The 56,905-nt window shown below is 68.3% G+C and carries 50 protein-coding genes (1 of these 50 cut by a window edge); 23 read left to right on the top strand and 27 right to left on the bottom strand.

The genetic code is table 11. The annotated features are described in order from the left end of the window. Positions 1 to 14 precede the first annotated feature (14 nt). From D0901_RS02585 to topA, 3 genes are read right to left on the bottom strand one after another with little or no spacing between them, the layout of a single operon-like run. Complete coding sequence (locus tag D0901_RS02585) at positions 15 to 317, bottom strand: hypothetical protein (RefSeq protein WP_224419675.1); 303 nt, start codon at positions 315 to 317, stop codon at positions 15 to 17. Between the two features lie 47 nt (positions 318 to 364). Then, the gene (locus D0901_RS02590) at positions 365 to 823 is read right to left on the bottom strand and encodes a DUF6586 family protein (protein WP_129138728.1); all 459 of its coding nucleotides are present in this window, start codon (positions 821 to 823) and stop codon (positions 365 to 367) included. Next, positions 820 to 3,453, bottom strand: a complete 2,634-nt coding sequence (gene topA, locus D0901_RS02595; RefSeq protein ID WP_129138729.1) for a type I DNA topoisomerase — start codon at positions 3,451 to 3,453, stop codon at positions 820 to 822. Before topA ends, D0901_RS02590 begins: the two co-directional genes overlap by 4 nt. A 378-nt stretch (positions 3,454 to 3,831) precedes the next feature. Between topA and lipA the strand changes: the two genes are divergently transcribed. The 3 genes from lipA (at position 3,832) to D0901_RS02610 (ending at position 7,198) form a co-directional block, all read left to right on the top strand. Next, positions 3,832 to 4,893: a lipoyl synthase gene (gene lipA / locus D0901_RS02600; protein ID WP_129138730.1), complete on the top strand. Its 1,062-nt coding sequence runs from the start codon at positions 3,832 to 3,834 to the stop codon at positions 4,891 to 4,893. A gap of 356 nt (positions 4,894 to 5,249) precedes the next feature. After that, positions 5,250 to 6,722 carry a pyruvate kinase gene (gene pyk / locus D0901_RS02605; protein ID WP_129138731.1) on the top strand — a complete coding sequence of 491 codons (1,473 nt, stop codon included), beginning with the start codon at positions 5,250 to 5,252 and terminating at the stop codon, positions 6,720 to 6,722. Next, complete coding sequence (locus tag D0901_RS02610) at positions 6,719 to 7,198, top strand: methylglyoxal synthase (RefSeq protein WP_129138732.1); 480 nt, start codon at positions 6,719 to 6,721, stop codon at positions 7,196 to 7,198. The genes pyk and D0901_RS02610 overlap by 4 nt, the downstream gene beginning before the upstream one ends. Before the next feature lie 110 nt (positions 7,199 to 7,308). Here D0901_RS02610 and D0901_RS02615 read toward each other — a convergent pair whose 3' ends face one another. After that, a complete protein-coding gene (locus D0901_RS02615) occupies positions 7,309 to 9,819 on the bottom strand; it encodes a DUF3141 domain-containing protein (RefSeq protein ID WP_129138733.1) in 2,511 nt (836 codons plus the stop codon). 329 nt (positions 9,820 to 10,148) lie between these two features. Between D0901_RS02615 and D0901_RS02620 the strand changes: the two genes are divergently transcribed. Continuing rightward, on the top strand, positions 10,149 to 11,342 hold the full coding sequence (locus tag D0901_RS02620) for an ammonium transporter (protein ID WP_129138734.1): 1,194 nt from the start codon (positions 10,149 to 10,151) through the stop codon (positions 11,340 to 11,342). Between the two features lie 66 nt (positions 11,343 to 11,408). Here D0901_RS02620 and D0901_RS02625 read toward each other — a convergent pair whose 3' ends face one another. The 3 genes from D0901_RS02625 to D0901_RS02635 all read right to left on the bottom strand — a co-directional run bounded on the left by D0901_RS02625 (position 11,409) and on the right by D0901_RS02635 (position 15,219). Then, positions 11,409 to 11,771, bottom strand: a complete 363-nt coding sequence (locus D0901_RS02625; RefSeq protein WP_129138735.1) for a DUF533 domain-containing protein — start codon at positions 11,769 to 11,771, stop codon at positions 11,409 to 11,411. A gap of 210 nt (positions 11,772 to 11,981) precedes the next feature. Then, complete coding sequence (oadA, locus tag D0901_RS02630; protein WP_129138736.1) at positions 11,982 to 13,790, bottom strand: sodium-extruding oxaloacetate decarboxylase subunit alpha; 1,809 nt, start codon at positions 13,788 to 13,790, stop codon at positions 11,982 to 11,984. Between the two features lie 13 nt (positions 13,791 to 13,803). After that, entirely contained in the window at positions 13,804 to 15,219 is a 1,416-nt protein-coding gene (locus D0901_RS02635) for an acetyl-CoA carboxylase biotin carboxylase subunit (protein ID WP_129138737.1), read from the bottom strand. A gap of 177 nt (positions 15,220 to 15,396) precedes the next feature. Between D0901_RS02635 and D0901_RS02640 the strand changes: the two genes are divergently transcribed. Next, the gene (locus tag D0901_RS02640; protein WP_129138738.1) at positions 15,397 to 16,383 is read left to right on the top strand and encodes a LysR family transcriptional regulator; all 987 of its coding nucleotides are present in this window, start codon (positions 15,397 to 15,399) and stop codon (positions 16,381 to 16,383) included. Positions 16,384 to 16,485: 102 nt separating this feature from the next. Here D0901_RS02640 and lipB read toward each other — a convergent pair whose 3' ends face one another. From lipB to D0901_RS02695, 11 genes are all read right to left on the bottom strand, one after another. Beyond that, complete coding sequence (lipB, locus tag D0901_RS02645) at positions 16,486 to 17,166, bottom strand: lipoyl(octanoyl) transferase LipB (protein ID WP_129138739.1); 681 nt, start codon at positions 17,164 to 17,166, stop codon at positions 16,486 to 16,488. Then, the gene (locus D0901_RS02650) at positions 17,166 to 17,477 is read right to left on the bottom strand and encodes an HP0495 family protein (protein ID WP_129138740.1); all 312 of its coding nucleotides are present in this window, start codon (positions 17,475 to 17,477) and stop codon (positions 17,166 to 17,168) included. The genes lipB and D0901_RS02650 overlap by 1 nt, the downstream gene beginning before the upstream one ends. A 117-nt stretch (positions 17,478 to 17,594) precedes the next feature. Further along, positions 17,595 to 18,827: a D-alanyl-D-alanine carboxypeptidase family protein gene (locus tag D0901_RS02655; protein WP_129138741.1), complete on the bottom strand. Its 1,233-nt coding sequence runs from the start codon at positions 18,825 to 18,827 to the stop codon at positions 17,595 to 17,597. 42 nt (positions 18,828 to 18,869) lie between these two features. After that, on the bottom strand, positions 18,870 to 19,949 hold the full coding sequence (locus D0901_RS02660) for a septal ring lytic transglycosylase RlpA family protein (RefSeq protein ID WP_425256164.1): 1,080 nt from the start codon (positions 19,947 to 19,949) through the stop codon (positions 18,870 to 18,872). Beyond that, positions 19,946 to 20,977 (bottom strand): lytic murein transglycosylase B, encoded by a 1,032-nt coding sequence (gene mltB / locus D0901_RS02665; protein WP_233440333.1) that lies wholly within the window; start codon positions 20,975 to 20,977, stop codon positions 19,946 to 19,948. Before mltB ends, D0901_RS02660 begins: the two co-directional genes overlap by 4 nt. A 32-nt stretch (positions 20,978 to 21,009) precedes the next feature. After that, positions 21,010 to 22,155: a rod shape-determining protein RodA gene (rodA, locus tag D0901_RS02670; RefSeq protein ID WP_129138742.1), complete on the bottom strand. Its 1,146-nt coding sequence runs from the start codon at positions 22,153 to 22,155 to the stop codon at positions 21,010 to 21,012. After that, positions 22,142 to 24,034: a penicillin-binding protein 2 gene (mrdA, locus tag D0901_RS02675; protein ID WP_129138743.1), complete on the bottom strand. Its 1,893-nt coding sequence runs from the start codon at positions 24,032 to 24,034 to the stop codon at positions 22,142 to 22,144. Before mrdA ends, rodA begins: the two co-directional genes overlap by 14 nt. A 54-nt stretch (positions 24,035 to 24,088) precedes the next feature. Continuing rightward, complete coding sequence (rlmH, locus tag D0901_RS02680; RefSeq protein ID WP_129138744.1) at positions 24,089 to 24,556, bottom strand: 23S rRNA (pseudouridine(1915)-N(3))-methyltransferase RlmH; 468 nt, start codon at positions 24,554 to 24,556, stop codon at positions 24,089 to 24,091. Beyond that, on the bottom strand, positions 24,553 to 24,915 hold the full coding sequence (gene rsfS / locus D0901_RS02685) for a ribosome silencing factor (RefSeq protein ID WP_129138745.1): 363 nt from the start codon (positions 24,913 to 24,915) through the stop codon (positions 24,553 to 24,555). The genes rlmH and rsfS overlap by 4 nt, the downstream gene beginning before the upstream one ends. A 54-nt stretch (positions 24,916 to 24,969) precedes the next feature. Continuing rightward, positions 24,970 to 25,641 (bottom strand): nicotinate-nucleotide adenylyltransferase, encoded by a 672-nt coding sequence (gene nadD / locus D0901_RS02690; protein ID WP_129138746.1) that lies wholly within the window; start codon positions 25,639 to 25,641, stop codon positions 24,970 to 24,972. Next, positions 25,622 to 26,899, bottom strand: a complete 1,278-nt coding sequence (locus tag D0901_RS02695) for a glutamate-5-semialdehyde dehydrogenase (protein ID WP_129138747.1) — start codon at positions 26,897 to 26,899, stop codon at positions 25,622 to 25,624. The genes nadD and D0901_RS02695 overlap by 20 nt, the downstream gene beginning before the upstream one ends. Before the next feature lie 193 nt (positions 26,900 to 27,092). On the opposite strand from D0901_RS02695, the gene D0901_RS02700 reads away from it, so the two are divergent. Genes D0901_RS02700 through D0901_RS02710 form a run of 3 tightly spaced genes read left to right on the top strand, consistent with a single transcriptional unit; the run spans position 27,093 to position 30,265 of the window. After that, entirely contained in the window at positions 27,093 to 27,917 is an 825-nt protein-coding gene (locus D0901_RS02700; protein ID WP_129138748.1) for a hypothetical protein, read from the top strand. After that, a complete protein-coding gene (locus D0901_RS02705; protein ID WP_129138749.1) occupies positions 27,918 to 28,862 on the top strand; it encodes a diguanylate cyclase domain-containing protein in 945 nt (314 codons plus the stop codon). It abuts the gene before it with no gap. Next, entirely contained in the window at positions 28,859 to 30,265 is a 1,407-nt protein-coding gene (locus D0901_RS02710) for a bifunctional DedA family/phosphatase PAP2 family protein (protein ID WP_129138750.1), read from the top strand. Before D0901_RS02705 ends, D0901_RS02710 begins: the two co-directional genes overlap by 4 nt. 14 nt (positions 30,266 to 30,279) lie before the next feature. Here the strand turns inward: D0901_RS02710 and D0901_RS02715 are convergent, their stop codons facing one another. From D0901_RS02715 to mpl, 3 genes are all read right to left on the bottom strand, one after another. Continuing rightward, positions 30,280 to 30,903, bottom strand: a complete 624-nt coding sequence (locus D0901_RS02715; protein WP_203234779.1) for a LysE family translocator — start codon at positions 30,901 to 30,903, stop codon at positions 30,280 to 30,282. Between the two features lie 124 nt (positions 30,904 to 31,027). Then, the gene (locus tag D0901_RS02720; protein WP_129138751.1) at positions 31,028 to 31,651 is read right to left on the bottom strand and encodes a flavin prenyltransferase UbiX; all 624 of its coding nucleotides are present in this window, start codon (positions 31,649 to 31,651) and stop codon (positions 31,028 to 31,030) included. Beyond that, on the bottom strand, positions 31,644 to 33,011 hold the full coding sequence (gene mpl, locus D0901_RS02725; protein WP_129138752.1) for a UDP-N-acetylmuramate:L-alanyl-gamma-D-glutamyl-meso-diaminopimelate ligase: 1,368 nt from the start codon (positions 33,009 to 33,011) through the stop codon (positions 31,644 to 31,646). Before mpl ends, D0901_RS02720 begins: the two co-directional genes overlap by 8 nt. A gap of 198 nt (positions 33,012 to 33,209) precedes the next feature. On the opposite strand from mpl, the gene D0901_RS02730 reads away from it, so the two are divergent. After that, complete coding sequence (locus tag D0901_RS02730; protein WP_129138753.1) at positions 33,210 to 34,469, top strand: 6-phosphofructokinase; 1,260 nt, start codon at positions 33,210 to 33,212, stop codon at positions 34,467 to 34,469. 99 nt (positions 34,470 to 34,568) lie between these two features. Here the strand turns inward: D0901_RS02730 and D0901_RS02735 are convergent, their stop codons facing one another. Next, positions 34,569 to 36,290 carry a bifunctional protein-serine/threonine kinase/phosphatase gene (locus tag D0901_RS02735; RefSeq protein WP_129138754.1) on the bottom strand — a complete coding sequence of 574 codons (1,722 nt, stop codon included), beginning with the start codon at positions 36,288 to 36,290 and terminating at the stop codon, positions 34,569 to 34,571. A gap of 370 nt (positions 36,291 to 36,660) precedes the next feature. Here D0901_RS02735 and D0901_RS02740 point away from each other — a divergent pair, with 370 nt between their 5' ends. Both D0901_RS02740 and ppa read left to right on the top strand, forming a co-directional pair. Next, positions 36,661 to 37,512 carry an outer membrane protein OmpK gene (locus D0901_RS02740; protein WP_233440334.1) on the top strand — a complete coding sequence of 284 codons (852 nt, stop codon included), beginning with the start codon at positions 36,661 to 36,663 and terminating at the stop codon, positions 37,510 to 37,512. Between the two features lie 199 nt (positions 37,513 to 37,711). Next, positions 37,712 to 38,242, top strand: coding sequence for an inorganic diphosphatase (gene ppa / locus D0901_RS02745; RefSeq protein WP_129138756.1), 531 nt, complete (start codon positions 37,712 to 37,714; stop codon positions 38,240 to 38,242). A 290-nt stretch (positions 38,243 to 38,532) separates the two neighbouring features. On the opposite strand, the gene D0901_RS02750 is transcribed toward ppa, so the two are convergent. After that, complete coding sequence (locus D0901_RS02750) at positions 38,533 to 39,882, bottom strand: DUF2333 family protein (RefSeq protein WP_203234780.1); 1,350 nt, start codon at positions 39,880 to 39,882, stop codon at positions 38,533 to 38,535. Positions 39,883 to 40,023: 141 nt separating this feature from the next. Between D0901_RS02750 and dsbD the strand changes: the two genes are divergently transcribed. The 7 genes from dsbD to purH all read left to right on the top strand — a co-directional run bounded on the left by dsbD (position 40,024) and on the right by purH (position 48,538). Continuing rightward, complete coding sequence (gene dsbD, locus D0901_RS02755) at positions 40,024 to 41,958, top strand: protein-disulfide reductase DsbD (protein WP_129138757.1); 1,935 nt, start codon at positions 40,024 to 40,026, stop codon at positions 41,956 to 41,958. A 518-nt stretch (positions 41,959 to 42,476) separates the two neighbouring features. Further along, positions 42,477 to 42,956: an acetyl-CoA carboxylase biotin carboxyl carrier protein gene (accB, locus tag D0901_RS02760; protein WP_129138758.1), complete on the top strand. Its 480-nt coding sequence runs from the start codon at positions 42,477 to 42,479 to the stop codon at positions 42,954 to 42,956. Between the two features lie 28 nt (positions 42,957 to 42,984). After that, a complete protein-coding gene (accC, locus tag D0901_RS02765) occupies positions 42,985 to 44,325 on the top strand; it encodes an acetyl-CoA carboxylase biotin carboxylase subunit (RefSeq protein WP_129138759.1) in 1,341 nt (446 codons plus the stop codon). A gap of 188 nt (positions 44,326 to 44,513) precedes the next feature. Beyond that, a complete protein-coding gene (prmA, locus tag D0901_RS02770; RefSeq protein WP_129138760.1) occupies positions 44,514 to 45,419 on the top strand; it encodes a 50S ribosomal protein L11 methyltransferase in 906 nt (301 codons plus the stop codon). A 115-nt stretch (positions 45,420 to 45,534) separates the two neighbouring features. Continuing rightward, the gene (gene dusB, locus D0901_RS02775) at positions 45,535 to 46,557 is read left to right on the top strand and encodes a tRNA dihydrouridine synthase DusB (RefSeq protein WP_129138761.1); all 1,023 of its coding nucleotides are present in this window, start codon (positions 45,535 to 45,537) and stop codon (positions 46,555 to 46,557) included. Further along, on the top strand, positions 46,554 to 46,853 hold the full coding sequence (gene fis, locus D0901_RS02780) for a DNA-binding transcriptional regulator Fis (RefSeq protein ID WP_129138762.1): 300 nt from the start codon (positions 46,554 to 46,556) through the stop codon (positions 46,851 to 46,853). The genes dusB and fis overlap by 4 nt, the downstream gene beginning before the upstream one ends. Before the next feature lie 92 nt (positions 46,854 to 46,945). After that, positions 46,946 to 48,538 carry a bifunctional phosphoribosylaminoimidazolecarboxamide formyltransferase/IMP cyclohydrolase gene (gene purH, locus D0901_RS02785; protein WP_129138763.1) on the top strand — a complete coding sequence of 531 codons (1,593 nt, stop codon included), beginning with the start codon at positions 46,946 to 46,948 and terminating at the stop codon, positions 48,536 to 48,538. 133 nt (positions 48,539 to 48,671) lie between these two features. Here purH and D0901_RS02790 read toward each other — a convergent pair whose 3' ends face one another. The 4 genes from D0901_RS02790 to D0901_RS02805 all read right to left on the bottom strand — a co-directional run bounded on the left by D0901_RS02790 (position 48,672) and on the right by D0901_RS02805 (position 52,538). Beyond that, a complete protein-coding gene (locus tag D0901_RS02790; RefSeq protein ID WP_129138764.1) occupies positions 48,672 to 50,129 on the bottom strand; it encodes an NAD-dependent succinate-semialdehyde dehydrogenase in 1,458 nt (485 codons plus the stop codon). A gap of 49 nt (positions 50,130 to 50,178) precedes the next feature. Further along, a complete protein-coding gene (locus D0901_RS02795; protein ID WP_129138765.1) occupies positions 50,179 to 50,730 on the bottom strand; it encodes a DUF4190 domain-containing protein in 552 nt (183 codons plus the stop codon). Between the two features lie 88 nt (positions 50,731 to 50,818). After that, positions 50,819 to 51,802: a serine/threonine protein kinase gene (locus D0901_RS02800; RefSeq protein ID WP_129138913.1), complete on the bottom strand. Its 984-nt coding sequence runs from the start codon at positions 51,800 to 51,802 to the stop codon at positions 50,819 to 50,821. A gap of 55 nt (positions 51,803 to 51,857) precedes the next feature. Next, a complete protein-coding gene (locus D0901_RS02805; protein WP_233440335.1) occupies positions 51,858 to 52,538 on the bottom strand; it encodes a ComF family protein in 681 nt (226 codons plus the stop codon). A gap of 97 nt (positions 52,539 to 52,635) precedes the next feature. Here D0901_RS02805 and bioB point away from each other — a divergent pair, with 97 nt between their 5' ends. The 5 genes in view from bioB to bioD are tightly spaced (at most 2 nt apart) and all read left to right on the top strand, a layout consistent with a single transcriptional unit that may run on beyond the window. Further along, positions 52,636 to 53,730, top strand: coding sequence for a biotin synthase BioB (bioB, locus tag D0901_RS02810; protein ID WP_129138766.1), 1,095 nt, complete (start codon positions 52,636 to 52,638; stop codon positions 53,728 to 53,730). Positions 53,731 to 53,732: 2 nt separating this feature from the next. Beyond that, entirely contained in the window at positions 53,733 to 54,911 is a 1,179-nt protein-coding gene (locus D0901_RS02815) for an aminotransferase class I/II-fold pyridoxal phosphate-dependent enzyme (protein ID WP_129138767.1), read from the top strand. Further along, positions 54,908 to 55,624 carry an alpha/beta fold hydrolase gene (locus D0901_RS02820; protein ID WP_129138768.1) on the top strand — a complete coding sequence of 239 codons (717 nt, stop codon included), beginning with the start codon at positions 54,908 to 54,910 and terminating at the stop codon, positions 55,622 to 55,624. Before D0901_RS02815 ends, D0901_RS02820 begins: the two co-directional genes overlap by 4 nt. Further along, positions 55,621 to 56,433 (top strand): methyltransferase domain-containing protein, encoded by an 813-nt coding sequence (locus tag D0901_RS02825; RefSeq protein ID WP_129138769.1) that lies wholly within the window; start codon positions 55,621 to 55,623, stop codon positions 56,431 to 56,433. Before D0901_RS02820 ends, D0901_RS02825 begins: the two co-directional genes overlap by 4 nt. Then, positions 56,430 to 56,905: the 5' portion of a dethiobiotin synthase gene (gene bioD / locus D0901_RS02830; RefSeq protein WP_129138770.1), read on the top strand. 208 nt of this gene lie beyond the right edge of the window; the window shows 476 of its 684 coding nt (coding positions 1-476); it begins with the start codon at positions 56,430 to 56,432; the stop codon falls past the right edge of the window. The genes D0901_RS02825 and bioD overlap by 4 nt, the downstream gene beginning before the upstream one ends.

Genomic DNA, 56,905 nt, shown 5'->3' on the forward strand with positions numbered 1-56,905 from the left:
ATGGCCGGTGAACGTCAGTGGACGGTTCCCGGCTTCACGACCTCCTCGTCACTGGCATCCCCCTCCCAGAGCCGGGTCCGGGTGATCGCGTGATCGATCATCTCGCGGGCCACGTCGAAGCGACTCTGGCGCAGCAGATCGGCCGCCTCGTCGGAGAAGCGGATGCTCAGCAAGGGTTCGCCGTCGCCCTCGGCGGGCCGCAGAATGACTTCGCCATCGGCGAGTTCGACGATTTCCAGCACAGCGGTTTCTGACACGGTCACCTCGCTACGGTCTTGTGCCACGGCAACAAAAAACGACCACAGCGCATGGGCCATGGTCGTCGTTCTCATGCCGTCAGCTTATCACTTACGCCGCTCGGGCGTCACCATTCGAAACTGGTTTCACGCAGCGCCGTCAATTCGGCCTTGAAGGCCCGCAGGAATCCGCGCAACTCGTCGCCCAGCGCAATCCGGTCGGCGGCGACGATCAGCGATTCGCTACGCTCGCGGCGCGCCACGCCATCCACCCCGGCCAGGGCGTCGAGCCGCTGGCAGAGCCCCGCCAGCCAGCTTTCCGGGTCCTCGCGCAGGGCGCGCAGGCGGCGCAACTCGGCCACCCCCTCGGCCTGGGGGCCGAGCAGCTCACGCCAGTCGTGGCGTGCCAGCGCCGCGTGCTCGGTGAGTTCGCGCAGCGTGGCATCCAGCGCCAGGCCCAGCGTGGCCAGGGCGCCCTCTTCCTGGGCCATGCGCCGCGCCACGGCGTGCTCGTCGTCGCCGACCGGCGCCTCGAGCAGCAGTTCGGCCTGGTAGAGCAACTGATTGGTGCGCCCTCGCGGGGTCATTTGCGCTTGTCCTCGATCTGCCAGCGGCCGTCCTCGAAGGTGGCCTTCCAGCCGGAGGCCTTGCCGTCCTGCTCGGTCATCACGTACTGACTCTTGGTCTTGCGCGAGAAGCGGATCTGCGCGGGACGCCCGTCGGGATCCTCGCTCGGCGCATCGAGCAGGAAGTGGTACTTCTCGGGCAGTTCCTCGGCATGCGCCTTGAGCTCGGCGACCAGCGGCGGGCGGGTCTCGCGATTCTTGGGAAACTGGCTGGCCGCCAGGAACAGCCCGCTGGCACCGTCGCGCAGTACGTAGTGATCGTCGACCTTCTGACAGGCCAGCTCCGGCATGGGAATCGGGTCCATCTTGGGCGGCGCGACCTCGCCGTTCCTGAGCAGCTTGCGGGTGTTCTTGCAGTTCTCGTTGGTACACCCGAAGTACTTGCCGAAACGCCCCGACTTCAACTGCATGTCGGCGCCGCACTTGTCGCACTCGATGGTCGGGCCTTCATAGCCCTTGATCTTGAACTTGCCGGTCTCGATCTCGTAGCCGTCGCAATCCGGGCTATTGCCGCAGATGTGCAGCTTGCGGGTCTCGTCGATCAGGTAGCTATCCATCGCCGTGCCGCATTTGGGGCAGCGGTGCTTGGCGCGCAGGGCATCGGTCTCGGCATCGTCGCCGGCGTCGGCGGCCACCGCCTCTTCACCGGGGATCAGGTCGATGGTGGTCTTGCAGCGCTCCTTGGGCGGCAGGTTGTAGCCCGAGCAGCCCAGGAACACGCCGGTGGAGGCGGTGCGAATCTGCATCTTGCGCCCGCACTTGGGACAGTCGATGTCGGTGGGCACCGGCTGGTTGGGGCGCATGCCCTGCTCGCCCTCGGCCTGCTCCAGTTCGGCGCGGAACTCGGCGTAGAAGGCATCGAGCAGCGCCTTCCAGTTGCGCTCGCCCTCGGCCACCTCGTCGAGGCTGTCCTCCATGCGCGCGGTGAAACCGTAGTCCATCAGGTCGCCGAACGACTCGACGAGACGATCGGTGACGATGTCGCCGAGCTTCTCGGCATAGAAGCGACGGTTCTCGAGCTTGACGTAGCCACGGTCCTGAATGGTCGAGATGATCGAGGCGTAGGTCGACGGCCGACCGATGCCGCGCTTCTCGAGTTCCTTGACCAGGCTCGCCTCGGTATAGCGCGCCGGCGGCTTGGTGAAGTGCTGCTGCGGATCGAGTTTCACCAGTTCCATGACCGTGCCTTCGGCCAGATCGGGCAGGGTCTGGTCCTCGTCCTTCTTGCCGGCGGGCTTCATGACCCGGGTGTAACCGTCGAACTTGAGCACCCGACCCTTGGCGCGCAGCTCATAGCCGTCGGCCTCCACGGTGAGCGTGGTCGACAGGTATTCGGCGGGCATCATCTGGCAGGCGACGAACTGACGCCAGATCAGCTCGTAGAGGCGTTCGGCGTCGCGCTCCATGCCCGCCAGATCGGCGGCGGTGCGGGTCACCTCGGAGGGGCGGATCGCCTCGTGAGCCTCCTGGGCGCCCTCCTTGCTGGAGTAACGGTTGGGCGATTCCGGCAGGTAGCGCTGCCCGAATTCGCTGCCGATGTAGTCGCGCACGCCATTCACCGCCTCCTGGGAGAGGTTGGTGGAATCGGTACGCATGTAGGTGATGTAGCCCGCCTCGTAGAGCCGCTGGGCGAGCGTCATGGTCTTCTTCACCGAGAAACCCAGCCGGCCGCTGGCGGCCTGCTGCAACGTCGAGGTGATGAACGGCGCGTTGGGCTTGGAGCGGGTCGGCTTCTCCTCGCGGGCGGTGATCGCCAGGCCGGCCTTGCTCAGCGCGGCGATACGCTCCTGGGTCTCGGCTTCGGAGGTGGGCCGGAACGGCTTGCCGTCCTGGCGCACCAGTTCGAAGCGCACGCTCTCGTCGCCACCGGCCGGCTTCAGGTCGGCATGCACGTCCCAGAACTCTTCGGGCACGAAGGCGCGGATCTCGCGTTCGCGCTCGACGATCAGGCGCACCGCCACGGACTGTACGCGCCCGGCGGAGAGCCCGCGGGCGATCTTGCTCCACAGCAGCGGCGAGAGCATGAAGCCCACCACGCGGTCCAGGAAGCGGCGCGTCTGCTGGGCCTCGACCCGCGGCATGTTGAGACTGCCCGGCTCCTTGAAGGCCTCCTGGATGGCGTTCTTGGTGATCTCGTTGAACACCACCCGCTTGTAGCGCGCGTCGTCGCCGCCGATGGTCTCGCGCAGGTGCCAGGCGATCGCCTCCCCCTCGCGGTCGAGGTCGGTGGCGAGATAGATGGCATCGGCCTTCTTGGCCAGCTTGGCCAGTTCCTCGACGACCTTCTCCTTGCCGGGCAGGATCTCGTAGTTGGCTTCCCAGCCGTTCTCCGGGTCGAGGCCCATGCGCCGGATCAGTTGGCTCCAGGCCTTGTGCTTCTTGTAAGCGGCCTTCTCGTCCGGCGACATCTTGCGGGTCGCCGCGGCCTGACGCGCGCGCTCCTTGGGATCGCTGGCATTCTTGCCGGAGCCGCTGGTCGGCAGGTCGCGAATATGGCCGACGCTCGACTTCACGATGTAGTCTTTGCCGAGGTACTTGTTGATCGTCTTGGCCTTGGCCGGCGACTCGACGATGACCAGTGACTTGCCCATAGTGCTCCACTTTTACTGGCCGCCGCCAAGCGAATGTTGACGCGGCACCTGTCCGTCGTACCGGAAGCACTGGGCTCCCGGCGGAAAAATGCGCCTACCCTACCCCAGCCACCCGTATCACGCCAGTCGCGCCGGGCGGCCCCTTGAACCTAGCCCGAGGACGACCGGATTCACAAGAGGCGAGCGACGCCGCCCCCGGCCTCGCGCGATCCAGCAACCAAGTCACCTGTCCAGTCAAGCCGACGATATGCTAAGTTATCGCCCGTACCGATAGATTCGCCATGCCCGGCGCCGGCCGTCCCGCTTTGACATCACGGGCGCCCCCTGACTGACGCGTGGGCGTGACGCATAGCCGCCGAACGGAGAGGCTCGCAGATCATGAGCAACAGGACCGCCAAACCGGTGTCCAGCGGGGAAAAGTACCGCAACGAACACGGTGCGACCGCGATCAAGGACGGCATGAAGCAGCGCAGGCAGCAGGAGGCGGACAACCCCGCCCTCGGCCGTAAGCCGAAGTGGCTGCGTGCCCAGATACCCGGTGGTGAACGCTTCGATGCCGTGAAGCGCAATGTCTCGGAACACCGGTTAAGCACCGTGTGCGCCGAATCCCACTGCCCCAACATGGGCGAATGCTGGAGCAACGGCACCGCCACCATCATGCTGATGGGCTCGGTGTGTACCCGCGCCTGCCGCTTCTGCGCCGTCGACACCGGCAACCCCAAGGGCTGGCTGGATGCCGAGGAACCCGAGAACACCGCCAAGTCCGTCGAGTTGATGGGCCTGCGCTACATCGTGCTCACCTCGGTGGATCGTGACGACCTGGCCGATGGCGGTGCCGGCCATTACGCCGACTGCATCCGCGCCATCAAGGCCCGCACGCCCGAGGTGGTGGTCGAGGCGCTGACCCCGGACTTCGACGCGGTGCCCGCCTACGTCGAACGCGTCGTCGACTCGGGCCTGGAAGTCTTCGCCCAGAACGTCGAGACCGTGGAACGTCTCACTCATCGCGTCCGCGATGCCCGCGCCGGCTACCGCAAGACCCTCGACGTGCTCGCCCACGCCAAGCGCCACCGGCCCGACATCCTCACCAAGACCAGCCTGATGCTCGGCCTCGGCGAGACCGACGAGGAGATCCTCCAGACCTTCGATGACCTGCGGGCCATCGGCGTCGACATCGTCACCCTGGGCCAGTATCTGCGCCCCACCCGCAACCACCTGCCGGTGGAACGCTGGGTGACGCCGGAGGAATTCGAGCGCTATCGCCAGCAGGGCCTCGAGAAGGGCTTCATGGAAGTGCCCTCCGGCCCCCTGGTGCGTTCCAGCTACCGGGCCGACCGGGTCTTCGAGAACAACAACCTGGGGCTGGAACTCGCCTCCCCCGCCCAGGTTCCCGGCCAGGAAGCCGATCCCAACCGGATTCCCACCCTCAACGTCAGCTGACCCGCCGGCCCGAGCGTCATCACCCTGTCACGCCGCCGGACTCTCATGGGAGAGTCCGGCGGCGTCGTTGCGTGCCGCTTGCTGCGCCGATACGCCGGCGCCGGACGCGTTCCCGTTCGGCCATCCTGTCGACAGCACACGGCAGGCCGTCCGGCTGCCGCCGGGCGGGCCTTTTCCGTGACCCGGCATTGTGCTGTACTATTATGTAGTAAAATGACTACATAAACGGATGCCACCTGCCCGGCGCCTGTCGCCCGGAAAAAAACGGTTTCCGCATTCAGGCTTTCTTGCCACCTTTATAGTCAGGCTCACGAAACGGCCAGGCTCACGAAAAGCGGCCCGCTAAGGAGATACTCATGCCGGAAGCATTGCACGGCCACGCCCCGATTCGTCGTACCAAGATCGTCGCCACGCTCGGCCCCGCCAGCGATCGCGAGGGCGTGCTCGACGCGATGATCAAGGCCGGCGTCGATGTGGTACGCCTCAACTTCTCCCACGGCTCTGCCGATGACCACCGCCGCCGCCTGGCCGCGGTGCGCGAGGCCGCCGAGCGTCACGGCCGCAGCGTTGCCGCCCTCGGCGACCTGCAGGGGCCCAAGATCCGCATCGCCCGCTTCGCCGAGGGCGCGGTGACCCTCGAGACCGGCCAGCCCTTCGTCCTCGACGTCTCGCTGGAACGCGATGCCGGTGACGCCACCCGGGTCGGCTGCGACTACAAGGCCCTCGCCGAGGACGTCGCCCCGGGCGACGTGCTGCTGCTCGACGACGGCCGCCTCGAGCTCGCGGTGGAGCGGGTCGAGCCGCCGCGGGTGCACACCACGGTGCGCGTCGGCGGCAAGCTCTCCAACAACAAGGGCATCAACAAGCAGGGCGGCGGGCTCTCCGCCGCCGCGCTCACCGACAAGGACCGCGAGGATCTCAAGACCGCCATCGACATCGGCGTCGACTATCTCGCGGTGTCCTTCCCGCGCTCGGCGGCCGACATGCAGCTCGCCCGCGAGCTGCTCGGCGAGGCCGGCGCGGAGATCGGCCTGGTGGCCAAGGTCGAGCGCGCCGAGGCGGTCGCCGACGCCGAGACCCTGGACGGCATCATCCGCGCCAGCGAGGCGGTGATGGTGGCCCGTGGCGACCTCGGCGTGGAGATCGGCGACGCCCAGTTGATCGGCGTGCAGAAGCGCCTGATCCAGCGCGCCCGCTCGCTCAACCGCGCGGTGATCACCGCCACCCAGATGATGGAGTCGATGATCGACTCGCCGCTGCCCACCCGCGCCGAGGTGTTCGACGTCGCCAACGCCGTGCTCGACGGCACCGACGCGGTGATGCTCTCCGCCGAGACCGCCGCCGGCGACTACCCGGTGGAGACCATCGAGGCGATGACCCGGCTGTGCCTGGGCGCCGAACGCGAGCGCAGCGCCCAGGAATCCAAGCACCGCATCCACGAGGGCTTCTCGCGGATCGACGAGACGGTGGCACTGTCCGCCATGTATGCCGCCAACCACCTCTCCGGGGTGGCGGCGATCGCCTGCATGACCGCTACCGGCTACACGCCGCTGATCGCCTCCCGCATCCGTTCCGGCCTGCCCATCGTCGGCCTCGCTCACAGCCCCATCGCCCAGCGGCGCATGGCGCTGTATCGCGGGGTGGTCTCGCTGCCCTTCGACACCACCGACATCCCCGCCGAGGGCCTCGACGCGCGTGCCCTGCAGGTGCTGCGCGAGCGCGGCATCGCCCAGGACGGCGATCACGTGATCCTCACCCGTGGCGATCACATGAACGCCCACGGCGGCACCAATACCCTGAAGATCCTCGATCTGGGGGCCGAGGCATGAACGCCCAGCGCCCCAGCCGCGATACCCGGCGCACCCTGCCGGGTCGCAAGCGGATTGCGCTGATCGCTCACGACGGCAAGAAGCAGGAATTGCTGGACTGGGCGGGGCACTGGCGCGAGACCCTGGCACAGCATGAGCTGCTGGGCACCGGCACCACGGCCAGGCGCGTCGCCGATGCCCTGGGCCTGCCGGTCGAAGGACTGATGAGCGGCCCTCTGGGGGGCGATCAGCAGATCGGCGCCCGCATCGCCGAGCAGCGTCTCGACCTGCTGATCTTCTTCTGGGATCCGTTCTCGCCGATGCCCCACGACCCGGACGTCAAGGCCCTGCTGCGCCTGGCCGCGCTGTGGAACGTGCCGGTCGCCTGCAACGCCGCCAGCGCCGACTTCATCATCACCTCGCCCTATCTGTCGGAAAATCACGACGTCGATGTTCCCGACGCCAGCGACTGGGTCGCCTCGCGTACCCAGCCCTGAGGGCCCGAGCCCCCTGGCGAGACGTGAAAAGGCGCCCCCGATCACTATCGGGGGCGCCTTTTTTCGCGACGAGCCATCGGATCAGCGCGGGTGGCGGACCCGCGACAGGCTCAGGAAGAGCGCTTCGGCGGCGTGCGCTTGCGACGGTTGCCGGTGGTGCGCTGGCCCGGCTCCTTGCCCGCCGCCTCGGGGTTCGTGGTGCCCTCGCTCGCCCCCGATCGCTGGGTTTCCGATGCCGCCTGACCCGCTGGCTGCGCCGCCGGTGGGGCTTCCGCGAGTGTCTCGGCCGTGTCATCGCCTGACGCTTCACCGTCCTGCGCCGTGCGCGCCCCGGACTGGCGCTTTCCGGAGGCGACCGCTTCGGCCTCGGCTTTCTCGACCTCGGCCTTGCCGGTCTCGCCACCGAGGGCCGTCACCGGAGACGCGTCGCGCACCGCCTGACGCGCCCGAAGGAACAACGTTCTGACCTTTTCCAGGCGATCCTGGGTGCGACCCGAGAGCGGCGCACTGGCTTCGACCACGTGCTCGATGTGCTGCAGCTGCGCGTCGATGGTCTCGGCACTCTCGCCTTCCAGCAGGGTCGGTAGCGCGCCGAGCGCGGCCTGCGGGTCGAGCTTGAGAATGAAGAACTGCTCGCGCACCAGCGCCTTGAACCGTTCGAGGTCGAGATTGGGCTCGACTTCGGCGCGGGTCGCCTTGAGGCGCTGGAAATTGCGCTCGTCGGTCGACGGAGCCCCGCCGAGCACGAAGATGATCGCCCGCATCACGGCATCGTGAACATCGCCCTGATCGATCCTGGCGCGCATCTCTTCGCGGCGCTGGCTGACGAAGCGACGGTGCTCCGGCTCCTGCCCGGGGCGGCGGCTCGGCACCGCGCCGCGATCGACGCCCAACCCGGCCAGGATCTGCAGCCAGGGCTGGCCATAGATCTCCATGAACGCCCACTCGGTGGCGCGGTCACGCACATCGCGATAACTGTCCAGCATGCGCACGATGTCGTCGGAGAGCATGCGTTCGGCGATCCGGAAGGGGTTGTTCTCCCCCGCCCGGGCGCGGTTGGCACGGACGTAATCGGCCATCACCGGCAACGGGACGGTCGCCGGATTGCGATCCGACAGCAGCTTGTAGCCCAGCCGGATGGGGTGCATGCGGCGAATCCAGCGTGCCGCTTCGGGGGTCATCAGGGCATGCATCCAGGGCTGCAGGTAGCGCTGGTAGAGCCCCAGGTTGATCTCCGACAGCCGCGCCACGGTGGCAAAGCGCCGCTCGTCCTCGTGCAGCGGCTGGACGATCTCGTCGACATCCTTGAGGCCCCGCGGCGTGAACTCGAGCAGGTAATCGCCGTCGACCGGCGCTGCCTCGCTGGGCGGGCGCTCGGTGACCTGCGTCTCGTAGAGACCCGGGGGCAAGATGTCGATGTAGTCCATGTTGGCGGTGAACTCGGCATGCTCCTTGCGCGAGACGCTGCCCGACACGAAAATCCCCAGATGGCCGGTGGTATCGTGGACACAGTAGACGATGGTCTGCTCGTTGGCCTGGATGTCCTCGACGCTGTCGTAGAGGTCGGTGATCCAGCCCAGCGCCTGGGGCGGCGGCGTGATGTCATCGCCCTTGGAACAGAACACCACGATCGGCGAGCGGATGTTGCGCAGGTCGATGCGGCGCCCGTCGCGGGTCAGCAACTGGGCGGTGCTCAGGCGATTGCCGACGAACAGATTGTCGACGATGTACTGGATCTCCTCGCCGGCCAGCACCACGTGTCCGCCCCACCAGCGTTCGAATTCGAGGTAGCGATCGGCCTCGGTGTCGATGTTGGCGAACAGCCGGTACTGCTTGGTCCAGAGCGTGTTGGCCGGATTGAGCTTCTCGAAGTTCTGCACCAGCCAGGCGCCGTCGAAGTTGCCGGCCCCCAGGTCGCTGGCGAAGGCGGTGACCCAGCTGCCGCCGGTCATGCCGCCGCTGTAGCGCATCGGCGCCTTGCCGCGCTCGCCGGCCCAGTAGGACAGCGGTGCGCCGGCGATCAGGATGGGCCCGAAGCAGTCGGGCTCGAGCGCCGCCGCCATCATCAGCTGCCAGCCGGCCTGACAGTTGCCCACCACCATCGGTTTTTCGACGGTCTGGGGGTGACGCGCGATCACCTCGTGGAGGAAATGCGCCTCGGCCTCGACGACGTCCAGCACGGTCTGCCCGGGCACCGGAAACGGCAGAAAGCCGATGAAGTAGCACGGATGCCCGGCACGCAGCGCCACGCCGATCTCGCTGTCGGGCTTGAAGCCGCCGATGCCGGGCCCGTGGCCGGCACGCGGGTCGACGACCACGAAGGGCCGCCGGTCCTCGTCGATCTCGATGCCCTCGGGGGGCACGATGCGCATCAACTCGTAGTTGACCGGACGCGGCAAGTCGCGCCCGTCGACGAGCAGTTCGACCTCGAATCCCAGCACGCTGGGGCGGGTCTGCTCCATATGCTCGAGATACTGATTCCCGCGCTGGCGCATGACGTCGAGATACAGCACGCTGCGCTCGACGGTGTCGCGCCAGTAGTCGATGGCGGCCTGACCGAGCCCCAGGGGGTCCCAGAACGCCGACATCGTCCGCGCGAGAGAAGCTTGAACGGGAAGCATGAGTGGGCTCCGATGAAATTTGCTGCACTGCAAGATCAGCATAACGCCATCCGGGCGTGGTTGCAGCCGGCAATCATGAAAATCGGGCCTGCGGGCGAATGCGCCAAACCGTGGCATCGAGCCCGCCCGAAAGCACAAAAATAGTGCACAAGATCCCCGACGACGCACCCGAATAGCGCACCACGCGCACCAGAAACGCTCACCCTGCGCCCAAGCCGTTGAGAAATGGCGACAAAAAAAGCTGGCACAAAACGTGCAAGCCCCTTTATCGCAGTGCACGACCCCGCTAGTTCACCGCAACGAACCCGTAGACAACGAACTCACACGCCATGACTGACATTCCCTCGAGTGCCGACGTACTGTTCCTGCTGCTGGGCGCCTGCATGGTACTGGCCATGCACGCCGGCTTCGCCTTCCTGGAAGTGGGTACGGTACGCGCCAAGAATCAGGTCAACGCCCTGGTCAAGATCATCACCGACTTCGCCGCCTCGACGCTGGCCTACTTCGTGGTCGGCTACGCTATCGCCTATGGCAATGGCTTCTTCGCCAGCGCCGAGCAGCTCTCGCTCGACCACGGTTACGGCCTGGTCAAGTTCTTCTTCCTGCTGACCTTCGCCGCGGCGATCCCGGCGATCATCTCCGGGGGCATCGCCGAGCGGGCACGCTTCTACCCGCAGTTCACCGCCACGCTGCTGCTGGTGGGCCTGGCCTATCCCACCTTCGAAGGCATCGTCTGGAACGGCAACTGGCAGATCCAGGCCTGGCTGCAAGCGACCTTCGGCCAGCCCTTCCATGACTTCGCCGGCTCCCTGGTGGTCCACGGCTTCGGTGGCTGGGTCGCGCTGGTCGCCGTGCTGCTGCTGGGTGCGCGCCGTGGCCGCTATCCGCGACATGGCGCGGTGGCCGCCCATCCACCCTCGAGCATACCCTTCCTGGCGCTGGGGTCCTGGACGCTGACGGTCGGCTGGTTCGGTTTCAACGTGATGTCCGCCCAGACACTCGACGGCATCAGCGGACTGGTCGCCGTCAACTCGCTGATGGCGATGGTCGGCGGCATCCTCGCGGCGATGGCGCTGGGCCGCAACGACCCCGGCTTCATTCACAACGGCCCCCTGGCGGGCCTGGTGGCGGTCTGCGCCGGCTCGGATCTCATGCACCCGATCGGTGCGCTGGCCACCGGCGCGGTGGCCGGCGCGCTGTTCGTGGTGCTGTTCACGCAGACGCAGAACCGCTGGCGTATCGACGACGTGCTGGGGGTCTGGCCCCTGCACGGGATCTGCGGCGCCTGGGGCGGTATCGCCGCCGGGCTGTTCGGTCAGCCGGCGCTGGGGGGCCTGGGCGGCATCAGTCTCGCCTCGCAATGCGCGGGAACGCTGCTGGGCATCGTCCTGGCACTGATCGCCGGGACCGTCATCTATGGCGGGTTGAAGGCCATCGTCGGCATTCGCCTCAGCGAAGAGCAGGAATTCGAGGGCGCCGACCTGTCGCTGCACAAGATCAGCGCCACACCGGGTCGTGACTGATCCCGTGGCCGGGCTCGTCAGGCCGCGGACGACGCCCGAACGGCCGGGTTCGGGCGTTGCCCCGTGTCAGGGTCCGGGGAAGCCGGGAGCGCGCGGCGCCTCGCCGGAGGCGCCAGCGTCTCGCGGCGCGTCGCCGGCCTCGGACGGTTCGTCGCCCCCGGGCCTCGCCGCCGGCGGCCGGGTCATCTCGCGGGCCTCGTCGGCGTCGTAGCCGCTGCGCTGCCGACGGGTCTGCCAGGCCAGCGCGCCCAACCCGGCCACGACGCCGTACTTGAGCGCCTTGCCCAGCAGGCCGCGGCCGTGACGACTGCTGAGCAGCAGTCCCAGGGCCCCGCCCGCCAGGGCACTGCGGGCATCCACGCGACCCGCCTGGTCGCAGCAACGGTCGATCAACCGGCCAAATTCGTCGGAGGTATGTCTGTCGTCCATGAGGTGTCTCCCATTGGTTCCTTGGTGGCTCTCTTGAGGAGGGCCGGGTAGGCGCCAGATGCCGGCGTGACGAGACCGGCGTCCGGCGACTCGATGCGCCTCGCTAGCCGAACAATCCGGGTAGCAACGCTGACAGCATAGGCGATCGTGGCCGCGACGGAAAAACCCGGCACCAGGCCGGGTCAGCATGACACCAGGCGACGCGACGCGTCACTCGATCTCGATCAGCACCTCGCCGGGGGTAACACGATCGCCGCGGGCGACGTGGACCGCCTTGACGCTACCGGCGACGCGGGCGTGAACCTCGGTTTCCATCTTCATCGCCTCGGTGATCAGCACCGCCTGGCCTTCCTCGACAGAATCGCCGACCTCGACCAGCACGTCGACGATGTTGCCGGGCATCGAGGTGGTGACATGACCGGGCTGCGAGGCCTGGGCACGCCCCGCACCGCCGCCGCCGACGTAGTCGTCCTTGGCCTCGAAGACGACTTCCTCGGGCATGCCGTCGAGGGTCAGATAGACCTGGCGCTTGCCGCCGATGCTGCCCACGCCGGTGATCTGCACCTCGTAGGACTCACCGTGGACGTCGATCACGAATTCGGTGGGCACCCCCTCGGTGACCGGACGCCCGCCGCCGTCATCCGGGGCGGGCAGCGGCTCGGGGGTGAGCGTGCCGTCGCGGCGCCCCTCGAGATAGTCGCGGCCCAGCTCGGGGAACATGGCGAAGGTCAGCACGTCCTCCTCGCCCTCGGCGAGCTCACCGATGTCCCGGGTCAGGCGCGCCATCTCCGGGGCCAGCGCATCGGCGGGGCGCCCCTCCTCGACCGGCTCGTTGCCGATCGCGCGCCGCCGGATCCCGGCGTCGACCTCGGCCGGCGGGTGGCCGTAACCGCCCTGCAGGTAGCGCTTCACCTCGTTGGTGATGGTCTTGTAGCGCTCGCCGGTCAGCACGTTCATCACCGCCTGGGTGCCGACGATCTGCGAGGTGGGCGTGACCAGCGGCGGATACCCCAGGTCGGCACGCACCCGCGGGATCTCGGCGAACACCTCGCGGATCTGCGACAGCGCATTCTGCTCCTTGAGCTGATTGGCGAGGTTGGACATCATCCCGCCCGGCACCTGGTTGATCTGTACCGAGACGTCCTCGCGGGTGAATTCGCTCTCGAAGGCGGCATACTTCTTGCGCACCTCGCGGAAGTAGTCACCGATCTCCTTGAGCGCCTCGAGGTCGAGCCCGGTGTCGTGATCGGTCCCGGCGAAGGCGGCGACCATGGACTCGGTGGATGGGTGACTGGTGCCGCCGGCGAACGCCGAGTTGCAGGTGTCGATGTGACGACAACCGGCCTCGACGGCCTTGAGATGGCACAGCGCCGAGAGTCCCGAGGTGGCATGGGCATGCAGGTGGATCGGCACCTCGACCGCCTCGACCAGCGCGGCGACCAGCTCCTCGGTGGCATAGGGCGTGAGCAGGCCCGCCATGTCCTTGATGGCGATCGAATCGGCACCCATGTCGGCCAGCCGCTGGGCCTGGTCGATGTACATCGCCAGGGTATGCACCGGGCTGACCGTATAGCACAGCGTGCCCTGGGCGTGCTTGCCGCTGGCCTTGACCGCGCGCATGGCGGTCTCGAGGTTGCGCAGGTCGTTGAGCGCATCGAACACGCGAAAGATGTCGACGCCGTTATCGGCGGCCTTGGCGACGAAGCGCTCGACCACGTCATCGGCGTAGTGGCGGTAGCCGAGCAGGTTCTGGCCGCGCAGCAGCATCTGCAGCGGCGTGTTGGGCAGCGCCGCCTTCAAGGCGCGCAGCCGCTCCCAGGGGTCCTCCTTGAGAAAGCGCACACAGGCATCGAAGGTCGCCCCGCCCCACACCTCCAGCGAGTGGAAGCCGATGGCGTCGAGCTGCGGGCAGATCGGCAGCATGTCCTCGGTGTGCAAACGGGTGGCGATCAGCGACTGGTGGCCGTCACGCAGCACGACGTCGGTCACCTGGACCCGCGCGGGTTGAATCGGGCTCATGAGTCTCTCCTTGTTATAGTCCGGCGTGGGCGGCGATGGCGGCGGCGATGGCCAGCGCGACCTCTTCGGGGTTGCGCTTCACCGAGTAGTTGAGCAGTTCCGGATGCGCGGGAACGAATCCGGTGTCGAACTCGCCGCGGCGGAAGTCGGGATGGCGCAGGATCTCCTGGTAATAGGGCGCGGTGGTCTTGACCCCCTGCAGGCGCATGTCGTTGAGCGCACGAATGCCTCGGTCCAGCGTTTCCTCCCAGGTCAGGCCCCAGACGATCAGCTTCAGGCACATGGAGTCGAAGTACGGCGGGATCGTGTAGCCGGTGTAGATCGCCGTGTCGGTCCGCACCCCGGGCCCGCCCGGCGCGTAGTAGCGGGTGATGCGGCCGAAGGTGGGCAGAAAGTCGTTCTTGGGATCCTCGGCGTTGATGCGGAACTGGATCGCATAGCCGTGGTGCTGGATGTCCTCCTGACGGAAGGCCAGCTTGAGCCCCGCGGCGATACGGATCTGCTCGCGGACGATGTCGACCCCGGTGATCGCCTCGGTGATGGTATGCTCGACCTGAACGCGGGTGTTCATCTCCATGAAGTAGATTTCGTTGCCCTTGACCAGGAACTCCACGGTGCCGGCGTTCTCGTAACCCACCGCCTTGGCGGCGCGCACCGCCAGCTCGCCGACGTAGGCACGCTGCTCGGGGGTCAACTGCGGGCTGGGGGCGATCTCGATGAGCTTCTGGTTGCGGCGCTGGATCGAGCAGTCACGCTCGAAGAGGTGGATGACGTGGCCATGGCGGTCGGCGAGCACCTGCACCTCGATGTGGTGCGGCTCGACCACGCACTTTTCCATGAAGACGTCGGCACTGCCGAAGGCCTTGGTGGCCTCCGAGATCACCCGGTCCCAGGCCTGCTCGAGCTGTCTGGCGTCGTCGCAGCGGCGGATGCCGCGACCGCCACCGCCCGAGGTGGCCTTGAGCATCACCGGATAACCGATCTCCTCGGCCAGCGCCAGGGCTTCCTCGCGATCGGCCAGGTTGCCTTCCGAACCGGGCGTGACCGGCACGCCCGCCTCGCGCATCGCCGCGCGTGCCGCGGTCTTGTCGCCCATGCTGGCGATCACCGCGGCATCGGGGCCGACGAAGGCAATGCCCGCCTCGGCACAGATCCGTGCCAGGTCGGCGTTCTCCGAGAGGAAGCCGTAGCCCGGATGGATGGCATCGCAGCCGGTCTCGCGGGCCAGATCGACGATCCGCCGGGGGTCGAGATAGCCGGCCAGCGGATCGTCGCCGACGAAATGCGCCTCGTCGGCCCGCTTGACGTGCAGGGCGAAGCGGTCCGGCTCGGTATAGATGGCGACGGAGCGAATGCCCATCTCGGCACAGGCACGCACGATCCGTACGGCGATCTCGCCGCGGTTGGCGATCAACAGTTTCCGGAACACGGTCTGTCCTCCAGGGTTGCGTCCACGACAGGCATGCGAAAAACTAGCGGGTTGCTTGCCCGTTTCCTTGGCCTCGCAGGGTGTGCCTTTTACGCTACCCGGCTCGTTGCCAATAGAAAAATTGATATTTTTTTGCCAAGCTATAAGTTACGGCTTATACCTAACGCGGAAACCGCCATGTCGCGCCCCCATCTGCTCAATCGACTGACCTTTCGCCAGCTACAGGTCTTCCAGGCCGTGCATCGGCAGCAGTCCTATTCGCGGGCGGCCGAGCAGTTGGGCCTGACCCAGCCCGCGGTCAGCGCCCAGATTCGCCAGCTCGAGCAGGCGCTCGAACAACCGCTGTTCAAGTACGCCGGCAAGACCCTGCACGTGCTGCCGGCCGCGGACGCCCTGGCGGCGAGCGTGCAGTCGATCTTCGGTCAGGTCTCGAGCCTGCAGATGGAACTGTCGGAGCTGGCCGGCACCATCCGCGGCGAACTCAACCTGACCGCGGTTTCCACCGCCCAGTATGTGGTCCCGCACATCCTGGCGCGGTTCCGGGCACGCTACCCGGAGGTCCATATCCGACTGCGGGTCTGCAACCGCGGCCAGGCGCTGGAACGCCTCGCCGAGCGGCGCGACGACCTGGTGATCATGGGCATGGTCCCGGACGATGCCAACCTCTCCTTCATGCCGATCCTCGACAACGAGATGATCCCCATCGTCTGGCCCGGCCACCCCCTGCTCACCGCCGCGAAGCCGACCCTCGAGGATTTCGCCCAGCACTATGTACTGATGCGCGAACCCGGCTCCGGGACGCGCACCGCCTTCGAGGAGTTCGTCGCCCGCGAGCGTGTATCGCTGGCGCACACCCTGGAACTGGGCACCAACGAGGCGATCAAGCAGGGCGTGATGGCGCATCTCGGCGTCGCCGTGCTGCCGCGACTGGCCGTTCAGCTCGAACTGGCCTCGGGGCTGCTCGCCTCCCCCGCGCTGCCCGGCTTCCCGCTCAAGCGCTCGTGGTGCACGGTCTATCCCAAGGACCGCTACCCGACCCCGGTGACCGAACTGTTCCTGCGCTTTCTGCGCGAACTGCTGCCGGAACTCAACGCCCACTTCAAGGCCCCGATCGAACCCGCCCCCGGCCCCAGCTTCGTATGCCTGCCGATGGTCGACGCCTGACGGACGCCCGAAGCTTGCCGCTCGCAAGACAAGAAAGCCCTCTGCAGTCGCCTGCAGAGGGCTCGTCGTTTGCGGCACCGCGAAGGGGCCCGTGGGAGAGAGTCAGCCGACGCGGGAAGCGGCGTCGGGGGCAAGCCCGGCGGGCAGGCCCTCATGCTCGACGAGGGACTCGATGCCCAGGCGCGTCGCCAGGCAACGGATCAGCCGCGAGGCCTCCTGGTCGAGCCGTACGGGGCCGGCGACGCACTCGCGAAGCTGGGTCATCGCCAGGCCCGCATAGCCACAGGGGTTGATGCGCGCGAAGGGCGCGAGATCCATGTCGACGTTGAACGCCACCCCGTGAAAGCTGCAGCCACGACGGATGCGCAGGCCCAGTGAGGCGATCTTGGCCTCGCCGACGTAGACACCCGGGGCATCGGGCCGGGCCCGCGCCTCGACGCCGTGTTCGGCCAGGGCATCGATGACGGCGTTTTCCAGTGCCGTCACCAGGTCGCGCACGCCCAGATGATGACGCCGCACATCGAGCAGCGGATACAGCACCAACTGGCCGGGGCCATGATAGGTGACCTGGCCGCCCCGATCGGTGGCGACCACCGGGATGTCCCCCGGCATCAGTACATGCTCGGCCAGCCCCGCCTGCCCCTGGGTGAAGACCGGGTCGTGCTCGACCAGCCACAGCATGTCCGGCGCCTCCGGCGTGCGCGTATCGGTGTAGTCGCGCATCGCCCGCCAGACCGGCTCATAGGGCAGACGCCCGAGACGATAGACGTCCAGGGCGCTCATTACAGCACCATGTGGACGCGACCCGAGGCCTTGAGCGAGGCGAACAGCGTACGCAGCTGCTCCTCGCCGGTGGCGGTGATGGTCACGCGCACCGAGCGGTACTTGCCATTGCGGCTGTCGACGGCGGTGATGGTGGTGCGGTCGACGCCCGGAGCGTGCTGCTCGACGATGTCGATGACGGTGGCCTGGAAGTCGTCCGCGGCGTCGCCGACGATCTTGATCGGATAGTCGCAGGGATATTCGACCTTGGGCGCGCCGGTGCCGGCCTGTGGCGCCTCGACACGCAGATCCCGAAGGGACTTGTCGGTCATGATGGTCACTCGATGAAGGGTATCTGCGCGTATTCTACGCAACCTCGCCAGATCGACCAAGGTCGCGACGTCGCCGCGACCCTGGCCCGCCGCCACGCGGCGGCGGGGACATGCGGATCAGAACAGCCCGGTGAAGAACAGCAGCACCGCGTCCCAGATGCGCTTGAAGAAACCGCCCTGCTCGACGCTCTGCAGCGCGACCAGCGGTTCTTCGCGGATCACCTCCTCGCCGAGCTTGACCTGCAGGGTGCCCAGTTGCTGCCCGGCCTGCACCGGGGCCTTGATGGTCTCGGGAATGTTCAGCTTGGCGGTCATCTCGTCGCGGCGCCCCTTGGGCACGGTCAGATACAGGGCATCGGTGACACCGAGCTTGAGGGTATCCTGGGCGCCGCCCCAGATCCGCGGCTGGTTGAGTACCGCGCCACGCTGGTAGAGCTTGAAGGTGTCGAAGAACCGGAAGCCGTAGCTGAGCAGTTTCTGCGATTCCTGAGCGCGCGCCTCGTCGGAATTGGTGCCCATCACCACCGAGATCAGGCGCATGTCGTCCTGCTTGGCGGACGACACCAGACAGAAGCCCGCGGCGTCGGTGTGGCCGGTCTTGAGCCCGTCCACCGACGGATCGCGCCACAGCAGCCGGTTGCGGTTGGGCTGACGGATGCCGTTGTAGGTGAAGTACTTCTCCGAATACATCTCGTAGTGATCGGGGAAGTCCTGGATGATGTGCCGGGCGATGTTCGCCAGGTCCCGCGCCGAGGAGTAGTGATCGTCGTGCGGCAGGCCGGTGGCGTTGGCGAAATGGGTGTTCTTGAGCCCCATGCGCTGCGCCTGCTGGTTCATCAGGTCGACGAACGATGGCTCGGACCCGGCCACGTACTCGGCCAGCGCCACGCTGGCATCGTTGCCGGACTGGATGACCACGCCGTGCAGCAGGTCGTTGACGCTGACCTGGGTGCCTTCGCGCACGAACATCCGCGAGCCGCCGGTGCGCCAGGCATGCTCGCTGATCGTGACCATGTCGTCGTCGGCGATGTTGCCGTCGTTGATCTCCTTCTCGACGATATAGGCGGTCATCATCTTGGTGAGACTCGCCGGCGGCAGGCGCTGGTCGGCGTTGTGTTCGACCAGTACCTCGCCGCTATTGGCGTCGAGCAGAATCCACGAGGAGGCATTGAGACTGGGCGGTGAGGGAATCATCGGCTCGGGCAGGCTCTGCTGCATCGACGAATCCGGCTTGGGCTGCGAGGCTTGCTGATCCTCGGCCATGGCGGGCTGGACCAACGCGATGCAGAGCGTGGTGACGGCGGCGGCCAGTCCCTGCCAGGAGCGAGAAGAAAGAGTGGACAGTCTCATGACGGTGTTTCTCGTTGCTTGTTTCAAGAATGAAGACACGGATCAGTTGCCGGCAGTGACGGCGAAGGTCTGGGCATAACCGACGTCGCGCAACTGCTGGCGCAGCGCCTCCAGCGCTGAACGATCGGCCACGGGGCCGACCTGAACCCGGTGCAGCCGGGCGTCGCTGTCGATGCGTACCGGCCGGTCGAGTCGCGATTGCAGGCGTTCGCGCAATTTCCGGGCGTTGGTGGCCGAGTTCAGCGCGGCCACCTGCAGATAGAATGCCCCACTGTCCCCGGCCACGGGGTCGGTGGCGGACGTGCCGGTAGCGGACGTGCCGGTAGCGGACGTGCCGGTGGCGGACGTGCCGGTCTCGGCCGCCCGGGACGCCGTCGTTTTCTCTGCACGGGCCCCCGACGCCCCGGAGGTCGGCATGGCCGTCGCCGTCGGCGCGCTTCGCGTGGCCAGCGCCTGGGTCGACGCCGCCGAGTCGGCCCCGGACGCCGCATCACGCCGCGCCCGGGTATCGGGCGACGACGCCTGGCGCGAGGCCAGGGAGCGCGACGTCGAGGTCTCGCTCCCCGAGCGGTGCCGGGCCTGCCAGGCGACCGGATCGATCGCCTCGACCCGGACGTGCCCGGTCCCGGTGCGCAGGATACCCAGCCGGGCGGCCGCCGCATAGGATAGATCGATCAGGCGATTGCCGTGAAACGGGCCTCGGTCGTTGACCTTGACGATCACCGAGCGCCCGTTGTCGGTATTGGTGACCCGGGCATAGGTCGGCAACGGCAGGGAACGATGCGCCGCCGACATCTTGTACATGTCGTAGGACTCGCCGCTGGCGGTGTCATAGCCCTGGAACTTCTCACCGTACCAGGACGCGGTGCCCTCCGCCTCGTAGCCCTCGGCACTGGGCAGCACATGATAGGTCTTGCCCCAGACCCGATAGGTCGAGCGGTTGCCGCTGGCGGCCAGCGGCTCGACCCTGGGTACCGCGTCGGGCACGTCGGCGACATCGGGCGGATTGTCCGGGTAGGCATCACGGGACATGGCGTAGCGACCGCCGTCCCCGCCCCCTCCGGAGGCGCAACCACCCAGCACCAGCAGTCCCGCCAGCAGCAGCCACCAGAGCGGTCTCACGACGACGCCTCCCGCGCGTCGCGAATGCGCTCGGCCAGGGTGGTGACGGCCATGGCGTAGAGATAACTGTGGTTGTAGCGGGTGATGACGTAGAAGTTCTCGTGACCGAGCCGATAGTCGACACGGCCGTCGCCCTCCTCGAGCGCCAGCGGCACGACCCGCTGCGCGGCGTCCAGACCGGCGCCCCCGGCGGGGGTGATGCCCTTGGCGGCCAGCGCGTCGATGCGCACATAGGGCTCGCGCGCCTGGTTGAAGGTGACGCCGTCCGGCGGCGTGGCCGGGCCCGAGGCCTCGCTCACGACCGCCCCGCCCGCCTGCCAGCCATGACGCGCGAAGTAGTTGCCCACGCTGCCGATGGCATCCACGGGATCGTGCCACAGATCGCGCTTGCCGTCGGCGTCGAAGTCCACGGCGTAGGCCTGATAGCTGGTGGGAATGAACTGCGGGTAGCCCATCGCCCCCGCGTAGGATCCCTCGAGCGTGGCGGGATCGATGCCCTGCTCGCGGGTCAGGTCGATGAAGGCCGCCAGTTCGCCGCGGAAGAAGTCGCCGCGCGACGGATGATGAAACGCCAGCGTGGCCAGGGAATCGAGTACCCGATGAGTGCCGGTGTGCCGGCCGTAGTAGGTTTCCACGCCGATGATCGCGGCGATCACCTCGGGGGCCACCCCGTACTGCGCCCGGGCGCGCGCGAAGGCGTCGCGGTGGGCCTCGATGAAGGCCACGCCGGCCTCGACCCGCTCGGGCTGGATGAAGATGTCGCGGTACTCGCCCCAGGTCATGCGGTGCTCGGGCGCCCTGGCCATGGCATCGAGCACGTCCTGGCTATAGCCGGCCTCGTCAAGGGCCTTGACCAGCCAGTCGCGGTCGGTGCCGGCGGCCACCCGGGCGTCGACCCAGGCCGCCACGTCCGGGTGGCTGGCGGGATCGAACGCCGAGTCGGCCCAGGCCGACGTGGCGCCGAGTGCCATGATGCAGCCCAACAGGCCCAGCCGGAAACGGCTCGGTTGGCGAGCGGGAAACCCCATCGTCTTCAACTCCCTGTTTCGCTCCGCAGCGGCTAGCGCGGCAGCAGACGCCGGTGGCTGTGAATCGCCATGAGAATACCGAAACCGGCCAGCAACGTCACGCTGGAGGTCCCGCCGTAGCTGACCAGCGGCAGCGGCACGCCGACGATCGGCAGGATGCCGCTGACCATGCCGATGTTGACGAACACGTAGATGAAAAAGGTCAGGACGATGCTGCCGCCCACCAGCCGACCATAGGTGTCGTGAGCGCCATTGGCCATCAGCAGACCGCGGCCGATGATCAGCAGATAGAGCGTCAGCACCACCAGCATGCCGATCAGCCCGAACTCCTCGCCGAGCACCGCGACGATGAAGTCGGTGTGTCGCTCGGGCAGGAATTCCAGCTGCGACTGGGTGCCCTGGGTCCAGCCCTTGCCGAAGACGCCCCCGCTGCCGATGGCCGTGGTCGACTGGATGATGTTCCAGCCCGCGCCCAGCGGGTCGCTTTCCGGGTTGAGAAAGGTCAGTACGCGCTGACGCTGGTAATCGTGCATGTTGAACCACAAAAGCGGCATCGCCGCCGCGGCCAGCACGACCAGAAAGGCGATCAGGCGCCAGGAGAGCCCGGCCAGCAGCACCACGAACACCCCGGCACAGGCCACCAGCAGCGACGTGCCCAGGTCCGGCTGCTTGGCGATCAGCACCACCGGCACGGCCATGATCACGGCACACACCAGGATGTCGCGCACCCGGGGCGGCAGCGCCTGGCGCTGCAGGTAGGCGGCGACCATCATCGGCATCGCCAGCTTCATCAGTTCGGACGGCTGGAAGCGGATCACCCCGGGAATCACCAGCCAGCGCTGGGCGCCCATGCCGATGTCGCCCATCACCTCGACGGCGATCAGCATCGCCAGCCCCGCCCCGTAGAGCACCGGCGACCAGCGGCAGAGGGTCTTGGGCGACAGCTGGGCCAGTACCACCATCACCGTCAACGCGACGCCCAGGCGCAGCGCCTGCGCCTCGACGACCGCCAGCCGCTGGCCGCTGGCACTGTAGAGCACCACCAGTCCCGCCCCCAGCAGCACCAGCAGAATGCCGCACAGCCAGGGATCGATGTGAATGCGCGTCCACAGCGTGCTGCGCCGCCGGACACTGGCGTTGCGCGGGTAGTGGAGCATGGCGGTGTCACGGAGTCGCATGCGATCCTCGCTGGCGAATTTCGGCGGCCGCCTCGTCGAGCGCGTCATCGTCGGGCAGCAGCCAGGCATCGGTGATCTCGCGCGCCAGCGGCGCGGCATGGGAACTGCCCCCGCCGGCGTTCTCGATCACCACGGCGACGGCGATCTGCGGGTCGTCGATCGGCGCGAAGGCGGTGAACAGGGCGTGGTCGTGCAAGCGTTCCTCGAGCTCGTCGGCGTTGTAGCGTTCGTCGTTGTCGAGGGTGAAGACCTGGGCCGTGCCCGACTTGCCGGCCATGCGGTACTCGAGCCCGGCCCCCACGCGCCGCGCCGTGCCCTCGCTGCCGCTCATCACGTCGCCCATGGCGTTGCGCACCAGCGTCCACCAGCCGTCATCGAGCTCGATGTCCTCCTTGGCCGGCGGCGGGTCGACCGTCTCGTCGCCGATACGCTTGGCCAGGTGCGGTGTCACCCAGTGGCCGCGGTTGGCGAGCACCGATACCGCGGTGGCCATCTGCAGCGGGGTGGCCAGCCAGTAGCCCTGGCCGATCCCCACCGACAGGGTCTCGCCGGGGAACCAGACCTGCCCGCGGCGCTCGCGTTTCCACTCGCGGGAGGGCATCAGACCGCTCGAGGCGCCGTAGACGTCGTAGCTGGTGTCCTCGCCGAAGCCGAAGCGGTGCATGAAATCGGACAACCGGTCGATCCCCAGCTCGTGGGCGAGCGTGAAGAAGTAGGTGTCGTTGGAGACCTCGATGGCACGGTGCATGTCGACCCGACCGTGGCCCCAGCGCAGCCAGTTGTGATAACGCCGGTCATGATCCGGCAGCTTGTAGTAGCCGGGATCGTAGATGGTCTTTTCCGGGGTGATCACGTGGTTGTAGAGCCCGGCCAGGGCCATGTAGGGCTTGACCGTCGAGGCCGGCGGATACTGGCCGCGGATCGCCCGGTTGTAGAGTGGCAGGTCGTGGTCGTCGCGCAGCCCCTTGTAGTCGTCGTAGCTGATCCCGGTGACGAACAGGTTGGAGTCGAACCCCGGCGACGAGGCCATGGCAAGGATGTCGCCGGTCTTCGGCTGGATGGCGACGATCGCCCCGCGGCGGTCGTCGAGCAGGTCGTAGGCCAGCTGCTGGAGGCGCTCGTCGATGGTCAGGGTGATGTCCTTCCCCGGCGCCGGATCGGTACGCCCGAGCTCCTTGAGGACCCGCCCGCGGGCGTTGGTCTCGACCTGACGCAGGCCGGCCTTGCCGTGCAGCACCGACTCGTACTGCTTCTCGACGCCGGTCTTGCCGATGAAGTGCGTCCCCGAATACTCGCCGCGATCCAGATCGGCCAGCTCCTCGGCGTTGATGCGCCCCACGTAGCCGATGACATGCGACATGATCAGTGGATCCGGGTAGTAGCGCAGCAGTTGCGCCTCGACCTCGACCCCGGGCAGACGGTAGCGGTTGACCGCCAGCCGCGCGATCTGCTTTTCGTTGAGCTCGCTCATCAGCAGCGCCGGCTGATAGGGCCGCTGACGCTGATAGGCGCGCTCGCGGAAGACGCTCGCCTCCTTGGCCGGCAGGTCGAGGATGTCGACCAGCAGGTCCAGGGTGGCATCCAGATCGTCGACCCGCTCGGGAACGATGGTCAGGTTGTAGGTCGGCCGGTTCTCCGCCACCAGCCGGCCGTTGCGGTCGTAGATCAACCCGCGGGTCGGCGGCAGGGGCTCGACGCGCACGCGATTGTTCTCGGAGCGGGTGGTGTAGACCTCGTGCTGGAACACCTGCAGATAGACCAGCCGGGCGACCAGCGCGCCCGACATCAGGATCACCAGCAAGGCCGCGAGCAGCGAACGGTTGCGAAACAACCGCACCTCCTGCTCGGGATTCTTCAGGGTATCGCGGGGCTTACGCATCGGGAAACTGGGCCGGGCCGGGCGCGAGGGGGTGTCGGGGCATCGGGAACGTCGTCAACGGTGATAAGGATGGCCGACCAGCAAGGTCCAGGCGCGATAGAGCTGCTCGGCGAGGATCAGACGCACCATGGGATGCGGCAGGGTCAGCGGCGACAGCGACCAGCGCCGCTCGGCGCCGGCCGACAGCCCCGGATCGAGCCCTTCCGGGCCGCCGACCAGCAGTGCCACGTCGCGTCCCGAGTGACGCCACTGATCGGCCTCGCGGGCGAGCCGCTCGGTCGACCACGCCTGACCGCCCACCTCGAGGGCCACGCACAGTTCGTCGCCGCGCAGGCGATCGCGCATGCGCTGCCCCTCCAGGGCCACGGCACGCGCCACATCGGCATTCTTGCCGCGCGCGCCGGGAGCGATCTCGACGATCTCGAGGGCGAAGTCACGGGGCAACCGCTTGCGATACTCCTCGACGCCGCGCTCGACCCAGTCGGGCATCCGGGTGCCCACCGCGACCAGGCGTACCTTCACGCCCGGCCCCCGCGGACCTCCTCCTCGCCATCCGCGGGCATGTCGGCCCAGAGCCGCTCCAGATCGTAGAGGCGGCGGGTCTCGGGCATCATCACGTGAACCACCACGTCGCCCAGGTCGATCAGCACCCATTCGGAGCCGCTCTTGCCCTCGACCCCCAGCGCACGGACGCCCGCTTCCTTCGCCCGCTCGACCACGTTGTCGGCCAGCGCGGAAACGTGTCGGGAAGAGGTCCCGCTGGCCACCAGCATGACGTCGGTGACGCTGGTCAGCGCCGAGACGTCGAGTGCGGCGATGTCCTGGCCCTTGAGCTCCTCAAGGGCGTCCACCGCCAGTGTCTTCAATGCGTCGATCTGCATAGCTCCTCGTCGGCAACAGTCGGGTCAGACTCCATTCTACCCCGACAGTTCCCGCTATCGGTAAAGATGATGTGAATGAATGTAGGCCTCGACCGCCTCGGGCAGCAGGTAGCGCACACTGCGCCCCTCGGCGAGCCGCGCACGCAGGTCGGTCGCCGAGATCGCCATGCGACTGGGCAGGCGCAGGTGCAGAAGCCCGCCGGCCGGCCGCCGGAACAGCGTCTCGGCGTCGGCCACACGACGCTCGGCGACCAGCGCCTCCAGCGCCTCGGGCAGGGGCTCCCGGTGGCCGGGGCGATCGATCACCACCACGTGAGCCAGCTCGAACAGCCGCCCGGGGGCATGCCAATGGTGGAGCTTGAGAAAGGCGTCGAAGCCGATCGCCATCACCAGCCGTGCCGCGTCGCCGTAGTCGCGGCGCAGCGAGGCCAGGGTGTCGCTGCTGTAGGAGGGGCCCTGGCGGTGCAGCTCGCGGTCGTCGGCGACCAGCCCCGGCGTGGCACCGATGCCCGCGTCGAGCATGGCCAGACGCTGTTCGGCATCGATACCCGGCGCCTCGCGATGCGGCGGGACATGGGCCGGCACCAGATGCACCCGATCGAGCGCCAGCGCCTCGTGGAGTTCCACGGCGCTGCGCAGGTGACCGAGATGCACGGGGTCGAAGGTCCCGCCCAGCATGGCGATACGGGGTGCCGGGTCGGCCGGATCACTCACGGATCTGGCCATCGCCGAGCACCACGTACTTGCGCGTGGTCAGCCCCTCGAGACCCACCGGGCCGCGGGCGTGCAGCTTGTCGGTGGAGATGCCGATCTCCGCCCCCAGCCCGTACTCGAAGCCGTCGGCGAAACGCGTCGAGGCATTGACCATCACCGAACTGGAGTCGACCTCGGTGAGAAAGCGCCGGGTCAGCGAATAGGACTCGCTGACGATGGCGTCGGTGTGGTGCGAACCATAGGTCTCGATATGGGCCATCGCCTCGTCGATGCCCTCGACCACGCGGATCGCCAGCACCGGCGCCAGATACTCGGCCTGCCAGTCGGCCTCGGTGGCGGGCGCCACGTCGGGGAGCCGTTCACGGGTACGCGGGCAACCGCGCAGCTCGACACCATGCTCGGCATAGGCCGCCGCCAGTTGCGGCAGCAGCGCATCGGCCACCGGCGCGTCGATCAGCAGCGTTTCCAGGGTGTTGCAGGTGCCGTAACGCTGCGTCTTGGCATTGACCGCGATCGCCAGTGCCTTGGCCAGGTCGGCGGTGGCATCGACATAGACGTGGCAGACCCCGTCGAGGTGCTTGATCACCGGCACCCGCGCCTCGCGGGAGATGCGTTCGATCAGCGACTTGCCGCCGCGCGGAATGATCACGTCGACGTACTCGGGCATGGCGATCAACCGGCCCACCGCGGCGCGATCGGTGGTCGCCACCACCTGGACGGCGGCCTCGGGCAGCCCCGCCTCGGCCAGCCCGGCGGCGATGCACTCGGCGATCGCCGCGTTGCTCTCGCTGGCCTCGGAACCGCCGCGCAGGATGCAGGCATTGCCGGACTTAAGGCACAGGCTGGCGGCCTCCATCGTCACGTTGGGCCGCGACTCGTAGATGATCCCGATCACGCCCAGCGGCACCCGCATCTGGCCGACCTGGATGCCACTGGGACGCGCGCGCAGGCCATCGATCTCGCCCACCGGGTCGGGCAGCGCGGCGACCTGTCGGAGCCCGTCGACCATGCCGGCCAGGCGCGATTCGCTGAGCGCCAGGCGATCGAGCAGCGCCGCGTCCAGTCCCGCGGCCCGGCCGCGCTCGAGATCCCGGGCGTTGGCCGCCAGCAGGGATTCCCGCGACGCCTCGACGTGGCGGGCCATGGCCAGCAGGGCGGCGTTCTTCGCCGCGGTCGGCGCGCGGCGCAGCCCGGCGCTGGCCTGGCGAGCGGCCACGCCGAGCTGACACATGTAGGAGTCCACGTCGGTGATCGCTGTATGTCGTGACATGCCCGGAAATCTCTCCATAATCGGTCGCCGTGTCGCGCAGCGCGTATCGCGGCGAAGGTACTGACTTGATGAGGAATCGCGCGATACGAGTCGTCGCCGAGGGGGCGGGTATCGTACAGTGTCGGCTATTCGAAACGGAGATCAATACTAAGCCACCATGGAGCGCAAGTTCAAAGCGGGACCCTACCGACTGATGCCCTGGGCGACCGCCGCCGTTTTGTTGCTGCTGGCCGCCGACGCCGAGAGCACGACGCTGCGTGTCGGCCTGGCACTCGGTGCGCTGCTGCTGGTGGCCGACCTGTATCTCGGCCAGCGCCGCCACCGGCTGCCGCGCGCCGGCCTGCCCTTGCTGCTCGGGGGGCTGATCACCCTGGCCCTGTTCACGGCCCCGCAACGCTATCTGCTGTGGCTGTGGGCCTGGGCGGCGGTGCTGGCCCTGCCCCAGCACGGGGTCCTGCGCTGGCTCAACGTCGGCCTGGCGGCACTCAGCTTCTGGCACGTTCACAGTCTGCTGGGCGTCGAGGAAGCGCTGCTCGCCGGGCTGCTGCTGGCCACCCTGGGACTGCTGGGGGTCGCTCACGGCCTGAGCCTGCGCGGGCTGTGGCGCGACGAGGGCAGCCCCGGCGCGCAGTTGTCCGGCCTCGACCTGCATTCGCGGCGTCAGCTCGACCACGACCTCGCCCTGGAAACCGTGCGCACCCAGCGCGAGGGCTCCCACGGCATGCTCGTGCTCCTGCGCACCCCGCCGTCACGCCAGCGCGGCGTGGCGCGGGCGCTGGTCGGTCAGACGCGCCGTTACGAACATGGCTACCGGATCGACCGGGCGACCCTGGCGCTGCTGCTGATCAGTCGTGATGCCGGCGAGGTTCAGTCACGTCGCGGCGCCCTGCTCGCCGCGCTTCCGCCGGGCGTGCGTACCCGCTGCGTGTCGCTGGTGCCGGGCGTTTCGCTGAACGCTCAGCTGGAAGCCCTGGCCGGCCAGCAACGCGCCCTGGTGACCCTCGAGGAGACGGCCTGAATGGCGCTTGCGAATTCCCGTTGGCACGACCGGCTTTTCTTCATCGTCTACCTCAGCGCCCTGCTGCTGATCGCCGGGCACGCCCTGTGGCACTACCTGATGGGGCACTACGACGACATCCTGCTGCCGGCGCTGCTCGCCATGCTGCTAGCCGGCGCGCTGTTCGTGCGCCTGGTCAACCCCGGTTTCCGGCGCCTGCTGACCTACTCGGCGTTGATCAGCTGCTATCTGCTGATCGCCGTGGATCTCGCCCGCCACGAGACCCACTCGCTGATCTGGCTGGGGGCACCGCCGGTGGCGACCTTCCTGCTGCTGCCGCTGGCCCCGGCCCTGCTGCTCAATCTCTTCCTGGCCCCGGTCTGGCTGCTGCTGATCGTCTCGGCACTGCCACTGTGGCATGCCACCCTGGTCTACCTTGCCCTGGTCGGGCTGACCGCCCTGCCCGCCTGGCTGATTCACTCGCGCCATTGGCACCTGCGCGCCGGCGAGACCCGCGATCCCCAGTGCCAGGCGCTCTCCCGGCAGGCATTGCACAGCCGCCTGGCAGCGGAGGTCGAGCGCAGCCGGGCACTGAAATGCCCCCTCGAGGTACTGGTGATCCACCTGCCGCAACTGGAAATGGCCGACGAACAGTTCGGCGGCGCGCTGCTGCATGCCCTGCTCACCCGCGCCTGCCTGACCATCCAGGCCAACTGCCGCCAGCACGACCTGCTGGGCCGCGCGCAGACCTCGCTGTTCTGGCTGCTGCTGCCGGATACCGGCGAGGCGGGTACGCTGATCGTGCGCGAGCGGCTACTCCACGCCCTGAGCCGCGAGGTATTCGCCGAGACCGGCCCCATCCAGTCGCGCATCCGTAGCTGCCCCCTGCTGCCCGGCGAAACGCCGGAACACTTCGAACAACGCCTGATGACCACCGGCCTGAAACTGATGGAGCCCACGCCTTGACCGCTACCGACTGGATGACCGCCCTGACGCCTTCACCCAGCTGGCTGTACCTGATCGTCGCCCTCGTCTCGCTGATCGAATCCCTGGCGGTGATCGGCCTGGTGGTACCCGGCGTGGTGCTGATCACCGCCGCCGCCTCGCTGGCCGGCCACCACGACCTGTCGCTCACGCTGCTGCTGCTGGGCGCGGGCATCGGCGCGGTGATCGGCGATGGCGCCAGCTTCCTGCTCGGCTACCATCAGCGCCAGCGCGTGCCCGTGCTGTGGCCGTTCCGCAACCATCCGCAGTGGCTGTCGCGCGGCGCGCAGTTCTTCCAGCGTTACGGGGTGATGTCGGTGCTGATCGGCCGCTTCGTCGGTCCGGTACGCCCCATCGTGCCGCTGATCGCCGGCATGATGCACATGCGTCCGAGCACCTTCCTGTGGTCCAACCTGGGCTCGGCGATTCTCTGGGCGCCCGCCTACGTGCTGCCCGGCTACCTGCTGGGTCGAACCTGGCAACACCTGCTGTACCTGCCCGCCGACGGCCGCCGCTGGCTGATCCTGCTCGGCCTGCTGGTGGTGGCCCTGGTGGTGGCCTTCTCGCTGGTGCGCCAGCAGCTGGCCCACGAGGGCTGGCTGCATCGCAAGCTGGCGGCGCTGGCCAGTCGCCACCCGCGGGGTCGTCGCCTGTGGCAGGCGCTGACCGCCTCGCGTACCGAGGCCGCCCTGCCGCTGGCCTCGCTGGTCCTGCTGCTGACGAGCCTCGCCGGGCTGTCGGGCTGGACGCTGTGGGTGCTCGACCAGAATGGCCCGCTGCCCATGGATCATCAGCTGCAGGGCCTGCTGAACACGCTGGATTCGCCCTGGCTGACCCGGCTCGCCGAGGGCCTGGCCAAGGTCGGCGATGCCTATGGCGTCATCGCCCTGGTCGCGCCCTGGCTGCTCTGGATGGCCCGCCGGCGCCTCTACGCCCTGGGTCTGCACGTCATCGGCGCCCTGGGCGGCATCGCGCTGGTCAATACCCTGTTCAAGCATCTCGCCGGACGCGCTCGCCCCGACGTTCCCGACTACCTCAGCGGCTCCTTCTCCTACCCCAGCGCCCATACCTCGACGGCCGTGGTCCTCTACGGCCTGGCGGCAGCCTTCGTCGCCGACGCCCTGCCCCGGCGTTATCGCGCACCGGCGTACTGGACGGCCATCCTGATCTGCGTGCCCATGGCCCTGTCACGGCTGGTGATCGGCGTGCACTGGCTGAGCGACCTGGTCGGCGGTGCCCTGCTCGGACTGACCCTGTGCGCCGTGGTGCGCCTGAGCTACCACCGTTTCGCCACGATCACGCCACCCCGCCCGCCCTGGGCGAGCCTGCTGCTCGCCTCGCTGGCGCTGCTGACGGCGCGACTCTTGTGGCTGCCCCATGCCTGAGGCGGATCGTCGCCTCAGCCCAGCGCCAGCCAGGCGCCCACGCCGATCATCAGGGTCCCGGCGATGCGATTGAGCAGGCGCACGTTGCCGCTGCGGCTGAGCAGATGGCTCGCCGTGCGCCCGCCGGTGGCGTAGAGCAGCAGGCAGCAAAGCTCGATCGACAGGATGATGCCCACCAGCCAGAGCAGTTGCACGGCCAGCGGCAAGTCGGCATCCAGAAACGGCGGCAACAGGGCGATGAAGAAGGCCCAGCCCTTGGGATTGGCCACCGCGGTGACGAACCCCTGCGAGAGCAGTTGCCAGCGCGACACGTCGCGCCGTTCGCGGGGCTCCGAGGGGATCGCCATGCGCCCGCGGGAGCGCCACATCTGCACGCCCAGATAGGCCAGGTAGGCCCCGCCCAGCCACTTGAACACCGCGAACAGCGCCGGTTCGCGCAGCATCAACGTGGCCACGCCGGCACCCGCGGCGACCGCCACCAGCCCGACACCGGCGAGCTCGCCGAGCATCATCCACAGCGCACGACGCACGCCCACGGTCATGCCCAGCACCATCGACAGCGTCATGCACATGCCCGGCGTCAGCGACACCATGAAGAAGGTCGGCACGAACACCGACAACAGCGACAGGTTGATCATGCAGGACTCTCCACCAGGTCTCGGTTGCTAACGGATGAACGCTCGAGCGCCCCACGTACGGGCCCCACCGCGGGCGCCGCACGGAGCCGGCGAGCCTCGGACGGCCGCGCTCCGGCCCGACCGCTCATTCGCCCCAGCGCGGCATCAGCGTGTGCGCGATCCCCAGCTGGTTGAGAATCCGCGCGACGATGAAGTCGACGAGGGCCTCGACGCTCGTCGGCCGATGATAGAAGCCGGGCGCCGCCGGCAGCACCACCGCGCCCAGCCGGCTCAAGGCGAGCATGTGCTCGAGGTGGACCGCCGACAGCGGCGCCTCGCGCGGCACCAGGATCAATTGCCGCCGCTCCTTGAGAGCAACGTCGGCGGCGCGTTCGATCAGGTTGTTGCTGGCCCCGGTGGCCACCGCCGAGAGCGTGCCCGTGGAACACGGGCAGATGACCATCGCGCTCGGCGCGCCGGAGCCTGACGCCACCGGCGCCAGCCAGTCCTCGCGGCCGAAGCAGCGGATCTGGCCCGGCCGGGCACCGCTGCGCGCGATCAGGGCCTCGGCGAGACGGCCCGGCTGGGCAGGCAGCTGCTCGTCGGTCTCGGTGGCGATCACCATGTGCGCCGCCTTGGAGACCATCACCCACACTTCATGCCCGGCGGCGGTCAGGCACTCGATCAGGCGCAGGCCATACTGGGCCCCGGAGGCGCCGGTCAGCGCCACGGTCACCGGCGGTTCGAAGGTGCCTTCCCGATCAGCCATGACGTGCCTCCAGGGCCGCCAGCAGCTTCTCGTGGATGCCGCCGAAGCCGCCGTTGGACATCACCACCAGGCGATCACCGGGCCTCGCCGCGTCGACCAGCGCCTCGACCAGCGCCTCGATATCCTCGGCACGTCGGGCCGGTACCGGCGACGCGGCGATCACCTCGTCGAGCGACCAGTCCAGCCCCGGCGGCTGATACCACCAGACCGCATCCGCCGCGGCCACGCTCTCGCCCAGACGCGCCTTGAGCGTGCCCAGACGCATGGTATTGGAGCGAGGCTCGATCACCGCCAGCAACCGCCCCCGCGGCGTGGCGGCACGCAGGCCGCGCAGCGTGGTGGCGATCGCCGTGGGGTGGTGGGCGAAATCGTCGATCACCTGGATGCCGGCGACCTCGCCGCGCACCTCCTGACGCCGGCGCGGCGACTGGAAACGCGCCAGCGCCGCGCAGCCACGGGCCAGATCGACCCCGCAGGTGGCCGCCGCGGCCAGGGCCGCCAGGGCATTGCGGGCGTTGTGCTCGCCGGTCAACGGCCAGTCGACCACCGCATCCTCGGCGCCATGAATCACCCGAAAGCGACTCGCGTCGTCGCGCTCCAGCACCAGGCGCCAGGCACTGTCGTCGGCCGCACCGAAGCGCTCGACCGTGCTCCAGCAGCCCATCGCCAGGACGCGATCGAGGGCCGGTTCGCCGTCGGCGACCAGCAAGCGGCCGTCGCCGGGCACGGTGCGCACCAGATGATGGAACTGGCGCTCGATCGCCGCCAGATCACTGAAGATGTCGGCGTGATCGAACTCCAGGTTGTTGAGTACGGCGACGTCGGGGCGGTAATGCACGAACTTGGAGCGCTTGTCGAAGAAGGCGGTATCGTATTCGTCGGCCTCGACCACGAAGGGCGCGGCGGACTCGCCGAGACGCGCCGACACGCCGAAGTTGCGGGGCACGCCACCGATCAGGAAGCCCGGCGTCAGGCCGGCGGACTCGAGCAGCCAGGCCAGCAGGCTGGCGGTGGTGGTCTTGCCGTGAGTGCCCGCCACGGCCAGCACACGCCGTCCCGGCAGGACGTGCTCGGCCAGCCACTGGGGCCCCGAGACGTACGGCAGGCGCGCATTGAGCAACGCCTCGACCTCGGGGTTGCCCCGCGACAGGGCGTTGCCGACCACCACCAGGTCCGGGCGCGGCTCGAGATTGCCCGCCGCGTACCCCTCCTGGAGCGCGATGCCGGCGGCCTCGAGCTGGGTGCTCATCGGCGGGTAGACGTTGGCATCGGAACCGCTGACCGTGAACCCGCACTCCCGGGCCAGCAGCGCCAGGCTGCCCATGAAAGTGCCGCAGATTCCGAGGATATGCACGTGCATCAGGGGCCTCCCGCCGACCAAGAGAAGAAGACGCCTCGCGTGGGGCTGTGCGGGGCATCGGCGCGTGAGCCTAGCATGCCGGCAGTGACAGGCGCCATACGCCCCGCTGCCGTGCAGCACGCGGCGCTATCGGCTATGATGCACGGTCGTCCCCTCTTCAACGCTCAACGATCGCAAAGCAGGAGCAAAGGAAGCCCCATGGCCCAGCACAATGCCTTCTACGCCCAGTCCGGTGGCGTCACCGCCGTCATCAACGCCAGCGCCTGCGGCGTGGTCGAAGCGTGCCGCCGTCACAGCGACCGGATCGGCAAGGTGTATGCAGGACACAACGGCATCATTGGCGCCCTGACCGAGGACCTGATCGACGTTTCCCAGGAATCCGAGGAAGCCATCGCCGCGCTTCGCCACACCCCGGGCGGCGCCTTCGGCTCCTGCCGCTACAAGCTCAAGGACATCGAGACCCACCGCACCCAGTATGAGCGGCTGATCGAGGTCTTCAAGGCCCACGACATCCGCTACTTCTTCTACAACGGCGGCGGCGATAGTGCCGACACCTGTCTCAAGGTCTCGCAGCTCTCCGAGAAGATGGGCTATCCGCTCACCGCCATCCATGTGCCCAAGACGGTCGACAACGACCTGCCGATCACCGACAACTCGCCGGGCTTCGGCAGCGTGGCCAAGTACATCGCCACCTCGACCCGCGAAACGGCGCTGGACATCGCCTCGATGTGCGCCACCTCGACCAAGGTCTTCGTGCTCGAGGTGATGGGGCGTCACGCCGGCTGGATCGCCGCCGCCGGCGCGCTGGCCGGCGAAGGCGAAGGCGAGCCGCCGCATCTGGTGATCTTCCCCGAGATCCCCTTCCGGCGTACCGAGGTCATGCAGCGCGTGCAGACGGCGGTCAAGCAGTACGGCTATTGCGTGATCGTGGTCTCCGAAGGCGCCCGCTACGACGACGGCACCTTCCTCGCCGATGCCGGCAACACCGACGCCTTCGGCCACCGCCAGCTGGGCGGCGTGGCCCCCACCCTGGCCGGCATGGTCAAGCAGGACCTGGGCTACAAGTATCACTGGGCGGTCGCCGACTACCTGCAGCGCGCCGCGCGTCACCTGGCCTCGAAGACCGACGTCGACCAGGCCTATGCGGTGGGCAAGGAGGCCGTGGAACTGGCGCTGGCCGGCAAGAACGCCATGATGCCGGCGATCAAGCGCGTCGGCGACGATCCCTACGAATGGCGCATCGAGGCCGCCCCGCTCGCCGAGGTCGCCAACAAGGAAAAGTTCATGCCCCGCGACTTCATCCGCGAGGACGGCTTCGGCATTACCCCCGCCTGCCGTCGCTATCTGTCGCCGCTGATCCAGGGCGAGGACTTCCCGCCGTTCGAGAACGGGCTGCCCAAGATGGCCGCCCTGAAGCTGGCCAAGGTCGCGCGCAAGTTGCCCGAATTCACGCTGTAACGCCCGGCCACGAAGCGACCGCCCGCAAGTCACAAGACGCCCCGCTACTCAGCGGGGCGTCTTGGTTTGCGGTGCGGTTGGCTCGTAGCCCGTAGCGGATCATTTCAACAGCCAGGAAAGCACCAGCAGCAACAATAGAATCCCGGCAATCCCCTGCCACAGATTGGCCGGCTCGCGCAGCGCTCTGCCGCTGCCCTCGGCGGCCTGACGCCGGCGGGGATCGCGCAGCGCGACCAGAAACTCCGACAGGCGGCGAAAACGCAACGGACGCTGTGGATCGAGCGCGCGGCGCAGCGCCTCGTCGAGCGCCTCAGGCACTTGCGGATTGTCGAGCCGGGCGCTGCGATAGCGCATCTGCTCGAGGCCGGTGTGGCTGCGCAACTGGTGCGGCGCCTGGGCGTAGGGCGCCCGACCGGTGAGCAGCCAGTAGATGGTCGAGGCCAGCGAATACTGGTCGCTGCGCCGACCAACCTCGGTATCGAGGGCATACTCCGGGGCACTGTGCTCGCTGAGCCCCAGCTCCCGCGCCAGCTCGCGGGCCTTGTGCTCATCGCCATCGCGACGGAAGCAGGCGCCGAAGGCGGTCAGCACCACCTGGCCATGGGAATCGACCAGCACGGTGTCGGGCCGGATCTGCTGGTGCAGCACGTCGCGACGGTGCAGCGCCTGGACCGCCTTGGCCAGTTGCCGGGCGATGTCGAGCCGTTGCGCCAGACTGGCCTGCGGATGGCGACGCGCCCACTCGCTCAGCGTCTCGCCGTGCACCGGCTCGGTCAGGTAGTAGAGGTAACGGTGGGGGCGCGGCAGTTCGACCATGCGCGCGATGAACGGGGAGTTGACCCGATCCACCACCCACTGCTCGAGCAGGAAATGCTCGAGGTAGACGTTGCGGTTCGACAGTTCGGGGCTCGGCGTCTTGAGCGCCATGAGGCGCCCGCTGCGCTCGTCGCGAACCCGATAGATCCGCGACTTGGCGGTCCGCGACAGCACCTCGAGCACTTCCAGGCCGTCCAGACGATCGCCGACGCCGAGTTCCGGCGGCACGGGCAGGTGGCCGAACACCCGCTCGGGCTGTTCCTCGATGTTCTCCGACAGCCGGTCGATGCGCACCAGCTGAAAGCAGAACTGGTCGGCCCCGTAGCCCCGCTCCCCCGCGCGCTGCTGGGCGGCGGCGGCCAGGCGTTCGCAGGCGGCATCCAGGTCGCTGACGTCGGCACGGATCAACTGGACATAGTCCGACGGCATCAGCGTCCCGCGAACCGCACGCGTGGTGAACAGGAACAGATCGCCCTGCTTGAGGGGCAGCTTGGCATAGTCGATGTCGAGATTGCCGTCGAGGCCCAGCGCACGCGAGGGATAGCGGTAGCCGCCGAGATCGGTGATGTGATCGCGGGAGAGCTGCTCGAATTCGGCGCCTCGCAGCCGGAAGACCAGCGTATCGCCCAGGTGGAAGACGTGGGCGTCCCGCCCGCGGAAGACGATCGCCGACAGCGAGCTGACGTAGCTGCCGCCCTCGATGTAGCTGCTCTGGCTGTAGCTCCAGCTGTTCAGTGCCCGCAGCACCCGGGTCGCCGAGGTCTTGACGTCCCAGTGCCCGGGGGTCGAATAGTAGTCGGTGAGAAACCCGCGCACGCTCAGATCGCCGGCCTGCTTGGCGATCGCGTTGCGCCAGATGGAATCGCTGATCAGGGCGCAGGCGCCCTTGCTACCCAGGGTCGACTCGTCCTCGGGAACGAGCACCGACATCGAACTCCGGTGACGCCGCCGCTCCGGGGCCACGAAGGCCTGACCGTAACTCAGGGACAACGCTTGTTCCGCCAACCGATCATTCTCCTTGCTGTTCCCGCGGCGCTCCATCATACACGCTCGCCTGTCATCGGCCATGCCACCATCGCCGCAGCGCAGCGTGCGTCCACGCCGCGGAGCCGCCCCCGTCGGCATCCCGTCATCATTCCCTCAGGGTTTTGTTTCCACCGACAACCTCATCCCTTTTGTGTTTTTGGAAACACGGCGGACAGCTCGTTGAGTCGATTTTTTCGGCGAAACTCGCCTCTGCTCGCTATTGACAGTCACACCAGTTTGTTATTTTAATCACATTTAAAATGTTATTTTATTAACAAAGCTGCGCCCGGCTACCTGCCGTTCGCCACAACAACCCCACAACAGCCACGAACGACACAGAGACCTCATGATGACGAGCAAGACGACCATCGCCTCGACGCTTCTGATCACCGCCGCCACGGCGGTCAGCGGCACCGCCATGGCCGCCGATTACTCCGGCGGCCTGCACGACAACGACAGCAAGTGGTTGAGCTTCAACCTGATGCACAGCGAGGACAACAGGCTCCCCTTCCGCAACGCACAGGACACCTACCTCGAGATGGAATTCGGCGGCCGCTCCGGGATCGTCGATCTCTACGGCTACGTCGATTTCTTCGACGTGCTCGACGACAGCAGCGACGACCAGTCGGAAGGCGACAACGTCTTCGCCAAGCTCGCCCCGCGCTTTTCGCTGGACGGCATCACCGGCCACGACCTTTCCGTGGGCCCGGTTCAGGAGTGGTATATCGCCACCGTCACCAACATCGGCGACAACGGTCCGGCCGGCGGACTGTGGGAACACTACGTGGGCCTGGGCTCCGATATCGATGTCCCCTGGTTCGGCACCATGGGGCTCAACCTGACGGCGCGCTACGTACGCGAGAACTATGGCGGTCCCGACGAAGGCTCCTGGGACGGCTACATGGCCTCGACCGACTGGTTCAAGCCCTTCTACACCTTCGGCAACGGCGACTTCATGGCCTACCAGGGCTATCTCGACTACAAGTTCGGCGCCGATACCGTCGGCAGCCAGCCGGGGCGCAGCAGCAACAGCCTGGAATGGTTCAACGGCATCTACTATCACAACCAGCGCTTCGCCATCGGCTACGGTCTGAAGATCTACAACAACATGGCCTTCTACGAGGACGGCTCGGACGCCTCCGGGGTCAATCAGGACACGTCCGGCCCCGGGCACTACTTCAGCATCAACTATATGTTCTGACACCTCGCGACCCGGCCGCCGCGTCGAGCCCGACGTGGCGGCCTCCTGGCGCGCCCCGCCGCGTTTCCCCGATCGCCTCGCCGACCTCGTGCCGTCGTCCGTCCGGCCACCGACGCTGCCCGCGGCATGGCATTCGCCGGGGACAGTTCGTATAATCCGGCCAGCTTCCCTTCATCAAGCCAACCGCAAGGATTCGACGATGAGCTTCAACCAGATTCCCGCCGGCAAGGATCTGCCCAACGACGTCTACGTGGCGATCGAGATCCCGGCCAACCATGCGCCGATCAAGTACGAGATCGACAAGGACATGGATGCGCTGGTCGTCGATCGATTCATGGCCACGCCGATGTTCTACCCGGCCAACTACGGCTTCATCCCCCACACCCTGGCCGACGACGGCGACCCGCTCGACGCCCTGGTGGTGACGCCGCATCCGGTGCAGCCCGGCAGCGTGATCCGCGCTCGTCCGGTCGGCGTGCTGAACATGACCGACGAGGCCGGCGAAGACGCCAAGCTGGTCTGCGTCCCGCACGGCAAGCTCACCGCCCTCTATGACGAGGTCGAGGAAGTCACCGACCTGCCCGAGCTGCTGCGCCAGCAGATCGCCCATTTCTTCGAGAACTACAAGGACCTCGAGAAGGGCAAGTGGGTCAAGGTGGAATCCTGGGACAACGCCGATGCCGCCCGCAAGGCGATCGAAAAGGCCGTGGCCGCCTACGAAAAGCAGTGAGAACGCATTTACGAACCCTCTGATGATGGGCGCCGGGGGCAGGACAAAGCGAGGGTCCTTTGCCATGGCCGGAAAATGTTCCTTTCCATTCCGGCATTCCCGCCATCCATGGCGGTCAGATAGCAAAGGTAGCGCCCAGGGAGGGGTTTACAGCGCCCTCGCGACGTCCTGCCGCCGGAGAAGCCCACGCCACCTACCGGTTGTGAAAGACGTTTTAAGCCGGCCACTCCGCCTACGTCAACGGGCCGCCCCTCGGGGCGGCCCGTTGCGTATCGGGGTCCCTCGCCGCGTCAGTGGGACGCGGCAGCCTCTTCCTGAGCGTCGTCACTCGCGGCGTCTGTCGCCTGGGCGCCTTGGGGCGTTTGAGCGTGGCCGCCCGAGTCGTCCGCGGACGCCTGGTCCTGCGTCGTCTCGTCCGCTTCGGCCTGGCCGGCTGCCGCCGATTCGGCCGACGACGCCCCGGGCTGACTCTCGGCGGACTGGCCATCGGCCGCCTGACCCTCGCCGGCCTCGCCATCGGTCGCCCGACCCTCGGTAGACTGGCCATCGGCCGTCTGGCCGGCGGCAGACTGGCTTGCGGTCGACGGTTGCTCGCTGCCCTGCCCCGTATCGGCCGGGGACGCCGAGGCCGGGGCCGAAGTGGATGGCACCTGTACGCCACGCAACTGACCGGCAAGATCCCGCGACAGGTCGGCGACGACCTTGGTGTGATTGGCGAGCACCAGTGAGTGATTGGCGAAGATCCCGAAGCCCGATCCGTTGAGGATCACCGGGCTCCAGACACGCCGCTGGGCCAGCTCCAGCTCGGCGATCAGACGCTCGAGATGGCCGTCGGCGTCGGCCTTGGCGAACAGGTCGGCATAGTCGCGCCGGGCCGCCCTGAGCAGTTGGGTGAGCGCCCAGGCCTCGCCGCGTGCCTCATAGAAGGTATCGTCGATGCGGAACCAGGGCGTCGACTCGGGCAGATCGTCTTCGTCCACGCCCAGTTCCCGCAGCGCTTCGGGATCGTCGGCGTTGGCCAGCAGGTGCTGCGTCTCGCGCCGGAAACGCTGAGAGACCTGGAGCAGCCAGTCGGCCAGCCCGTCACCCTCGGCGACGAAGCCGCTGCCGTCGTGACCCAGGTTACCCTGCAGGCCCTGCAGTGCGCCCAACGCCTTGGCATAGCTGCGCTCCGCCGCCGGGTAGAGCCAGTCCTCGCTATCGGTACCCAACTCGGCCTGGATGGTCTTCAACGCCGGCGACGGCCCACCATTCAGCGCCGGCAGCGCCCGGGTCAGGGTTCGCGCCTGCTCCAGCACGCCGTATTCCCAGCTCGGCATGTTGTCGAGCCAGACGCCCGGCGGAAAGACATCGTTGTGCAGGAAGCCGCCCGGCTTGTCGAGCAGCGTCTCGACGGTGGCCGCCAGGGTCGCGACCATGACCGCCCCGCGCGCCGCCGGTGCCGTTTCGTTGCCTGCCTCCTGAACCGCCACCACCTGGGCGATGTCGATATCGGCGGGACGCCGGCTCCACCAGATCCCCAGCCCCAGACAGACGATCAGATAGAGCACCACCAGCACCAGCAGCGGCTTCCAGATCCAGCCGTACTCCGGGCGCTCGAGTACCTCGGTGCGACGCTTGCGGTTGCGAAATAAAGCCATGTCCAGACGTCCTTGGGCGTGACGATTGAGAATTGGGCCGACTCGCAGAGTATCCTATCATGCTCCGTCTGGCGCTCATCGCCAGCCACTCAACGCCCCGCTCGCTCTCGCAAGCGGCACGTGCCCGAGGAATCTCGTTCGATGCGTCATCGGTTGTCGTTGTCACTCTCGCTGCTGCTCTTGCTGCTGCTCGCCCTCCCCGCCCAGGCCGGCTTGTTCGACGACAACGCATCGCCTGGCAACGCCGAGACCTTTCTGCCGGTTCACCAGGCCTTCCAGGCCAGCGCCTGGCGTGACGACGACACCCTCTACGTGGGCTTTGCCAACGCCGATGGCTACTATCTCTACCGCCACCGTTTCGCCGTGGCCAGCGCCACGCCGGAGGTGACGTTCGGCGAACCACGTCTGCCGGCGGGCAAGTTCAAGCACGACGACTACCTCGGCGATGCCCACGTCTTCTATCACCAGGTGGTCCTCGCCATCCCCCTCGACGGCGATGTCGCCGACGACACGGCGGTCTCCGCCCGGATCACCTTCCAGGGCTGCGCCGACGCCGGGCTCTGCTACCCGCCGGAGACGCTCACCCTCGAGGCGCTCCCCGGCTCGCCCCCGGGCCGCTTCGCCGCGGCGGTCGACGACGCCACCCTGCCCCTGTCGACGCAACCGGCCCCATCGACCGGCAGCACCGCCTCGATGAGCAACGACGCCGCCTCTCGTTCCAGAGTAGCGGCCGCTGCCGCCAGCGACAGCCCCCGCAGCGAGGATGGCCACTTCAGCGCCCTGTTGCGCCAGGCATCGGTGCCGACGGTGCTGGGGCTGTTCTTCCTCGCCGGCGTGGGGCTGACCTTCACGCCCTGCGTCCTGCCGATGCTGCCGATCCTCGCCGCGATCATCGTCGGACGCGGCGCGAGCCGCGGCCGCGCACTGGCCCTGTCGGGCAGCTATGTCGCCGGCATGGCGGTGACCTACGCCCTGGTCGGCGTCCTCATGGGCCTGTTCGGTGCCGGGCTCAATCTGCAGGCCCGCCTGCAATCGCCCTGGGTGCTGGTGCCCTTCGCCGCGCTGTTCGTGCTCTTCGCCCTGGCGATGTTCGGCACCTTCGAGCTGCGTCTGGCGCCGGGGCTGGCCCAGCGCGTCGACGGCTGGCAGCAGCGTCTGCAGCGCAGCGGTCCGCTGGGCCTGGCGCTCGCCGGCGCGCTGTCGGTGGTGGTGGTCTCGCCCTGCGTCTCCGCGCCGCTGGCCGGGGCGATGGTCTTCATGGCCTCCACCGGCGATGCCCTGCTGGGCGGCCTGGCGTTGCTCGCGCTGGGGCTGGGCATGGGCGTGCCGCTGTTGCTGGTCGGGGCCTTCGGCGGCACCTTTCTGCCCCGGGCCGGTGCCTGGATGAACGGCATCAAGACCGCCTTCGGCCTGCTGCTGCTGGGCGTGGCAATCTGGCTGGTCGAGCGCTTGCTGCCGGGGCCGCTGACCCTGCTGCTGTGGAGCGCGCTGGCCATGGGCACGGCACTGGCCCTGGGGGCCCTGCCCCCCGGGCAGCCCCCGGGCTGGCCCCGCCTGCGTCAGTTGGCCGGCCTGTTGCTGCTGGGCTGGGGGCTGGCGCTGATCCTCGGCGCGGCCCAGGGCGGCAGCGACCCGCTGCGCCCCCTGGCCCGGCAGGATGGCGCCGACGCGAGGAGCGCCGCCAACGACCTGGCCTTCGTGCGAGTGACCGATCTCGCCGGCCTCGAGCGCGAACTCGACCGTGCCGCCAGGCTCGGCCAGCCCGCCTTCGTCGACGTCACCGCCGACTGGTGCATATCCTGCCGGATCATGGAACGCGAGGTCTTCCCGGCCCCGAGCGTGGCCGCCCGACTCGCCGACTATCACCGAATTCGCGCCGACGTCACCGACACCGGCCCCGAGACCCGGGCCCTGCTCGACCGCTTCGGCCTGTTCGGCCCCCCGGGCCTGCTGTTCTTCCGCGACGGCAGGGAACTCGGATCGGCCAGGATCCAGGGCGAAGTCGATGCCGAGGCACTCTCCCGCCACCTTCGCCGCCTGGCCGAATCCGCCCCGAAAGCCACCCCGGCGTCGTGACGTCCGGGGCGATCAGAAACGCTGTTCACGGCTGGCTGGACATGGCCGGCGTTTTTCGGCAAACTCCGCCGACACCGGCTTAATTGACGTTCAGATGCGGGATCGTGCAACAACCTGCGGTGATCTGAGCAAATTTCGAACAGGTTAACAGCGCCTTTCAAGGACCTCGCCATGGCTCGACTCCTGGCACTCCACGGCCCCGACCTTCCGGGGCCCCGAGACCCCGACGACCCTGGCTCCATCGCACGCGACGCCACCGATCGGCACGCCGGCACGCGCTTGCCGCGTGAGCGCATCGCCCTGAGCGGCGCCGCCATCCCGTTCGTCGAAGCCTCCGCTCCCCTGCCCGTTCGCGAATCCCGTTATCGCCACGCCCGTCTTTACAACGTGGCCGCGAACACGCTGGCCGGATACGTGGCCGCCGACGCCGGACGGCCAGCGCACACCGCCCGGCACCGATTCGTCCAGCACCGGCATTCACCAACGCCCAGACTCACTCACCATCGAGAGAACCCGACATGGATATTCGCAAGGTCAAGAAACTGATCGAGCTGCTCGAGGAATCCAACATCAGCGAGATCGAGATTCAGGAAGGCGAGGAATCGGTTCGCATCAGCCGTCATCCCAACGGCGCACCGGCAGCGCAGCCGACGATGCCGCCGGCCCACTGGGGCCATGCCCCGGCGGCGTATCCCGCCCCGACCGGCGGCCATGCCGCGCCCGCCGAGAGCGACGCCGAGGCCCCGGCGCCCGCCCAGCCCACCGGCCATGCCGTGACCTCGCCGATGGTCGGCACCTTCTACCGTGCCCCGGCCCCCGGCGCCAAGCCGTTCGTCGAAGTCGGCCAGAGCGTCAAGAAGGGCGAAACCATCTGTATCGTCGAAGCCATGAAGATGATGAACCAGATCGAGGCCGACAAGGACGGCGTGATCGAGGCGATCCTGGTCGAGGACGGCGAGCCGGTCGAATTCGACCAGCCGATGCTGCTCATCTCCTGATTCATTCGACAACTTGGCGGATCACATCATGTTGGAAAAGGTACTCATCGCCAACCGCGGCGAGATCGCCCTGCGCATCCTGCGCGCCTGCAAGGAGCTGGGCATCCGCACCGTGGCGGTTCACTCCAAGGCCGACCGTGAACTGATGCACGTACGCCTGGCCGACGAGGCCGTGTGCATCGGCCCGGCCTCCTCGGCCCAGTCCTATCTCAACATCCCGGCGCTGATCAGCGCCGCCGAGGTCACCGACGCCAGCGCCATCCATCCCGGCTACGGCTTTCTCTCCGAGAACGCCAACTTCGCCGAACAGGTCGAGCGCTCGGGCTTCGTCTTCGTCGGCCCGCGCGCCGAGACCATTCGCCTGATGGGCGACAAGGTCAGCGCCATCGAGGCGATGAAGAAGGCCGGCGTGCCCACCGTGCCCGGCTCCGACGGCCCGCTGCCCGACGACGACGAGGCGATGCTGGCCACGGCGCGACGCATCGGCTACCCGGTGATCATCAAGGCGGCGGCCGGCGGCGGCGGGCGCGGCATGCGTGTGGTGCATACCGAGTCCAACCTGCTCTCCGCGGTCAGCGTGACCCAGACCGAAGCCAAGAACGCCTTCGGCGACGGCACCGTGTACATGGAGAAATTCCTCGAGCAACCGCGCCACGTCGAGGTCCAGGTGCTCGCCGACGGCCAGGGCAACGCCATCCATCTCTACGACCGCGACTGCTCGCTGCAGCGCCGTCACCAGAAGGTGCTCGAGGAAGCCCCGGCCCCGCAGATCGACCCCGAGGCGCGCGCCCAGGTGCTCAAGGCGTGTACCGACGCCTGTCTCGAGATCGGCTACCGCGGCGCCGGCACCTTCGAATTCCTCTACGAGAAGGGCCAGTTCTTCTTCATCGAGATGAACACCCGCGTGCAGGTCGAGCACCCGGTCACCGAGATGGTCACCGGCGTCGACATCGTCAAGCAGCAACTGCTGATCGCCTCGGGCCAGCCGCTGTCGATCCGTCAGTCGGACATCGAGGTCAAGGGCCACGCCTTCGAGTGCCGGATCAACGCCGAGGATGCCCGCACCTTTATGCCCTCCCCGGGCAAGGTCGACCTTTACCACGCGCCCGGCGGTCTCGGCGTGCGCATGGACTCGCACCTGTATACCGGCTACAGCGTGCCGCCCTACTACGACTCGCTGATCGGCAAGCTGATCACCTGGGGCGCCGACCGCACCAACGCCCTGACGCGCATGCGCAACGCCCTCGACGAACTGCTGGTGGAAGGCATCAAGACCAACATCGACCTGCAGAAGGACCTGGTTCGCGACAGCGCCTTCCAGCAGGGCGGCGTCAACATCCACTACCTGGAAAAGAAACTCGGCGGCTAAGAATGCCTTTCACATCCGGTAGATGAAGCGGGCTTTTCCGGCGACAGAGCTTCGCGAGGGCGCTGTAAACCCCTCCTTGGGCGCTACCTTTGCCATCCATGGCAAAGGACCCTCGCTTCGCCCTGTCCCCGGCGCCCATCATCAGAGGGTTTGGAAATGTGATCTAGCCGGCTACCAAGGAGAGTTCCATGCCCTGGCTGCAACTCAAGGCACGCATCGCACCGGCACAGGCCGAGACGCTCGAGGACCTGCTGCTCGCCGAGGGTGCCCAGGCGATCACCCTTCAGGACGCCCACGACGATCCGGTCTTCGAGCCCGAGCGTGGCAGCACGCCGCTGTGGCAGGAGACCGTGCTCACCGGGCTCTACGACGATCTCGAGGGTATCGAGGCGATGCTCGAGCGCGTTCGCCAGGGCTGGGCGATGGAGATGGGCGACGAGCCCTGCCCCGAGGTCGAGTACGAACTGCTCGCCGACCGCGACTGGGAGCGCGAGTGGATGGACGGCTTCGAGCCGTTGCGCATGGGCGAGCGGCTGTGGATCGTGCCCAGCTGGCACGAGGCGCCGGACGCCGATGCCGTCAACCTGCGCCTCGATCCGGGACTGGCCTTCGGCACCGGCACCCACCCCACCACCGCGCTGTGCCTGGGCTGGCTCGATGGGCTGAGCGTCAACGGCGAACTCGACGGTCGCCGGGTGCTCGACGTCGGCTGCGGCTCGGGCATCCTGGCGATCGCCGCCCTCAAGCTGGGCGCAAGCGCCGCGACGGGCAGTGACATCGACCCCCAGGCGCTGCTGGCGAGTCGCGACAACGCCGAGCGCAACGCCATCGACGAGGACACCCTGACGCTTCATCTCGCCGAGGCGATGCCCGCGGAGCGCTTCGCGATCGTGCTCGCCAACATCCTCGCCGGGCCGCTCGTCGAGCTGGCCTCGACCATCGCCGGCCATGTCGCGCCCGGCGGCCGCCTGGCCCTGTCGGGCATCCTCGAGCACCAGGCCGACGAGGTGCTCGACGCTTACCGCGCCGAGGGGCTGACCATGGACGAGCCCCGCACTCGCGACGGCTGGGTGCTGCTCACCGGCCGCCGCTGACGCCTCGACGGCCGGTCGCGTTGCCCGCGGTCACGACGACGTTGGCAACGCGGCCTTCAATCTGCGCCGGCAGGTGAGTATCATAGGCGGCCCCTTTGCCGAGACCCCGATCACGATGCCAGCCACCGCCAGCGTCGAACCACCCGCTATTGGCCCCTACCGGTTGCCCAACCGGGTCATTCTGGCGCCCATGGCCGGGGTCACCGACCGGCCGTTCCGTCAGCTCTGCCGCCGGCTTGGCGCCGGCCTGGTGGTCTCCGAGATGGTCACCGCCGACCCCAGCCTGTGGCACACCCGCAAGTCGCGCCAGCGCCTCGATCATCGCGGCGAGCCCGGGCCGCGCAGCGTGCAGATCGCCGGCGGCGACGCCCGAATGCTCGCCGAGGCGGCGCGGCTCAACGCCGAACGCGGCGCCCAGATCATCGACATCAACATGGGCTGCCCGGCCAAGAAGGTGTGCAACAAGGCCGCCGGCTCGGCGCTGCTGCGCGACGAGCGACTGGTCGCGGAGATCCTCGAGGCGGTGGTCGCCGCGGTGGACGTCCCGGTGACTCTGAAGATTCGTACCGGCTGGTGCGACCGGACCCGCAACGGCGAGCGCGTGGCACGCCTGGCCGAAGAAGCCGGCATCCGTGCGCTGGCGGTCCACGGGCGCACCCGCGAGCAGCGTTATGGCGGGCGTGCCGAATACGACACCATTGCCGCGATCAAGGCCGCGGTCGGCATCCCGGTCTTCGCCAACGGCGACGTCGATTCCCCGCACAAGGCCGCCGAGGTTCTCGACTATACTGGTGCGGATGCCGTGATGGTCGGCCGCGGCGCCCAGGGCAACCCCTGGATCTTTCGCCAGATCGACCACTTCCTGCGCACCGGAGAGACCCTGGCCATGCCGTGCAGCGCCGAGCAGCGCGCCGTCATGGGCGGCCATCTCGATGCCCTGCACGGCTTTTACGGCGATGTCATGGGCGTGAGGATCGCGCGCAAGCATATCGGCTGGTATCTGGGCGACCGGGACGATGCCAAGGCTCTGCGCAAGCGTTTCAACGTTCTCGAGACACCGGATGCGCAGAAGCGTTTCGTGGATGAACTGTTCCGCCAGGCCCCCGAGCCGGCAACCGATGGAATCAGCGCAGCATGACCAGCAGGCAAGCCATTACCCCCGAACAAACGGCGTACGAGGAGCCGCTCGCCACCAGTCTGCCCCGCGGGCAGACGCTGCGCGAGGCCGTCGACGACGCCATGCATCGCTACTTCGCCCATCTCGAGGGCGAAACGGTGACCGACCTCTACGCCATGGTCATGGCCGAGGTCGAAGCCCCCTTGCTCAGCGCCGTGCTCGAGTACGCCGGCGGCAACCAGACCCGCGCCGCCGACATGCTGGGCCTGAATCGCGGCACCCTGCGCAAGAAGCTCAAGCACTACGACCTCATCTGAACCGATCGTACCGGGGAGTCTCCTGATTCCCCGGCGTCATTTTCACGACCGCAATCTGTCGCCCAGTGCGACCCCCTTCAAGAGTGACAGCCATGGCCGAACAACCCTCCCAGCCCCGTCCCCTGCCGGTGCGCCGCGCCCTGATCAGCGTCTCGGACAAGACCGGCATCGTCGATTTCGCCCGGCGCCTCGCCGACCAGGGCGTCGCCCTGCTCTCCACCGGCGGGACCTACCGGCTGCTCAGGGAGAACGATGTCGCGGTCGACGAGGTCTCCGAGCACACCGGCTTCCCGGAAATCATGGACGGCCGGGTCAAGACCCTGCACCCCAGGATCCACGGCGGGATTCTGGGTCGCCGCGGTCAGGACGACGCGGTGATGGCCGAGCATGACATCGCGCCCATCGACATGGTGGTGGTCAACCTCTATCCGTTCGCCCAGACCGTCGCCCGGCCCGACTGCACCCTGGAAGACGCCATCGAGAACATCGACATCGGCGGCCCGACCATGGTCCGTGCCTGCGCCAAGAATCACGCCTACACCAGCATCGTCGTCGATGCCGGCGACTATACCCGGGTACTCGACGAGATGGCCGCCAACCAGGGCGCGGTGAGTGACGCCCTGCGCTTCGACCTGGCGGTGAAGGCGTTCGAGCACACCGCCGGTTACGATGCGGCGATCGCCGACTACCTGGGCCAGCGCGTCGCGGGCGGCGAACCCGGCTTCCCGCGCACCTACAATGTGCAGTTCCAGAAGAAGCAGTCGATGCGCTACGGCGAGAACCCGCATCAGCGTGCCGCCTTCTACGTCGAGGCCGACGCCAGCGAGGCGAGCGTGGCCACGGCGGTCCAGCGTCAGGGCAAGGAGCTTTCCTACAACAACGTCGCCGACACCGATGCCGCCTTCGAGTGCGTCAAGGCCTTCACCGATACCGCCTGCGTGATCGTCAAGCACGCCAACCCCTGCGGCGTGGCCGTGGCCGATACCCCGCTGGCGGCCTACGACAAGGCCTTCGCCACCGACCCGACCAGCGCCTTCGGCGGCATCATCGCCTTCAACCGCCCACTGGACGCCGACACCGCCCGGGCGATCGTCGACCGCCAGTTCGTCGAGGTGATCATCGCCCCCGGGATCAGCGACGAGGCCGCCGCCATCGTCGCCGAGAAGAAGAACTTGCGCCTGCTCGATGTCGGCGACAGCTGGCCCGGCGAGCGTGAACGCGCCCACGACTTCAAGCGCGTCACCGGCGGGCTGCTGGTCCAGGATCGCGACCTGGGCATGGTCGGCCGCGACGAGCTGCAGGTAGTCACCGAGCGTGCGCCCAGCGAGCAGGAAATGCGCGACCTGGCGTTCGCCTGGAAGGTCGCCAAGTACGTCAAGTCCAACGCCATCGTCTACGCCAGCCACGGCCAGACCATCGGCGTCGGCGCCGGCCAGATGAGCCGCGTCTACTCGGCCCGCATCGCCGGCATCAAGGCCGCCGACGAAGGGCTCGAGGTCCCCGGCTCGGTGATGGCCTCGGACGCCTTCTTCCCCTTCCGCGACGGCATCGACGCCGCCGCCGAGGCCGGCATCACCGCGGTCATCCAGCCCGGTGGCTCGATGCGCGACCAGGAAGTGATCGACGCCGCCAACGAGGCGGGGATCGCCATGGTGTTTACCGGGATGCGCCACTTCAGACACTGACGCAGGCGCCTGCGGCGAGCTGTAAGCTGTAAACACAGCGTAGTGGCGGCATTCATCGAAAAACCCCATCGGTCATGACCGATGGGGTTTTCGTTTCTCAAGCTTACGGCTTAAAGCGGCGGGCGAAGCCCGGTCAGCCCAGATCGATGCACAGATACTTGGTCTCGAGGAACTCCTCGAGGCCCTGATGGCCACCCTCACGGCCCAGGCCGGACTCCTTGACCCCGCCGAAGGGCGCGGCGGCGTTGGAGATCAGCCCGGTATTGACGCCGACGATGCCGTACTCCAGCGCCTCGCCGACGCGCCAGACCTGGCCCAGATCGCGGGAGTAGAAGTAGGCGGCCAGGCCGAACGGCGTGTCGTTGGCCATCGCCACGGCGTCTTCCTCGTCGTCGAAGGGGAAGACCGCGGCCAACGGCCCGAAGGTCTCCTCGGACGCGACCCGCATGTCGCCGTTGGCCTGGTTGACCAGCGTCGGGGTGAAGAAGTTGCCGCCCAGCGGGTGCGGATGGCCGCCCAGCAGCAGTTCCGCGCCCTTGTCGACGGCGTCGCGGATGTGCGTGCTGACCTTCTCCACGGCGTTCTGGTCGATCAGCGGGCCGATGTTGACGCCCTCCTGGGTGCCATCGCCGACATGCAGGTCGCTGTTCATCGCCGCGGCCATCTTCTCGCAGAAGGCGTTGACCACACTCGACTGCACCAGGAAGCGGTTGACGCACACACAGGTCTGGCCGGCGTTGCGGAACTTGGAGGCCATGGCGCCCTCCACCGCGGCGTCGAGGTCGGCATCCTCGAAGACGATGAACGGCGCATTGCCGCCCAGTTCCAGCGAGATCTTCTGGATGTGCTCGGCAGCCTGCTGCATCAGCTTGCGGCCCACCTCGGTCGAGCCGGTGAAGGTGATCTTGCGCACCAGCGGCGACTCGGTCAGGGTGCCGGCGATCTCGCCGGCGGAGCCGGAAACCACGTTGAACACCCCGCGCGGCACGCCGGCGCGCTCGGCGAGCAACGCCATGGCGGTGGCCGAGAACGGCGTCTGGCTGGCCGGCTTGACCACCGTCGTGCACCCCGCCGCCAGTGCCGCGCCGACCTTGCGGGTGATCATCGCCGCCGGGAAATTCCAGGGCGTGATCGCCCCGACCACGCCCACGGGCTGCTTGGTGACCAGAATGCGCTGGTTGCTCTTGGCCGCCGGCACGGTCTCGCCGTAGATTCGCCGCGCCTCCTCGGCGAACCAGCGCAGAAAGCTCGCCGCGTAGACGATCTCGCCGGCCGCCTCCTTGAGCGGCTTGCCCTGCTCGAGGGTCATGATGCGCGCCAGCTCGTCCTGATGCTCCAGCATCAGGTCGTACCACTTCATCAGGATGTCGGCACGCTCCTGGGCGGTATGCGCGCGCCAGGCGGGCAGCGCGGCATCGGCGGCCTCGATGGCACGCTGGGTCTCGGCACGGCCCATGCGTGGCATCCTGCCGATGGTCTCGCCCGTCGCCGGGTTGTCGACCTCGATCTGCTCGCCGCTGTCGGCCGCCACCCAACTGCCGTCGATATAGGCGAAGGGGCGAAACAGCGGGCTGTCCTGCAGAGATTCCATGGTGTTCTCCTTCCATAGGGGCACCCGCACGGACGAGCGCCCCGAACTGTCACCCGGGACTGGCACCGGGCACGACGTGGGTTTGCGACTGATCGAATGACACTGGCCTGCCCGGCGCCGCCGTCGGCGCTTCCACCAGCAAGGATAGCGCAGCCACGACGATGGCGAGGGTGAGCGCGCCCCAGCACAGGCCACGGCCCTTGTAACGCCGTGGCGCACGACGAATCTGCCACAGGCCGAGCAGGGCGGAGAGGCCCGCGACGAGGGCGAACGCCGGGGCGAGACGATCGAAGAACAGGCCGAGGATCGCGACGCCGACGGCGACCACGGCCGGATGCGCGTAGCGCGGGGCCGCCGTCGGCGTGGTGCTCGCCCCGGCCGCTGGGACGGAGGCCCGCGGTCGGGCCCGCTGCTGCGGCTCGGGACGGTTCATGACCTGCACGGCACGGGCCTCGCGGACGTCGAAACGCACCGCGATACCCGGACCCGGCAGGCCGCGACCGCGCCATTCCGGCAGCCCGAACGTGAAGCGCTGCCCTTTCGGGGTCTCGATGACGCCCGCCTGGGTCGTGTCGTCGAAGGCGATGATGTCGCCGTCCAAGGCTCCCTCCCACCCGATGGCTAGGGTTCCATGCTAAGCGTTTCGCCGCGACGACACCAACAAGGGCCGCCGGTGTCCGCCGGCCGCATCAGGCGAGCCAGCGCGGCGACTCCAGGGCCAGACGCTGCTGCTCCAGGGTGCGGATATGCTGATCCCAGTAATCCTCGCTGGCCACCCAGGGGAAGGCGCGCGGAAACGCCGGGTCCTCCCAGCGCGCCACCAGCCAGGCGCTGTGGCGGATCAGGCGCAGCGTGCGCAGGGCCTCGATCCAGCCGAGCTGGCGGCGGTCGAAGTCGTGGTATTGCTCGTAACCTTCGAGCAGTTCCGAAAGCTGCATCTGCCACTCCGGCTCGCTCTGGGCGGTGAGCATCATCCACAGATCCTGCACGGCCGGCGCCATGCAGCAGTCGTCGAAATCGACCAGCGCGAAGTGCTCGTCGCGGCCGAGAATGTTGCCCAGATGACAGTCGCCGTGGACGCGGATGGCGGCATCGCCCGACCAGGTATCCCGCGCCAGGGCCTTTTCCAGCGCCTCGCTGATACGCAGATAGGCCTGACGCTGGCGGCGGTTCAGCCAGCCACCGGCGAGCACCTGCTCGCGACTGCGGGCCGCCATGGCGACCGGCGCCACCACCGGGCGCTCACGGAAGGCAGCGCGACTGGAGACCGTATGCACACGCCCGATCAGCTCGCCCAGCGCGAACAGGTGCGCCGGGTTCTCGAGCTCCGGGGCCTGGCCGGGCACGTGGGGGAACAGTGCCAGCCGGAAGCCCTCGAAATGGTGGAGGCTCTCGCCGCGCGCATCGCGCCAGGGGGCGGCCACCGGCACGTCTGCCTCAGCCAGTTCGAAGAGCAGCGCGTGTTCCTCGTGGATCTGTGCATCGCTCCAGCGCCCGGGCCGGTAGAACTTGACCACCCAGCGGCGTCGCTCGTCGTCGTGAAGCAGAAAGACCCGATTCTCGTAGCTGTTCAGCGCGAAGGGTTCGCCGGGCAGGAAGAACCCCAGCGACTCGACGGCGGCGACGATGCGTTGCGGGGAGAGCGTGTCGAACGGGTGCGGGTCGGAGACCATGAGCGCGTCCTTGGCAAGCGATGCCCGCATGCTAGCAGATCGCCCGACCTCGGCGTCACCCGATCAACGGGGTGCGGGCCGCCGCCCAGGCCTCGATGCGTTGCGCCCCGGCATCGCGACAGACGCGCGCCAGGGCATCCAGCGAGGCGCCGGTGGTCATCACGTCGTCGACCAGCGCTACGTGCGCGGGCAGACGTCGGTCGACGGCGAACGCCCCGCGCAGGTTGCGCTGTCGGGCCCGGCGGTCCAGGCCGCGCTGTGTCGGGGTGGCTTTCACGCGGCGGGCACAATACCAGGGGATCCCCAACTGCCGGGACAGGCGTGCCGCCAGCCAGGGCGCGGTATCGAAGCCCGCCTCCCGGGCACGCTGACGATGCCGCGGCAACGCCACCAGCAACGTCGGCATGTCCGCCCGCTCGAGCCCGACCAGCGACTCGACCATCAGCGCCACCAGCAGGGTCCCGGCGCGCGGCTCGGCCGAGAACTTGAAGCGATGTACCAGGGCGGCCACTTCGTGCTCGTAGCGCAGCGCGACCCGCGCCTCGCCGAAGGCCGGCGGGGCCTTCAGGCAGTGTCCGCATAACGGCGCGGCGTGTTCCGGCAACGGCTCGGCGCACTGCCGGCAGGCATGGCGGTTCCATGGCAGCGCCTTCAGGCAGGCCGGGCACCACGGCGCTCCCGGCGGACACGTGCCGAGGCAGAAGGCACAGGGCCCGGGAAGTGTCTGGCGCAGCAACTTGTCAACTTTTAGAAAAGCTTTAGTTGACAAGCGTCCAGCCCAAGAGGTTAACCTTCCTGCTTCCATAACGTTCACCAATCGCGACGACCCCGCCATGCCCGTGACCGCCCCCGCCGTTCGCCACGACTGGACCCTCGACGAGATCGAGGCGCTGTTCGCTCTGCCCTTCAATGACCTGCTGTGGCAAGCCCAGCAGATCCATCGACAGTGCTTCACGCCCAATACCGTGCAGGTCTCGACGCTGCTGTCGATCAAGACCGGCGCCTGCCCGGAGGACTGCAAGTACTGCCCTCAGTCGGGACACTACAACACCCGGCTCGACAAGGAGAAACTCCTCGAGATCGAGGAAGTGGTCGAGCAGGCGCGTGCCGCCCGCGACGCCGGGGCCAGCCGCTTCTGCATGGGTGCCGCCTGGCGCCGCCCGCGTGAACGCGACCTCGACGTGGTGCTGGAAATGGTCCGGCGGGTCAAGGCCCTGGGGCTGGAGACCTGCATGACGCTGGGCATGCTCGACGACGACCAGGCCGACCGGCTCGCCGAGGCCGGGCTCGATTACTACAACCACAATCTGGATACCTCGCCGGAATTCTACGGCGAGATCATCACCACCCGCACCTACGCCGATCGCCTGGAGACCCTGGCCAACGTGCGCCAGGCCGGCATGAAGGTCTGCAGCGGCGGCATCCTCGGTCTGGGCGAAGGGCCCCGCGATCGTGCCGGGCTTCTGCAGCAGCTCGCCAAACTCGAGCCGCATCCCGAATCGGTACCCATCAATCAACTGGTCAAGGTGCCCGGCACGCCACTGGAAGATGCCGAGGATCTCGACCCGCTGGTCTTCGTGCGCGCCATCGCCGTGGCCCGCATCCTCATGCCCTACAGCCACGTGCGCCTGTCCGCCGGGCGCGAGACGATGAGCGATTCGACCCAGGCGCTGGCCTTTCTCGCCGGTGCCAACTCGATCTTCTACGGCGACAAGCTGCTGACCACCGACAACCCCCAGATCGATCGCGACCGCCGACTGTTCGACCGGCTCGGACTGGCCCCCGAAACCCGCGAGACCACGCTCGCCGACGAACACCGCCTGGCGGCACGCACCGATGCCGCCCTGGCCGACACCGCAAACGCCACCGCCGCCCCCCTCTACCACGATGCGGCAGTACCCCGGTCCGCCCCCGCCCGGGTCGGCTAGGCATGTGGCGCAAGCCCCTCGAGCGACGCCTCGCCGAGCAACGCCGCGCCGGGCTATGGCGTGAGCGCGCCGTCGTCGCGGCGCGGGGCGCGGGATCCCCGAGCGACGACGACACGTGCCTGCGCGACTTCGCCGGCAACGACTACCTGGGCCTGGCCCGCGACCCGCGGTTGGCCGAGGCCCAGGCCGAAGGGGCCCGACGTCACGGCGCCGGCGGACGCGCCTCGCACCTGGTCAGCGGCCACCTCGCGCCTCACCACGCCCTGGAAGAGCGGCTGGCGGCGCTGGTCGGGCGTCCGCGGGCGCTGCTGTTCTCGACCGGCTACATGGCCAATCTGGCCGTGCTCCAGGTGCTCGGCGAGGGCACGACGCTGCTTCAGGACCGGCTCAATCACGCCTCGCTGCTCGATGGCGCACGGCTCGCCGGGGCACGCTCGCGACGTTTCCATCACGGCGATCTCGGCGACCTCGAACGCCTGCTGGAGCGAGGCAACGCCGAGACGCCACGACTGATCGTCAGCGACGGCGTGTTCAGTATGGACGGCGACGTCGCCGACATCGCCGGGCTGGCCGAGACCGCAAGAGGCCACGGCGCCTGCCTGGCCATCGACGACGCCCACGGCATCGGCGTGCTCGGCGACCACGGCGACGGCTGCGTGGGCCACAAGCACGACAGTACGAGGGTGCCCGTGCTGACCGGTACCCTGGGCAAGGCGCTGGGCAGCGCGGGGGCCTTCGTCGCCGGTGACGCGACGCTGATCGACGCCATGATCCAGTTCGCCCGCCCCTACATCTATACCACCGCGCAGCCACCGGGGATCGCCTGCGCCACGCTGCGCGCGCTCGACATTCTCGCCGAGGAGCCCGAGCGCCGCCGGCGACTGCACGACCACATCGCCTACTGGCGCCAGGGCGCCGCCGCGCTGGGCCTGCCGCTGATGGCCTCGGACACGCCCATCCAGCCGCTGCTGCTCGGCGACTGCATCCGCACGCTGCGCTGGCGTGACGCTCTGCGGCGGCGAGGCTTCCTGGTCGGCGCGATTCGCCCGCCGACGGTGCCCCGCCATCAGGCGCGGCTGCGCATCACCTTGAGCGCCGCCCACGAGCGCCACGAGCTCGACGCCCTGCTCGAGACGCTGGCGGAACTGGCCAGCTGCGACCCGCAAGAGGTGGCTTCATGACGAGACTGGTTCTGCTCGCCGGCTGGGGGATCGACGCGCGCATCTGGCACCCCCTCGCTCCCCACTGGCCGTCGAGCGTGCACGTCAGCGCGCCGGACTGGCCGGGTTATCGCCACCGGCCGGCCCTCGACGACCCGCAGGATCACGCCGCCCTCGCCGAGACAATGCGTGACGACCTGCCCCGCGACGCCGTCTGGGTCGGCTGGTCGCTGGGCGGGCTGCTGGCCGGTGCCCTGCTCGATCACCTGCCGCCGCCACGCCGCCTTATCCTGCTCGGCACCACCGGTCGCTTCACCGATGCCCGCCCGGGCGGCGTCTCCCGCGACCAGCTCGACCAGTTCCGGGGTGCCTTCGAACGCCGCCCCGAGACTACCTGGCGCCACTTCCTGCGCTGGCAGACCCGCGGCGAGCCACGGCCGGGCCAGCAGTGGCAGTCCCTGTCGGCCCTGCTCGGCGGCCAGGCACCGGCGGATACGGCGACACTGGCCGCGGGACTGGATCAGCTCGCCGGTCTCGACCTGTCCCCGCTATTGGCCTCGGCGCCATGCCCGATTCACCGGCTCACCGGCGAACACGACCCGCTGCTGCCTCGGGAAGTCGATATCGAACGGCTCGCCAACGCCGGCCACTGCCCGCAACTCGGCGCCCCGGATGCCCTGGCGGCACGGCTCGCCAGCCTGGCCGATCGCGTACAGCCCTCGGAGTTGACATGAACACCGTCAGCGTCACGCCAGGCTCGGCGCCTCACGATGCCGTCTGGCAGCGTCGCGTGGCGCGGGCCTTCGACCGGGCGGCACCGTACTATCGCCGTCGCGCCGTGGCCCAGCACCGCCTCGGCGAGCATCTCTGGCGACGCCTCCCCGCGCGGGCCACGCACATACTCGACCTGGGCTGCGGCCCCGGCGACTGGACGCGGCGGCTGTCCGAGCGCTATGCGACCACCGCATTCGGCGTCGATCTGGCCCCGGCCATGCTCGAACAGGCGCGCCGGTCCCACGGCAGCCAGGGCCACTGGCTGTGCGCCGACGCCACCCGATTGCCGCTGGCCAGTGCCGGCTTCGACCTGGTCTTTTCCAACCTGGCCATCCAGTGGTGCCGGAACCTGCCGGCACTCTTCGAGGAACTCCACCGCGTGCTCGCCCCCGGCGGGCGGGGACTGATCAACACCCTCGGCCCCGGCACCCTCGCCGAGGTCGCTCACGCCTGGTCGCGGCCCGATTGCCCGGCGGCGCTGCAACCCTTCACCGATACCGCGACCTATCGGGGCCTGGCCCGGCAAGCGGGACTCGACATCGTCATCGACGCGGCTCACCAATGCTTCCACTATCCCGACCTGCCCGCGGTCATGGACTCGATCAAGGGGGTCGGCGCCCAGGTCGCCCGTAGCGGTCCCCGACTGCGTCGCGGCGACATCAGCCGGGCCGAGGCGCGCTTCGAGACCCTGCGCGAGCCAGCGGGGCTGCCCGTGACCTACCACCGCCTGACACTCGAACTCGTCCGGCCACCAGAGACAACGCCATGAATCGCTACTTCGTCACCGGGACCGACACCGACGCCGGCAAGACCCTGGTCGCCGCCGCCCTGCTGGCCCGCGCCAAGGAGCGCGGCCGGCGCACGCTGGGTCTCAAGCCGGTCGCTTCGGGCTGCGAGATGACACCGGACGGCCTGCGCAACCGCGATGCGCTGATGCTCCAGCGCCAGAGCGAGCCCGCGGTGAGCTATGCGCAGGTCAATCCCTACGCCTTCGAACCCGCCATCGCCCCGCACCTGGCCGCGGCACGGGCCGGCAACGTGCCGGATCTGGAGACACTGATACCCTTGATGGCCCAGGCGCTGGCAACCGGACGCGACCTGACGCTGATCGAGGGCGCCGGTGGCTGGCGGGTGCCACTCAACGAGACTCAGGACCTCGCCGGCCTGGCCCGCGCACTGGACCTGCCGGTGATTCTGGTGGTCGGGGTGCGCCTGGGCTGCATCAGTCACGCCCGGCTGAC

It is taken from the genome of Modicisalibacter coralii (assembly GCF_004117855.1).
Classification (GTDB): domain Bacteria; phylum Pseudomonadota; class Gammaproteobacteria; order Pseudomonadales; family Halomonadaceae; genus Modicisalibacter; species Modicisalibacter coralii.

What these genes read in the sequence shown, in the direction of transcription:
- D0901_RS02585 (WP_224419675.1), bottom strand. Translation starts at nt 317, where the DNA reads ATGGCCCATGCGCTGTGGTCGTTTTTTGTTGCCGTGGCACAAGACCGT.
- D0901_RS02590 (WP_129138728.1), bottom strand. Translation starts at nt 823, where the DNA reads ATGACCCCGCGAGGGCGCACCAATCAGTTGCTCTACCAGGCCGAACTG.
- topA (WP_129138729.1), bottom strand. Translation starts at nt 3,453, where the DNA reads ATGGGCAAGTCACTGGTCATCGTCGAGTCGCCGGCCAAGGCCAAGACG.
- lipA (WP_129138730.1), top strand. Translation starts at nt 3,832, where the DNA reads ATGAGCAACAGGACCGCCAAACCGGTGTCCAGCGGGGAAAAGTACCGC.
- pyk (WP_129138731.1), top strand. Translation starts at nt 5,250, where the DNA reads ATGCCGGAAGCATTGCACGGCCACGCCCCGATTCGTCGTACCAAGATC.
- D0901_RS02610 (WP_129138732.1), top strand. Translation starts at nt 6,719, where the DNA reads ATGAACGCCCAGCGCCCCAGCCGCGATACCCGGCGCACCCTGCCGGGT.
- D0901_RS02615 (WP_129138733.1), bottom strand. Translation starts at nt 9,819, where the DNA reads ATGCTTCCCGTTCAAGCTTCTCTCGCGCGGACGATGTCGGCGTTCTGG.
- D0901_RS02620 (WP_129138734.1), top strand. Translation starts at nt 10,149, where the DNA reads ATGACTGACATTCCCTCGAGTGCCGACGTACTGTTCCTGCTGCTGGGC.
- D0901_RS02625 (WP_129138735.1), bottom strand. Translation starts at nt 11,771, where the DNA reads ATGGACGACAGACATACCTCCGACGAATTTGGCCGGTTGATCGACCGT.
- oadA (WP_129138736.1), bottom strand. Translation starts at nt 13,790, where the DNA reads ATGAGCCCGATTCAACCCGCGCGGGTCCAGGTGACCGACGTCGTGCTG.
- D0901_RS02640 (WP_129138738.1), top strand. Translation starts at nt 15,397, where the DNA reads ATGTCGCGCCCCCATCTGCTCAATCGACTGACCTTTCGCCAGCTACAG.
- lipB (WP_129138739.1), bottom strand. Translation starts at nt 17,166, where the DNA reads ATGAGCGCCCTGGACGTCTATCGTCTCGGGCGTCTGCCCTATGAGCCG.
- D0901_RS02650 (WP_129138740.1), bottom strand. Translation starts at nt 17,477, where the DNA reads ATGACCGACAAGTCCCTTCGGGATCTGCGTGTCGAGGCGCCACAGGCC.
- D0901_RS02655 (WP_129138741.1), bottom strand. Translation starts at nt 18,827, where the DNA reads ATGAGACTGTCCACTCTTTCTTCTCGCTCCTGGCAGGGACTGGCCGCC.
- mltB (WP_233440333.1), bottom strand. Translation starts at nt 20,977, where the DNA reads ATGGGGTTTCCCGCTCGCCAACCGAGCCGTTTCCGGCTGGGCCTGTTG.
- rodA (WP_129138742.1), bottom strand. Translation starts at nt 22,155, where the DNA reads ATGCGACTCCGTGACACCGCCATGCTCCACTACCCGCGCAACGCCAGT.
- mrdA (WP_129138743.1), bottom strand. Translation starts at nt 24,034, where the DNA reads ATGCGTAAGCCCCGCGATACCCTGAAGAATCCCGAGCAGGAGGTGCGG.
- rsfS (WP_129138745.1), bottom strand. Translation starts at nt 24,915, where the DNA reads ATGCAGATCGACGCATTGAAGACACTGGCGGTGGACGCCCTTGAGGAG.
- nadD (WP_129138746.1), bottom strand. Translation starts at nt 25,641, where the DNA reads ATGGCCAGATCCGTGAGTGATCCGGCCGACCCGGCACCCCGTATCGCC.
- D0901_RS02695 (WP_129138747.1), bottom strand. Translation starts at nt 26,899, where the DNA reads ATGTCACGACATACAGCGATCACCGACGTGGACTCCTACATGTGTCAG.
- D0901_RS02700 (WP_129138748.1), top strand. Translation starts at nt 27,093, where the DNA reads ATGCCCTGGGCGACCGCCGCCGTTTTGTTGCTGCTGGCCGCCGACGCC.
- D0901_RS02705 (WP_129138749.1), top strand. Translation starts at nt 27,918, where the DNA reads ATGGCGCTTGCGAATTCCCGTTGGCACGACCGGCTTTTCTTCATCGTC.
- D0901_RS02715 (WP_203234779.1), bottom strand. Translation starts at nt 30,903, where the DNA reads ATGATCAACCTGTCGCTGTTGTCGGTGTTCGTGCCGACCTTCTTCATG.
- D0901_RS02720 (WP_129138751.1), bottom strand. Translation starts at nt 31,651, where the DNA reads ATGGCTGATCGGGAAGGCACCTTCGAACCGCCGGTGACCGTGGCGCTG.
- mpl (WP_129138752.1), bottom strand. Translation starts at nt 33,011, where the DNA reads ATGCACGTGCATATCCTCGGAATCTGCGGCACTTTCATGGGCAGCCTG.
- D0901_RS02730 (WP_129138753.1), top strand. Translation starts at nt 33,210, where the DNA reads ATGGCCCAGCACAATGCCTTCTACGCCCAGTCCGGTGGCGTCACCGCC.
- D0901_RS02740 (WP_233440334.1), top strand. Translation starts at nt 36,661, where the DNA reads ATGACGAGCAAGACGACCATCGCCTCGACGCTTCTGATCACCGCCGCC.
- ppa (WP_129138756.1), top strand. Translation starts at nt 37,712, where the DNA reads ATGAGCTTCAACCAGATTCCCGCCGGCAAGGATCTGCCCAACGACGTC.
- D0901_RS02750 (WP_203234780.1), bottom strand. Translation starts at nt 39,882, where the DNA reads ATGGCTTTATTTCGCAACCGCAAGCGTCGCACCGAGGTACTCGAGCGC.
- dsbD (WP_129138757.1), top strand. Translation starts at nt 40,024, where the DNA reads ATGCGTCATCGGTTGTCGTTGTCACTCTCGCTGCTGCTCTTGCTGCTG.
- accB (WP_129138758.1), top strand. Translation starts at nt 42,477, where the DNA reads ATGGATATTCGCAAGGTCAAGAAACTGATCGAGCTGCTCGAGGAATCC.
- accC (WP_129138759.1), top strand. Translation starts at nt 42,985, where the DNA reads ATGTTGGAAAAGGTACTCATCGCCAACCGCGGCGAGATCGCCCTGCGC.
- prmA (WP_129138760.1), top strand. Translation starts at nt 44,514, where the DNA reads ATGCCCTGGCTGCAACTCAAGGCACGCATCGCACCGGCACAGGCCGAG.
- dusB (WP_129138761.1), top strand. Translation starts at nt 45,535, where the DNA reads ATGCCAGCCACCGCCAGCGTCGAACCACCCGCTATTGGCCCCTACCGG.
- fis (WP_129138762.1), top strand. Translation starts at nt 46,554, where the DNA reads ATGACCAGCAGGCAAGCCATTACCCCCGAACAAACGGCGTACGAGGAG.
- purH (WP_129138763.1), top strand. Translation starts at nt 46,946, where the DNA reads ATGGCCGAACAACCCTCCCAGCCCCGTCCCCTGCCGGTGCGCCGCGCC.
- D0901_RS02790 (WP_129138764.1), bottom strand. Translation starts at nt 50,129, where the DNA reads ATGGAATCTCTGCAGGACAGCCCGCTGTTTCGCCCCTTCGCCTATATC.
- D0901_RS02800 (WP_129138913.1), bottom strand. Translation starts at nt 51,802, where the DNA reads ATGGTCTCCGACCCGCACCCGTTCGACACGCTCTCCCCGCAACGCATC.
- bioB (WP_129138766.1), top strand. Translation starts at nt 52,636, where the DNA reads ATGCCCGTGACCGCCCCCGCCGTTCGCCACGACTGGACCCTCGACGAG.
- D0901_RS02815 (WP_129138767.1), top strand. Translation starts at nt 53,733, where the DNA reads ATGTGGCGCAAGCCCCTCGAGCGACGCCTCGCCGAGCAACGCCGCGCC.
- D0901_RS02820 (WP_129138768.1), top strand. Translation starts at nt 54,908, where the DNA reads ATGACGAGACTGGTTCTGCTCGCCGGCTGGGGGATCGACGCGCGCATC.
- D0901_RS02825 (WP_129138769.1), top strand. Translation starts at nt 55,621, where the DNA reads ATGAACACCGTCAGCGTCACGCCAGGCTCGGCGCCTCACGATGCCGTC.